The 56,049-nt window shown below is 69.5% G+C and carries 51 protein-coding genes (2 of these 51 cut by a window edge); 24 read left to right on the forward strand and 27 right to left on the reverse strand.

The annotated features are described in order from the left end of the window. Together J3S89_RS19330 and J3S89_RS19335 are read left to right on the forward strand one after the other, a co-directional pair. Positions 1-671, forward strand: the 3' portion of a protein-coding gene (locus tag J3S89_RS19330; RefSeq protein WP_217929754.1) for a class I SAM-dependent methyltransferase. It extends 1 nt beyond the left edge of the window; only the last 671 of its 672 coding nucleotides appear in the window; only part of the start codon is in view: it crosses the left edge, with 2 bases visible at positions 1-2; its stop codon occupies positions 669-671. Between the two features lie 138 nt (positions 672-809). Continuing rightward, complete coding sequence (locus J3S89_RS19335; protein ID WP_217929757.1) at positions 810-1,151, forward strand: hypothetical protein; 342 nt, start codon at positions 810-812, stop codon at positions 1,149-1,151. A 10-nt stretch (positions 1,152-1,161) separates the two neighbouring features. Here J3S89_RS19335 and J3S89_RS19340 read toward each other — a convergent pair whose 3' ends face one another. Further along, positions 1,162-1,569 (reverse strand): hypothetical protein, encoded by a 408-nt coding sequence (locus J3S89_RS19340; protein ID WP_338019804.1) that lies wholly within the window; start codon positions 1,567-1,569, stop codon positions 1,162-1,164. A 128-nt stretch (positions 1,570-1,697) separates the two neighbouring features. Continuing rightward, positions 1,698-1,880, reverse strand: a complete 183-nt coding sequence (gene rpmF, locus J3S89_RS19345; protein ID WP_217929761.1) for a 50S ribosomal protein L32 — start codon at positions 1,878-1,880, stop codon at positions 1,698-1,700. A gap of 271 nt (positions 1,881-2,151) precedes the next feature. Between rpmF and J3S89_RS19350 the strand changes: the two genes are divergently transcribed. Next, a complete protein-coding gene (locus tag J3S89_RS19350; protein ID WP_217929777.1) occupies positions 2,152-3,090 on the forward strand; it encodes a polyprenyl synthetase family protein in 939 nt (312 codons plus the stop codon). Here the strand turns inward: J3S89_RS19350 and J3S89_RS19355 are convergent. Continuing rightward, positions 3,068-3,991: a LysR family transcriptional regulator gene (locus tag J3S89_RS19355; RefSeq protein ID WP_217929779.1), complete on the reverse strand. Its 924-nt coding sequence runs from the start codon at positions 3,989-3,991 to the stop codon at positions 3,068-3,070. The two genes, J3S89_RS19350 and J3S89_RS19355, sit on opposite strands and share 23 nt — an antisense overlap. A 137-nt stretch (positions 3,992-4,128) precedes the next feature. Here J3S89_RS19355 and J3S89_RS19360 point away from each other — a divergent pair, with 137 nt between their 5' ends. Beyond that, on the forward strand, positions 4,129-5,136 hold the full coding sequence (locus J3S89_RS19360; protein ID WP_217929781.1) for an aldo/keto reductase: 1,008 nt from the start codon (positions 4,129-4,131) through the stop codon (positions 5,134-5,136). Positions 5,137-5,143: 7 nt separating this feature from the next. On the opposite strand, the gene ispG is transcribed toward J3S89_RS19360, so the two are convergent. Further along, entirely contained in the window at positions 5,144-6,388 is a 1,245-nt protein-coding gene (gene ispG, locus J3S89_RS19365; RefSeq protein WP_217929783.1) for a flavodoxin-dependent (E)-4-hydroxy-3-methylbut-2-enyl-diphosphate synthase, read from the reverse strand. Between the two features lie 414 nt (positions 6,389-6,802). On the opposite strand from ispG, the gene J3S89_RS19370 reads away from it, so the two are divergent. Continuing rightward, entirely contained in the window at positions 6,803-7,828 is a 1,026-nt protein-coding gene (locus J3S89_RS19370; protein ID WP_420801333.1) for a calcium:cation antiporter, read from the forward strand. A 120-nt stretch (positions 7,829-7,948) separates the two neighbouring features. Continuing rightward, a complete protein-coding gene (locus J3S89_RS19375) occupies positions 7,949-9,175 on the forward strand; it encodes an argininosuccinate synthase (RefSeq protein WP_217929797.1) in 1,227 nt (408 codons plus the stop codon). A 73-nt stretch (positions 9,176-9,248) separates the two neighbouring features. On the opposite strand, the gene J3S89_RS19380 is transcribed toward J3S89_RS19375, so the two are convergent. Next, positions 9,249-10,445 (reverse strand): multidrug effflux MFS transporter, encoded by a 1,197-nt coding sequence (locus tag J3S89_RS19380; protein WP_230489141.1) that lies wholly within the window; start codon positions 10,443-10,445, stop codon positions 9,249-9,251. After that, positions 10,442-10,894, reverse strand: a complete 453-nt coding sequence (locus tag J3S89_RS19385; RefSeq protein WP_217929799.1) for a MarR family winged helix-turn-helix transcriptional regulator — start codon at positions 10,892-10,894, stop codon at positions 10,442-10,444. The genes J3S89_RS19380 and J3S89_RS19385 overlap by 4 nt, the downstream gene beginning before the upstream one ends. 240 nt (positions 10,895-11,134) lie before the next feature. Here J3S89_RS19385 and typA point away from each other — a divergent pair, with 240 nt between their 5' ends. From typA to J3S89_RS19405, 4 genes are all read left to right on the forward strand, one after another. Further along, positions 11,135-12,952, forward strand: coding sequence for a translational GTPase TypA (typA, locus tag J3S89_RS19390; RefSeq protein ID WP_217929807.1), 1,818 nt, complete (start codon positions 11,135-11,137; stop codon positions 12,950-12,952). Positions 12,953-13,187: 235 nt separating this feature from the next. Continuing rightward, positions 13,188-13,487, forward strand: coding sequence for a FeoA family protein (locus J3S89_RS19395; RefSeq protein ID WP_217929809.1), 300 nt, complete (start codon positions 13,188-13,190; stop codon positions 13,485-13,487). Positions 13,488-13,491: 4 nt separating this feature from the next. Further along, complete coding sequence (gene feoB / locus J3S89_RS19400; protein WP_217929811.1) at positions 13,492-15,357, forward strand: ferrous iron transport protein B; 1,866 nt, start codon at positions 13,492-13,494, stop codon at positions 15,355-15,357. Beyond that, positions 15,354-15,521, forward strand: coding sequence for a hypothetical protein (locus tag J3S89_RS19405; protein WP_217929813.1), 168 nt, complete (start codon positions 15,354-15,356; stop codon positions 15,519-15,521). The genes feoB and J3S89_RS19405 overlap by 4 nt, the downstream gene beginning before the upstream one ends. Positions 15,522-15,549: 28 nt before the next feature. Here the strand turns inward: J3S89_RS19405 and thpR are convergent, their stop codons facing one another. From thpR to tesB, 8 genes are all read right to left on the reverse strand, one after another. Then, a complete protein-coding gene (gene thpR / locus J3S89_RS19410; RefSeq protein WP_217929823.1) occupies positions 15,550-16,170 on the reverse strand; it encodes an RNA 2',3'-cyclic phosphodiesterase in 621 nt (206 codons plus the stop codon). Between the two features lie 204 nt (positions 16,171-16,374). Beyond that, the gene (locus J3S89_RS19415) at positions 16,375-17,178 is read right to left on the reverse strand and encodes an exodeoxyribonuclease III (protein ID WP_217929829.1); all 804 of its coding nucleotides are present in this window, start codon (positions 17,176-17,178) and stop codon (positions 16,375-16,377) included. Positions 17,179-17,219: 41 nt separating this feature from the next. Further along, positions 17,220-17,900 (reverse strand): outer-membrane lipoprotein carrier protein LolA, encoded by a 681-nt coding sequence (locus tag J3S89_RS19420; RefSeq protein WP_230489142.1) that lies wholly within the window; start codon positions 17,898-17,900, stop codon positions 17,220-17,222. A gap of 112 nt (positions 17,901-18,012) precedes the next feature. Next, entirely contained in the window at positions 18,013-20,685 is a 2,673-nt protein-coding gene (locus J3S89_RS19425; RefSeq protein ID WP_217929838.1) for a DNA translocase FtsK, read from the reverse strand. Positions 20,686-20,708: 23 nt separating this feature from the next. Further along, positions 20,709-21,935: an aminotransferase class I/II-fold pyridoxal phosphate-dependent enzyme gene (locus J3S89_RS19430; protein ID WP_217929840.1), complete on the reverse strand. Its 1,227-nt coding sequence runs from the start codon at positions 21,933-21,935 to the stop codon at positions 20,709-20,711. A gap of 181 nt (positions 21,936-22,116) precedes the next feature. After that, positions 22,117-23,529, reverse strand: coding sequence for an ammonium transporter (locus J3S89_RS19435; RefSeq protein WP_217929842.1), 1,413 nt, complete (start codon positions 23,527-23,529; stop codon positions 22,117-22,119). Positions 23,530-23,549: 20 nt separating this feature from the next. Beyond that, a complete protein-coding gene (locus J3S89_RS19440; protein ID WP_217929851.1) occupies positions 23,550-23,888 on the reverse strand; it encodes a P-II family nitrogen regulator in 339 nt (112 codons plus the stop codon). Positions 23,889-24,292: 404 nt separating this feature from the next. Then, positions 24,293-25,177, reverse strand: a complete 885-nt coding sequence (tesB, locus tag J3S89_RS19445; RefSeq protein ID WP_217929853.1) for an acyl-CoA thioesterase II — start codon at positions 25,175-25,177, stop codon at positions 24,293-24,295. Between the two features lie 204 nt (positions 25,178-25,381). Here tesB and J3S89_RS19450 point away from each other — a divergent pair, with 204 nt between their 5' ends. The 3 genes from J3S89_RS19450 to J3S89_RS19460 all read left to right on the forward strand — a co-directional run bounded on the left by J3S89_RS19450 (position 25,382) and on the right by J3S89_RS19460 (position 27,649). Next, positions 25,382-26,614 carry a ubiquinone biosynthesis hydroxylase gene (locus J3S89_RS19450; RefSeq protein WP_217929855.1) on the forward strand — a complete coding sequence of 411 codons (1,233 nt, stop codon included), beginning with the start codon at positions 25,382-25,384 and terminating at the stop codon, positions 26,612-26,614. Positions 26,615-26,744: 130 nt separating this feature from the next. Continuing rightward, complete coding sequence (locus tag J3S89_RS19455; RefSeq protein WP_217929856.1) at positions 26,745-27,038, forward strand: hypothetical protein; 294 nt, start codon at positions 26,745-26,747, stop codon at positions 27,036-27,038. A gap of 356 nt (positions 27,039-27,394) precedes the next feature. Continuing rightward, positions 27,395-27,649: a hypothetical protein gene (locus tag J3S89_RS19460; RefSeq protein ID WP_217929858.1), complete on the forward strand. Its 255-nt coding sequence runs from the start codon at positions 27,395-27,397 to the stop codon at positions 27,647-27,649. A 183-nt stretch (positions 27,650-27,832) separates the two neighbouring features. Here J3S89_RS19460 and J3S89_RS19465 read toward each other — a convergent pair whose 3' ends face one another. The 6 genes from J3S89_RS19465 to ccmA form a co-directional block, all read right to left on the reverse strand. After that, positions 27,833-28,282 carry a GNAT family N-acetyltransferase gene (locus J3S89_RS19465; RefSeq protein WP_217929868.1) on the reverse strand — a complete coding sequence of 150 codons (450 nt, stop codon included), beginning with the start codon at positions 28,280-28,282 and terminating at the stop codon, positions 27,833-27,835. Positions 28,283-28,399: 117 nt separating this feature from the next. Continuing rightward, on the reverse strand, positions 28,400-29,026 hold the full coding sequence (locus tag J3S89_RS19470) for a DsbE family thiol:disulfide interchange protein (RefSeq protein WP_338019805.1): 627 nt from the start codon (positions 29,024-29,026) through the stop codon (positions 28,400-28,402). Beyond that, on the reverse strand, positions 29,023-29,253 hold the full coding sequence (gene ccmD / locus J3S89_RS19475) for a heme exporter protein CcmD (RefSeq protein WP_217929870.1): 231 nt from the start codon (positions 29,251-29,253) through the stop codon (positions 29,023-29,025). Before ccmD ends, J3S89_RS19470 begins: the two co-directional genes overlap by 4 nt. Before the next feature lie 79 nt (positions 29,254-29,332). Next, complete coding sequence (locus tag J3S89_RS19480) at positions 29,333-30,064, reverse strand: heme ABC transporter permease (RefSeq protein ID WP_217929872.1); 732 nt, start codon at positions 30,062-30,064, stop codon at positions 29,333-29,335. 209 nt (positions 30,065-30,273) lie between these two features. Then, complete coding sequence (gene ccmB, locus J3S89_RS19485) at positions 30,274-30,942, reverse strand: heme exporter protein CcmB (RefSeq protein ID WP_217929874.1); 669 nt, start codon at positions 30,940-30,942, stop codon at positions 30,274-30,276. Continuing rightward, on the reverse strand, positions 30,939-31,574 hold the full coding sequence (gene ccmA, locus J3S89_RS19490) for a heme ABC exporter ATP-binding protein CcmA (protein WP_217929883.1): 636 nt from the start codon (positions 31,572-31,574) through the stop codon (positions 30,939-30,941). The genes ccmB and ccmA overlap by 4 nt, the downstream gene beginning before the upstream one ends. A gap of 208 nt (positions 31,575-31,782) precedes the next feature. Here ccmA and J3S89_RS19495 point away from each other — a divergent pair, with 208 nt between their 5' ends. Continuing rightward, on the forward strand, positions 31,783-32,550 hold the full coding sequence (locus J3S89_RS19495; RefSeq protein ID WP_217929885.1) for a DUF1223 domain-containing protein: 768 nt from the start codon (positions 31,783-31,785) through the stop codon (positions 32,548-32,550). Positions 32,551-32,564: 14 nt separating this feature from the next. On the opposite strand, the gene J3S89_RS19500 is transcribed toward J3S89_RS19495, so the two are convergent. Then, a complete protein-coding gene (locus J3S89_RS19500; protein WP_217929887.1) occupies positions 32,565-32,936 on the reverse strand; it encodes a DUF2794 domain-containing protein in 372 nt (123 codons plus the stop codon). A 157-nt stretch (positions 32,937-33,093) separates the two neighbouring features. Between J3S89_RS19500 and J3S89_RS19505 the strand changes: the two genes are divergently transcribed. Continuing rightward, positions 33,094-35,349, forward strand: coding sequence for a glycoside hydrolase family 3 N-terminal domain-containing protein (locus tag J3S89_RS19505; RefSeq protein ID WP_217929903.1), 2,256 nt, complete (start codon positions 33,094-33,096; stop codon positions 35,347-35,349). Here the strand turns inward: J3S89_RS19505 and J3S89_RS19510 are convergent, their stop codons facing one another. After that, complete coding sequence (locus tag J3S89_RS19510) at positions 35,350-36,636, reverse strand: acetylornithine deacetylase/succinyl-diaminopimelate desuccinylase family protein (RefSeq protein WP_230489143.1); 1,287 nt, start codon at positions 36,634-36,636, stop codon at positions 35,350-35,352. A 241-nt stretch (positions 36,637-36,877) separates the two neighbouring features. Here J3S89_RS19510 and J3S89_RS19515 point away from each other — a divergent pair, with 241 nt between their 5' ends. The 5 genes from J3S89_RS19515 to J3S89_RS19535 all read left to right on the forward strand — a co-directional run bounded on the left by J3S89_RS19515 (position 36,878) and on the right by J3S89_RS19535 (position 42,465). Then, on the forward strand, positions 36,878-39,031 hold the full coding sequence (locus J3S89_RS19515) for a putative bifunctional diguanylate cyclase/phosphodiesterase (RefSeq protein ID WP_217929910.1): 2,154 nt from the start codon (positions 36,878-36,880) through the stop codon (positions 39,029-39,031). Positions 39,032-39,077: 46 nt separating this feature from the next. Beyond that, positions 39,078-39,587 (forward strand): tellurite resistance TerB family protein, encoded by a 510-nt coding sequence (locus J3S89_RS19520; protein ID WP_230489150.1) that lies wholly within the window; start codon positions 39,078-39,080, stop codon positions 39,585-39,587. Next, positions 39,584-40,300, forward strand: a complete 717-nt coding sequence (locus J3S89_RS19525) for a glutamine amidotransferase (protein WP_217929919.1) — start codon at positions 39,584-39,586, stop codon at positions 40,298-40,300. The genes J3S89_RS19520 and J3S89_RS19525 overlap by 4 nt, the downstream gene beginning before the upstream one ends. A 594-nt stretch (positions 40,301-40,894) precedes the next feature. Then, positions 40,895-41,620 (forward strand): LuxR family transcriptional regulator, encoded by a 726-nt coding sequence (locus J3S89_RS19530; protein WP_217929921.1) that lies wholly within the window; start codon positions 40,895-40,897, stop codon positions 41,618-41,620. Between the two features lie 200 nt (positions 41,621-41,820). Continuing rightward, positions 41,821-42,465 (forward strand): acyl-homoserine-lactone synthase, encoded by a 645-nt coding sequence (locus J3S89_RS19535; protein ID WP_217929923.1) that lies wholly within the window; start codon positions 41,821-41,823, stop codon positions 42,463-42,465. 149 nt (positions 42,466-42,614) lie between these two features. Here J3S89_RS19535 and J3S89_RS19540 read toward each other — a convergent pair whose 3' ends face one another. Genes J3S89_RS19540 through J3S89_RS19550 form a run of 3 tightly spaced genes read right to left on the reverse strand, consistent with a single transcriptional unit; the run spans position 42,615 to position 47,325 of the window. Further along, complete coding sequence (locus J3S89_RS19540) at positions 42,615-45,701, reverse strand: efflux RND transporter permease subunit (protein WP_217929931.1); 3,087 nt, start codon at positions 45,699-45,701, stop codon at positions 42,615-42,617. Next, entirely contained in the window at positions 45,698-46,780 is a 1,083-nt protein-coding gene (locus tag J3S89_RS19545) for an efflux RND transporter periplasmic adaptor subunit (protein ID WP_217929941.1), read from the reverse strand. Before J3S89_RS19545 ends, J3S89_RS19540 begins: the two co-directional genes overlap by 4 nt. Continuing rightward, positions 46,777-47,325 carry an O-acetyl-ADP-ribose deacetylase gene (locus J3S89_RS19550; RefSeq protein ID WP_217929943.1) on the reverse strand — a complete coding sequence of 183 codons (549 nt, stop codon included), beginning with the start codon at positions 47,323-47,325 and terminating at the stop codon, positions 46,777-46,779. Before J3S89_RS19550 ends, J3S89_RS19545 begins: the two co-directional genes overlap by 4 nt. A gap of 513 nt (positions 47,326-47,838) precedes the next feature. On the opposite strand from J3S89_RS19550, the gene J3S89_RS19555 reads away from it, so the two are divergent. After that, positions 47,839-48,042 carry a hypothetical protein gene (locus tag J3S89_RS19555; protein ID WP_217929946.1) on the forward strand — a complete coding sequence of 68 codons (204 nt, stop codon included), beginning with the start codon at positions 47,839-47,841 and terminating at the stop codon, positions 48,040-48,042. 102 nt (positions 48,043-48,144) lie between these two features. Here the strand turns inward: J3S89_RS19555 and J3S89_RS19560 are convergent, their stop codons facing one another. Beyond that, positions 48,145-48,657, reverse strand: a complete 513-nt coding sequence (locus J3S89_RS19560) for a L,D-transpeptidase (protein WP_217929948.1) — start codon at positions 48,655-48,657, stop codon at positions 48,145-48,147. Positions 48,658-48,897: 240 nt separating this feature from the next. Further along, complete coding sequence (gene acs / locus J3S89_RS19565; RefSeq protein ID WP_217929950.1) at positions 48,898-50,838, reverse strand: acetate--CoA ligase; 1,941 nt, start codon at positions 50,836-50,838, stop codon at positions 48,898-48,900. Positions 50,839-51,365: 527 nt separating this feature from the next. Here acs and J3S89_RS19570 point away from each other — a divergent pair. The 3 genes in view from J3S89_RS19570 to J3S89_RS19580 are tightly spaced (each overlapping or abutting the next) and all read left to right on the forward strand, a layout consistent with a single transcriptional unit that may run on beyond the window. Next, positions 51,366-52,859 carry an efflux transporter outer membrane subunit gene (locus J3S89_RS19570; RefSeq protein WP_217929952.1) on the forward strand — a complete coding sequence of 498 codons (1,494 nt, stop codon included), beginning with the start codon at positions 51,366-51,368 and terminating at the stop codon, positions 52,857-52,859. Next, on the forward strand, positions 52,856-54,109 hold the full coding sequence (locus J3S89_RS19575) for an efflux RND transporter periplasmic adaptor subunit (RefSeq protein WP_217929955.1): 1,254 nt from the start codon (positions 52,856-52,858) through the stop codon (positions 54,107-54,109). Before J3S89_RS19570 ends, J3S89_RS19575 begins: the two co-directional genes overlap by 4 nt. Next, positions 54,106-56,049, forward strand: partial view of an efflux RND transporter permease subunit gene (locus J3S89_RS19580; RefSeq protein WP_217929957.1) — the 5' portion only. 1,185 nt of this gene lie beyond the right edge of the window; 1,944 of the gene's 3,129 nt are visible here — the first part of the coding sequence; it begins with the start codon at positions 54,106-54,108; the stop codon falls past the right edge of the window. The genes J3S89_RS19575 and J3S89_RS19580 overlap by 4 nt, the downstream gene beginning before the upstream one ends.

A 56,049-nucleotide genomic window follows, 5' to 3' on the forward strand; every position in this document is an offset into this window, starting at 1 on the left:
TGGCCGGATCCGAGATCGACAAGCTCGAGTTCATCCGCGCCAACACGCGGCTGCAGGCGCCGCCGCACGTCCCGGAGATCTCGCTCCATCTGGCCGACGAGGCGATGGATCTGTGGAAATTGACCGAGGACGAGCTGGAGACGCTCGGGCTGCCGCTGCCGTTCTGGGCCTTCGCCTGGGCCGGTGGGCAGGCGCTCGCGCGCTACGTGCTGGATCATCCCGAGACGGTGGCGGGACGCGAGGTCCTGGTCTTCGCCGCCGGGGCCGGGCTCGAGGCGATCGCGGCGGTGCATGCCGGGGCGAAGCGGGTGCTGGCGACCGAGATCGACCCGTTCGCGCTGGTGGCGCTCGAGCTCAACGCCGGCATGAACGGCGTCTCGATCGAGATCTCGGGACGGGACGTGCTCGACGGCGGCCTGGCGGCGCTGCCGTTCCGTCCCGAAACGGTGCTGCTCGGCGACGTGTTCTTCGAACAGCCGCTGGCCGACCGGGTCGCCGCCTTCGCCGCATCCTGCGCCGACGAGGGGATCCTGACGCTGGTCGGGGATCCCGGCCGCAGCTATCTGCCGAAGGACCGCATGGACTCGCTGGCGGAATACCGGGTTCCGACGACCCGGGCGCTGGAGGACGCGGAGGTCAAGAAGACCCGCGTCTGGCGCTTCCTCGGCTGAATTCACCATGATCGACGATCGGCGGGGCCGGACGGGCATCGCGCCCGCCGTCTGGCCCGCGCCTTGCGAAATCCTAAGGGATCCTCACCCCGCCGTTCCGTTTCGGGACATCGGCCGAGGACGTCCTCGGAGTTCGCCATGCGTATCGGTCCGACCCTCGGTGTTTCGATCCTCGCCTCACGGCCCGATGGGGCGCGTCGGGTCGAGCCGTCGGCACGGGCGAGCGAGACCGGCGAGGAGCGCGGGCGGGCCCTGGTGCCGGTCGCGCCGGCGGCCGAGAGCCGCAGCGAGACCGGACGGATCGTGCGGCATCGGGTCGAGGCGCCGTTTCTCGCCCAGTTGATCGCCTCCCACCGCGATCTGCCGGAGCAGCGGAGGCTGCGGCGCGCCGAGCCGGCCGTCGCCACGGCGATCTATGCGAAGGCGCAGGCCGGCGAGGGGCTGCTGGTTCCCGGCTATCTGGTCGACGAGGCGCGCTGAGCCGCCTCGCTCACGCCCCGCGATCGAAGCCGAAGTCGCGGCGGGCGCCGCGAATGGTGATGGTGAAGCCGCCGACCACATCGATCAGGGCGATCGCCGTCAGGATGAAGAAGACCGAGGTGGCGGCGGCGGCCACGGTCAGAAACTCCACCAGATGGATGACGAAGACGCCGAGCGACAGGGCGTGGTCGACGATGGTCGGCGACGAGGTCCGGGTCGCCTTGACGATCTCGACGAAGAGGCAGACCAGCGCGCCGAGGATCAGCATGTCGCCGAGCAGCAGCGTGAAGCGCGCGTCGGAGACCATGGTGACGGTGAAGACCGGCTCGACCCAGGGGTCGCCGGGGGCGGCGCCGATCAGTCCCGCGATCACCAGATTGTAGACGAGCAGCGGCGCGAGCGTCAGCGGTACGTTCATGACCATCGTGAATCACCCCGGCAGGGTCGAATCGACCGTTTCACCCCCATGGTTAACGCCGGCTCGCGTCGAAAAAAAGAAAGGCCGGCTCGAGGCCGGCCCTTCGAATTCGAAAATGCGCGAAGCGATCACTCGCCCTTGGCGTCCAGGATCTGGCGACCGCGATACATGCCGGTCTTCAGATCGATGTGGTGCGGGCGGCGCAGTTCGCCGGAATCCTTGTCCTCGACATAGGTCGGGGCCTTGAGGGCATCCGCCGAGCGGCGGAAGCCGCGCTTCATCGGCGAGGTCTTTCTCTTCGGAACGGCCATCGTCCATACTCCAGATCGGGCGTCGGCCTCACGGGCGACGCGAAATTCGAACAGGGCACCGGAGAATGCCCCAGGGTCCGGACGGCCGGCCGAAGGGACGTGATTTCGGTGGATCGGCCGGGCTTATACCGAACTCGCGGGCGTTTGACCAGAGCGATCGGCATTTTTTCGCGGCGTCTCGCGCGGCGCGACGCCGCGATCGCGTTTTTCCTTGGAGAGGGCACGATTTCGCGCTAGCTGACGGCCGGTTCCGCCGTTCCGAGGTCCCGCCATGCCGATCGCGTCGACGCCCTTTCTCGACAGTCTCGCCCGCGACGGCGCGCGCGTCGAGGCCATGTTGGCGCGACTGCTCGGCACGGAGGCGCTCGCCGAAGAGACGGTGCGCCCGGCGCGGCTGCTCGAGGCGATGCGCCATGCGGTGCTCGGCGGCGGCAAGCGTCTCCGGCCGTTCCTTCTGATCGAGGCGGCGCGGCTCTTCGGAGCCGAGGACGAGGGCGTGCTGCGCGCGGCGGCGGCGCTCGAGATGGTCCATTGCTACAGTCTCGTCCACGACGATCTGCCGCAGATGGACGACGACGATCTGCGCCGGGGCCGGCCGACGGTCCATCGCGCCTTCGACGAGGCGACCGCGATCCTCGCCGGCGACGCGCTCCTGACGCTCGCCTTCGACACTCTCGCCGATCCCGCGACCCACCACGACGCGGGCGTGCGGGCCGATCTGGTGGTGCGGCTGGCGCGGGCCTCGGGGCTCGGCGGCATGGTCGGCGGGCAGATGCTCGATCTGACGGCGGAGGGGCGGTGGAGCGCCGACGGCGCGGCGGCGACGCTCGGTGACGGCGAGATCCGCCGGCTCCAGGCGATGAAGACCGGCGCGCTGCTGCGCTTTCCACTGGAGGCGGGGGCGATCATGGCGGGCGCGGCGGCGGCGGACGTCGCCCGGCTCGGCCGGTTCGGGGCGATGATCGGGCTCGCCTTCCAGATCGCCGACGATCTCCTCGACGTCGAGGCCTCGCCCGAGGCGATGGGCAAGGCGACCGGCAAGGACGCGGCGCGCGGCAAGGGCACGTTGGTGGCGCTGCACGGCGTCGCGGCGATGAAGGCGGAACTCGAGCGGTTGGTCGGCGCGGCGCAGGCCGAACTCGCGATCGACGGCGCGCGGGCGGAGATCCTGCGCGAGGCGGCGCGGTTCATCGCGGAACGGCGGAGTTGAGACCCTCGGCGTGTCGATCGCCGCGCAGGTGATCGATCAGGGCGCGCAGCGCCGGCCGCATCTGCCGCCGCGACGGGTGATGGAGATGGAAGCCGGGGAAGACCGGCATCCATTCGGTCAGCACCGCCTCGAGCCGGCCGGCGGCGAGGTCGTCGCGGACCTGATCCTCGATCAGACAGCTCACTCCGAGCCCGGCGCGGGCCATCTCCGCCAGGACGGCGCCGTCGTCGGCGACGATGCGCGGGCGCGGCAGCACGGTCTGGGCGCGGCCGTCGCGTTCGAATTCCCAACGATAGAGGGTGCCGTCGGCGAAGCGGCGCAGGAGGCCGGCCATGGGTTCCAGATCGCGCGGGGTCGCGGGGCGGCCGTGGGCGTCGAAGAAGCCGGGCGAGGCGACGACCACGAGGCGGAGCGGCGGGCCGATCGGCACGGCGATCATGTCGCGCTCGACGAACTCGCCGATGCGGATCCCGGCGTCGAAGCCCTCGGCGACGATGTCGACGCGGCGTTCGTCGATCGAGAGGTCGAGTTCGATCTCGGGATGGGCGCGGGCGAAATCGGCGAGGCGGGCGGAGAGGCCGAGCATCAGCGCCGATCGCGGCGCGCCGAGGCGCAGGCGTCCGGCCGGCCGCTCCGGGCGATCGACCACTTCGGCGAGCGCGCCGCGAATCTCGTCGAAGGCCGGCGACAGCCGTCCGTAGAGGCGCCGGCCGGCGTCGGTCAGGGCGACCGAACGGGTGGTGCGGTTGAAGAGGCGCACGCCGAGTCGGACCTCGAGGCCGGCGACGGCATGGGAGATCGCCGAGGGCGAGACCCCGAGCGCGCGGGCCGCGGCGCGAAACGAGAGCGTGCGGGCGACGGCGGTGAAGTGATCGAGATCGGTGAGTTCGATCCGACTCATTGATGAATGATCCGAAACACGACATTGCGAAATCATGAGCTTATCAGAACGATCGCGCGCGGCTAGCCTCTCCCCACGATCTCTTCGGGGCCGATGACCTCCGCGCGGCCCGGGATCCCTTCAGGAAGGAGCGCGGCATGCGCACACGTCGTCTCGGTCAAGGTCTCGAGGTTTCCGCCATCGGTCTGGGATGCATGGGCATGAGCCATGCCTATGGCGGCCAGGAGGAGGGAAAGTCGATCGCCACGCTCCGGCGGGCGGTGGAGATCGGCGTCACCTTCCTCGACACGGCCGAGGTCTACGGGCCCTACGACAACGAGATCCTGCTCGGCAAGGCGCTCGGGGGCCTGCGCGACCGGGTGACGATCGCCACCAAGTTCGGCTTCCGCATCGCGCCGGAGGCGGCGGCGGGGGTCGACCGGATGATCGGGCTCGACGGCCGGCCGGAGAACGCCAAGCGGGTGGCGGAGGCGAGCCTGAAGCGGCTCGGTACCGACGTCATCGATCTCTTCTATCTGCACCGGGTCGATCCGGACGTGCCGATCGAGGAGAGCGTCGGGGCGATGGGCGATCTCGTCCGCGCGGGCAAGGTGCGCTTCCTCGGCCTCTCGGAAGTCGACGCCGATCAGCTGCGCCGGGCGCATCGCGAGCATCCGATCGCCGCTCTCCAGAGCGAATGGTCTCTGTGGACGCGCGGCATCGAGGCGGAGATCCTGCCGGCCGCGCGGGAGCTCGGTGTCGGCGTGGTGCCGTTCGCGCCGCTCGGGCGGGGGTTCCTCGCCGGTTCGGTCACGACCACAGCGGATTTCGGTGAGGGCGACTTCCGCCGCAAGCTGCCGCGTTTCCAGGACGAGGCACTGGCGGCCAACGCCCGGTTCGTCGCGGTTCTCGACGAGATCGCCCGGGCGCACGGCATCACCAAGGCGCAGCTGGCGCTCGCCTGGGTACTGGCCAAGGGCGAGGACGTGGTGCCGATCCCCGGCACGCGGCGGATCGAGCGGCTGGAGGAGAACGCGGCCGCCGTCGAGGTGAGGCTCTCGGCCGACGACGTCGCGACGATCGAGGCGGCGATCCCGCCCGAGGCGATCACCGGCGAGCGCTACTCGACGCAGACCGCCGCCTGGGTGCCGAAGAAGCCGGCGTGAGACTGCTTCACTCGGCGGCGCGGCCCTTGCCGAAGCGGGTCTCGATGTAGTCGGCCACCATCGCCTCGAAGTCCTCGGCGATGGTGGCGCCCTTCAGCGTCGCCACCTTCTTGCCGTCGACGAAGACCGGGGCCGACGGGGCCTCGCCGGTGCCGGGCAGCGAGATGCCGATGTCGGCGTGCTTCGATTCGCCGGGGCCGTTGACGATGCAGCCCATCACCGCCACCTCGAGCCCCTCGACGCCGGGATATCTGGCGCGCCATTCCGGCATCGAGACGCGGATGTGTTCCTGGATCTTGTGGGCGAGTTCCTGGAACACCGTCGAGGTCGTGCGTCCGCAGCCCGGGCAGGCGGCGACCACGGGGGCGAAGGTGCGGAAGCCCATGGTCTGCAGGAGTTCCTGGGCGGCGGTGACCTCCTTGGTGCGGTCGCCGCCGGGCTCGGGGGTCAGCGAATAACGGATGGTGTCGCCGATGCCCTGCTGCAGCAGGATGCCGAGCGCGGCGGAGGAGGCGACGAGCCCCTTGGAGCCCATGCCGGCCTCGGTGAGGCCGAGGTGGAGCGCATGGTTCGAGCGGGCGGCGATCTCGCAGGAGACCTTCACCAGATCCTGGATCTGGGAGACCTTGGCGGAGACGACGATGCGGTCGCGACCGAGACCGATCTCCTCGGCGAGTTCGGCGGAGAGCAGCGCCGACTGGACCATCGCCTCGTGCATCACCGCTCGGGCGGTGAGCGGCGCGCCCTTCGCGGCGTTCTCGTCCATCAGGCGGGTGAGGAGCTCCTGGTCGAGCGAGCCCCAGTTGACGCCGATCCGCACCGCCTTGCCGTGGCGGATCGCCTGTTCGACGATCGCGGTGAACTGACGATCGCGCTTGTCCTTGAAGCCGACGTTGCCGGGATTGATCCGGTATTTGGCGAGCGCCTCGGCGCAGGCGGGGTGATCGGCGAGGAGCTTGTGGCCGATGTAGTGGAAATCGCCGATCAGGGGGACCGTCACGCCCCAGGCGTCGAGCCGGTCACGGATCTTGGGCACGGCGGCGGCGCTCTCGTCGCGATCGACGGTGATGCGCACCAGTTCCGAGCCGGCGCGGGCGAGCGCGCGGACCTGTTCGGCGGTTCCCAGCACGTCGGCGGTGTCGGTGTTGGTCATCGACTGGACGACGATCGGTGCACCGCCGCCGATCACGACGCCGCCGACGTCGACGGCGACGGAGGTGCGGCGGGAGAGCGGCGTGGCGGTCGGGTACATGGACAGGCTCCGGCGGAGGTTCGATGAGGCGAGATGTCGCCCTCGCGGCCGCGCCGTCAAGGGCGTCGACGTCTCGGTCGGACGGGAAATCCCACCAGGACCGTCTCCACGCGACCTGCGAAGGGAAGAGCGGCCGGGCGATCGGGCCGGGCGAAGCCGTCGCGAGGCGCGGGGAGGCCGCCGACGCGGATCGATCCCATGGCGTCGGACGGTACGAACGCGGGTTGCGGTGCCGGTCTCGATGCGACAGGCTGCGAGGTGGAGCGACGCGGTCGCTTCGCGGCTTCGCGCTTCTCTTCAACGGAAATCCGAGCCATGTCCTCACCCGACACTCCACCCGGCGCGCGCGCCGCTTGGTCACGGTTTCTCCATGGGCGTTCCGCGCCGCCGGTGCTGCTCGCCTATGCGGTGGCGATGCTCGCCTTCGGGGCACGTCTCTCCACGCTGCCGGTGCTGGGGTCGGTGCTGCCCATCGTCGAATTGACCATGCTGATTCTGGCGGTCGCGGTGGCGGTCCATCACGCCGAGACCATCGCCCATCGGCTCGGCGAGCCCTACGGCACGCTGGTGCTGACGATGGCGGTGACGGTGATCGAATGTTCGCTGATCCTGGCGGTGATGCTGTCGGGCGACGGCAACGCGACCCTGGCGCGCGATACCGTGTTCTCGGTGATCATGCTGGTGTGCAACGGACTCGTCGGCCTGTGCTTCCTGATCGGTGGCTTGCGCTGGGGCGAGCAGACGTTTCGCACCACCAGTGCGCGGGCCTATCTGATGGTGCTGGTGCCGTTCGGCGTGCTGACCATGGTGCTGCCCGGATTCACCACCTCGGCGGCGGGCCCGTTCTATTCGACGGCGCAGATCGCGTTCGTGTCGATGGTCACGCTCGCGCTCTACGGGATCTTTCTCTACGTCCAGACCGTGCGTCACCGCGGGTTCTTCGACGTCGAGGGTGGCGAGGGCGGCGCGGAGACGGAACCGAGCATGGCCTCCGCGACGATGCCCTATGCGCTCCTCGGGATCGCCTTGATCGCGATCGTCCTGCTCGCCAAGAGTTTCGCGGCGTCGATCGCCTTCGCCGTGGCGGCGATCGGGGCGCCGCCGGCGATCGTCGGCGTCCTGGTGGCGCTGTTGGTGTTGCTGCCGGAGAGCGTCGCGGCGATCCAGGCGGCCCGCGCCGATCAGCTCCAGCGCAGCATCAATCTGGCGCTCGGGTCGTCGCTCGCCACCATCGGGTTGACGTTTCCGGCGGTCGGAGCGTTGTCTCTGGTGCTCGGCAAGCCGTTGGTGCTGGCGCTCGGGCCGACCGAGATGGTGCTGCTGGTCCTCACCCTCGTCGTCTCGATGGTGACCTTTTCGGGCGGGCGCACCAACATCCTGTCCGGCTCGGTCCATCTGGTGCTGCTCGCCACCTTCGTCTTCCTGATCTTCGTGCCGTGAGAGCGGTCGCGTTCGGGCATGGCGGGTCGGCCCTCGTCCGGTCTTGCGCCGAAGCGCGTTCCGGCTAGAGTGCCGGCCGAATTTCGCCCTTTCGCTCAAGCAATCCAGAGGACCGTCCGAATGGCCGTGGAGAACGTCAAGAAGGTGGTGTTGGCCTATTCCGGTGGCCTCGACACCTCGATCATCCTGAAGTGGCTGCAGGTGACCTACGGCTGCGAAGTCGTCACCTTCACCGCCGACCTCGGTCAGGGCGAGGAGCTGGAGCCGGCGCGCAAGAAGGCCGAGATGCTCGGCATCAAGGAGATCTTCATCGACGATCTGCGCGAGGAGTTCGTTCGGGACTACGTCTTCCCGATGTTCCGCGCCAATGCCGAATACGAGGGCCTCTACCTGCTCGGCACCTCGATCGCGCGGCCGCTGATCGCCAAGCGCCAGATCGAGATCGCGCGCGCCGTCGGCGCCGACGCGGTCTGCCACGGCGCCACCGGCAAGGGCAACGATCAGGTCCGCTTCGAGCTCGGCTATTATGCGCTGGAGCCCGACATCAAGGTGATCGCGCCGTGGCGCGAGTGGGACTTCAAGTCGCGCGAGGCCCTGATCGACTTCGCCGAGAAGCATCAGATCCCGATCGCCAAGGACAAGCGTGGCGAGGCGCCGTTCTCGGTCGACGCCAACCTCCTGCACTCCTCCTCGGAGGGCAAGTTGCTCGAGGATCCGTGGATCGAGCCGCCGGAATACGTCCACATGCGGACGATCTCGCCCAAGGACGCGCCGGACGTGGCGACCGAGATCACCGTCACCTTCGAGAAGGGCGACGCGGTCGCCATCGACGGCGTGGCGATGAGCCCGGCGACGCTGCTCACCAAGCTCAACGAACTCGGCCGCGACAACGGCATCGGCCGGCTCGATCTGGTCGAGAACCGCTTCGTCGGCATGAAGTCGCGCGGCGTCTACGAGACCCCCGGCGGCACCATCCTGCTGCAGGCGCATCGCGGCATCGAATCGATCACGCTCGATCGCGGCGCGGCCCATCTCAAGGACGAGCTGATGCCGCGCTACGCGGAGCTGGTCTACAACGGCATGTGGTTCTCGCCCGAGCGCGAGATGCTGCAGGCGCTGATCGACAAGAGCCAGGAAGCCGTCACCGGCGACGTCCGGCTCGAGCTCTACAAGGGCAACGTCCGCGTCACCGGCCGCCGTTCGCCCTATTCGCTCTACGACCAGGAGCTGGTCACCTTCGAGGAAGGCAAGGTCGCCTACGACCATCGCGACGCCGCCGGCTTCATCAAGCTCAACGCGCTGCGCCTGCGCACGCTCGGCCGTCGCAAGAACCGCATGGGCGTGTGAGCGCATCCTCCGCGACGATGTTCGAGAGGGCGGCGATCCCGACGGGGTCCCGCCCTCTTCGTTTCTCCGTCTCTCAGCGGCGCGGGACGAAGAGGAAGGTGGCCAGCGCGAGAGCCTGCATGGCCGGGAACACCACCTGGAGCGCGATCACCGGGTCGACGAAGAGGGCGCCGAGGAGACCGCCGAGAAAGCCCGATCCCATCTGCACGAAGCCGAGCAGCGAGGAGGCCGATCCCGCCACCTTGGGGAAGGGCGCGAGGACGGCGGTGGTCAGCGCCGGGATGACCAGGGCGATCGAAAAGGCATAGACGGCGATCGGCGCCATCACCGTCGCCCAACTCGGATCGACCACGTGTTCGAGCAGGAGCGTTCCGCAGGCGCCGACGGCGGCGACGGCGAGGCCGGGCAGGACCAGCCGCTCGGCGCCGATCCGGTTCATCAGCTTGCGGGCGGTGAGGCCGCCGAGGAAATAGGAGCCGGTCTGGGCGAGCATGCCGAGGCCGAACAGGGTCGGATCCATGCCGACGCGCCCGATCAGCACGAAGGGCAGCAGCGTGCCGAGCGCGTAGATCGAGCCGACCGAGACGCCGAGGGTCAGCGCCGGCCGCAGGAAGCGCGGATCGACGGCGAGGCCGGCATAGGTCGACATCACGCGGGTCGGACGGGCGAGGTCGCGGTCGGGCGCCCGATTGGTCTCCGGCAGGAAGATCTGCACCACGGCGACGGCGGCGACCGCGATCACCACCATCACCACGAAGATCGCCCGCCAGCCGGCGATCGACAGCACGACGCCGCCGAGCGTCGGGGCGATCGCCGGGCCGATCGACAGGACGATGCCGATGGCGTTCAGAACCCGCGCCGATTCCTGGCCGCTGAAGAGATCGCGGACGACGGCGCGCGACACCGAGATGCCGACGGCGGCGCCGATGCCCTGGAGGAGGCGGGCGGCGACGAGGATCTCGACGGTCGGGGCGAACAGGGCGGCGAGGCCGCCGAGGCCGTAGAGCGCGAGAAAGAGGAAGGTGATCGGCCGCCGCCCGAAGGCGTCGGAGAGGGGGCCGCAGACCAGCTGGGCGACGGCGAAACCGGCGAAATAGGCGGTCAACGTCGTCTTCACCATGGCCATCGTGGTGTCGAAGACGCCGACGAGGGTCGGCATGGCCGGCGTGTAGAGCGCCATGGAGATCGAGCCGAGCGCGGTCAGGAGCGCGCCGATGACGGCGGCGCGCGCGGTCGACATGCGCGGCGTGGGGGCGTCGGGCGTGGTCATCGACCGGCCTCCGGCAAGGCCACGAGATTGGCGCGGACCCGGATCAGGAGCCGGCGCAACGTCTCGATCTCCTCCGGCGTCGAGCCGAGCATGGGGGCGGCGCGCACCGTCTCGGAGACCTCGCGCATGCGGGCGAGCGTCGCCTCTCCGATCGGGGTCGGGAAGATCTGCTTGGCGCGGCGGTCGTCGGGATCGGCGCGGCGTTCGACCAGATCCTTGGCGACCAGGCGATCGAGATGGCCGACGAGCGTCATCGGCTCGATGTGGAGCCGCTCGGCCAATGCCGCCTGACGCAGGCCGGGATGACCGATCAGGGTGGAGAGGACCCGCATCTCGGCGGCGGTGAAGTCGAGGTCGGCGGCGCGCAGCGCGGCCTCGAGCCGCCGCCAGAACAGGCGGGCGACGTCGGAGAAGAGGAGGCCGATCGGCTCCTCCTGGGTCGGGGTCATGGGAGGGTCTCAATTCATTCGGGAAGCATAAAATAAGGGATCCATATCACTTGTCGAGTCGGTCGTTCTTTCGTCACGACGATGTGAGAGGTGAGGAGCCTTTCTCGCCGATCGTCCCTCGCGCTTGCGAAAAACGGCCGGAAAGGTTAGAGACGGCGCAATCCGTGAAGGTTCACAAGAGATACACGCGGGCGGGCGCGCGCAGAGCGCGCACGAACCCCGTAACCGGCAGGCGTTCCCATGAAGATCCGCAATATCGCCATCATCGCGCACGTCGACCACGGCAAGACCACGCTGGTCGACGAGCTCCTCAAGCAGTCCGGCACCTATCGCGAGAACCAGCGCGTGGCCGAGCGCGTGATGGACTCCAACGATCTCGAAAAGGAGCGCGGCATCACCATCCTGGCCAAGGCGACCTCGATCGTCTGGAAGGACACCCACATCAACATCGTCGACACGCCCGGCCACGCCGACTTCGGCGGCGAGGTGGAGCGCATCCTCAACATGGTGGACGGCGCGATCGTTCTCGTCGACGCCGCCGAGGGTCCGATGCCGCAGACCAAGTTCGTGGTCGGCAAGGCGCTGAAGGTCGGTCTCCGGCCGATCGTCGCGATCAATAAGGTCGACCGTCAGGACGCCCGCGCCCAGGACGTGGTCAACGAGGTGTTCGACCTCTTCGCCGCCCTCGACGCGACCGAGGACCAGCTCGACTTCCCGATCCTCTACGGTTCGGGCCGCAACGGCTGGATGGCCCATTCGCCGGAAGGTCCGCAGACCGACGGCATGAAGCCGCTGCTCGACCTCGTGCTCCAGCACGTGCCGGAGCCGACCGTCGAGGAAGGCCCGTTCCGCATGATCGGCACCATTCTCGAGGCCAATCCCTTCCTCGGGCGCATCGTCACCGGCCGCATCACCTCGGGCACGGTCAAGCCGAACCAGACCATCAAGGTCCTGCATCACGACGGCACCGTCCTCGAGACCGGCCGCGTCTCCAAGATCCTGGCCTTCCGTGGCCTCGAGCGTCAGCCGATCGATCTCGGCGAGGCGGGCGACATCGTCGCCATCGCCGGCCTGACCAAGGGCACCGTCGCCGACACGTTCTGCGATCTCTCGGTGACCGAGCCGATGGTCGCTCAGCCGATCGACCCGCCGACCGTGACCATGTCGTTCCTGGTCAACGACAGCCCGCTCGCCGGCACCGAGGGCGACAAGGTGACGAGCCGCGTCATCCGCGACCGTCTGCTCAAGGAGGCCGAGGGCAACGTCGCGCTGAAGATCGAGGAGTCGGCCGACAAGGATTCGTTCTACGTCTCCGGTCGCGGCGAGCTTCAGCTGGCGGTGCTGATCGAGACCATGCGTCGCGAGGGCTTCGAACTGGCCGTGTCGCGTCCGCGCGTGGTCATGCAGAAGGACGAGACGACCGGCGAGACGCTGGAGCCGATCGAGGAGGTCGTGATCGACGTCGACGAGGAGCATTCCGGCGTCGTCGTGCAGAAGATGGCCGAGCGCAAGGCCGACATGATCGAGATGCGGCCGTCCGGCGGCAATCGTCTGCGGCTCGTCTTCTATGCGCCGACCCGCGGCCTGATCGGCTATCAGTCGGAACTGCTGACCGACACCCGTGGCACCGCGATCATGAACCGGCTGTTCCACGCCTATGCGCCGCACAAGGGCGAGATCGCCGGCCGTCGCAACGGCGTGCTGATCTCCAACGATCAGGGCGAGTCGGTCGCCTACGCCATGTGGAAGCTGGAAGATCGCGGGCCGATGATGATCGACCCGGGCACCAAGGTCTATCGCGGCATGATCATCGGCGAGCACACCCGCGAGAACGATCTCGAGATCAACGTCCTCAAGGGCAAGCAGCTCACCAACATCCGCGCCGCCGGCAAGGACGAGGCGGTGAAGCTCACCCCGCCGATCCGTATGACGCTCGATCGCGCGCTCGCCTGGATCCAGGACGACGAGCTGATGGAAGTGACCCCGAAGTCGATCCGTCTGCGCAAGATCTATCTCGACCCGATCGAGCGCAAGCGTTTCGGCAAGTCCGGCGCCTGAGCCGGTCCGCTCCCGGCGCGTGCCGGCCGAGGTTCGACATCGATCGGGGCCGTCTCTCGCGAGGCGGCCCCGATTTCGTTCGCGGGCGCCACCGTCCCGCCGCTGTTCGGCGCGCAAATTGCTTGGGGTTCTCGAGGCTTGTCGGAACTCCGACAGGAGACCTGACGGAATCTACTTATTGCGAGTGCTTGTCACATTCGTTATCTCTGAAACAGTCGCCAACGGGATGCCGCCCATGATCCCCACCATCGAGCCCGCCACTCTGGATTCCTCCGTCGAGGTCCATCGTCTCGGCCGTCGCCCCAAGGGCTGGTCGGGTTGGGTCTCCGGGCTCGCGCCGTCGGGCGATCACTCGATCGCCTGGAGCGAATTGGAGCGGCGGCTCCTCGAGATGGGCATCGTCGAGGGCGCCCGGGTCGAGTTGATGCACGAGGGGCCGATCGGGCGCGATCCGATCGCCGTTCGGGTCGACGACACCACGGTCGCGCTCCGGCGGCGCGACGCCGACGTGATCCTCGTCACCGCGGCCGAGTGATCCCATGACCACCACGCATGTTCCGGAAATCGCGTTGGTGGGCTGCCCCAACGCGGGCAAGACGGCTTTGTTCAATGCCCTGACCGGCTCGCGCCAGAAGGTCGCCAACTACGCCGGCGTCACGGTCGAGCGCAAGGAAGGCGCCTTCGTCACGCCCGGGGGCAAGTCGGTGAAGGTGCTCGATCTGCCGGGAACCTATTCCTTGCGCGGTCGCAGCCCCGACGAGATCGTCACCCGCGACGTCGTGCTCGGACTGCAGAAGGGCGAGGCGATCCCCGACGCGGTGGTCTGTGTCGCGGATGCGACCAACCTGCGTCTGGTGCTGCGGCTCGTCATCGAGCTGATGTCGGTCGGCCGGCCGATGGTGCTGGCGCTCAACATGATGGATCAGGTCGAGAAGCAGGGCGGGCGCATCGACGCGGCGCGGCTCTCGGCCGAACTCGGCATTCCCGTCGTCCCGATCGTGGCGATCCGCAAGGGCGGCATCACCGAACTGCTGGAGGCGATCGACCGGATGCCGCTCGAGGCGGCGGATCCGCGTCCGCACGGCTGGCGCGAGCCGAACGCCGAGGAGATCCGGGCGACGCACGCGACCGCGACGCGGATCCTCAAGGACTGCGCCTTCCATCCCGGCGACGAGAAGCTGACGCGCCGGCTCGACGCGGTGCTGCTGCATCCGGTCTGGGGCGTACTGGTGTTGCTGGCGGTGCTGTTCCTGATGTTCCAGGCGGTGTTCACCTGGGCGGCGCCGGCGATGGACGCGATCGAGGCGATGATCAACGGCCTCGGCCGGATGGTCGGCGAGGTTCTGCCGGACGGCATGCTGCGCAGTCTGATCGTCGACGGCGTGATCGCCGGCGTCGGGGCGGTGCTGGTGTTCCTGCCGCAGATCGTCATCCTGTTCTTCTTCATCATCCTGCTCGAGGATTTCGGCTACATGGCGCGGGCGGCGTTCCTGATGGATCGCCTGATGGCCGGCACGGGTCTCCACGGCCGCGCCTTCATCCCGCTGCTCTCCTCCTTCGCCTGCGCCATTCCCGGCATCATGGCGGCGCGGGTGATCGAGAATCGGCGCGACCGGATCGCCACCATCATGGTGGCGCCGCTGATGACCTGTTCGGCGCGGCTTCCGGTCTATACGCTGATCATCGCCGCCTTCATTCCCGAGGAGGCGCGGGTCTTCGGGTTCGGCCTGCAGGGGCTGACGATGTTCGCGCTGTTCGCGACCGGCATCGTCTCGGCGCTCCTGGTCGCCTTCGTCATGAAGAAGCTGATCTGGAAGGAAGAGCCCGAGCCCTTCATCATGGAGCTGCCGGACTACAAATGGCCGGTGCCGCGCAACGTGGCGATCGGTCTGTGGATCCGCGCCGGCGCGTTCCTGCGTCGGGCCGGTACGATCATCCTGGCGATCATGATCCTGATCTGGTTCCTGTCGAGCTTCCCGGCGCCGCCCGACGGGGCGACGGGGCCGGCGATCGACTGGTCCTGGGCGGGGCGGCTCGGCCATTTCCTCGAGCCGTTGTTCGCGCCGATCGGCTTCAATTGGCAGATCGTGCTGGCGCTGATCCCGGGCATGGCGGCGCGCGAGGTCGCGGTCGGCGTGCTCGGCACGGTCTACGCCCTGTCGGCGACCGGCGACGAGGTCGGCGAGGCCTTGAAGCCGATCCTCACCGCGCAATGGCCCCTGTCGACGGCGCTGTCGTTCCTGGTCTGGTACGTGTTCGCGCCGCAATGCGCGTCCACTCTGGCGGTGGTCCGGCGCGAGACCAATTCATGGATTTGGCCCGCGGTCCAATTCGCCTATATGGGGACGCTCGCCTATGCGGCGTCCTTCGCGACCTATCACCTGGTGGAGGCCCTCACGCGATGAACGAAACCGTCATCGTCCTTGGCGTCGTGCTCGGCGCCGCGATCTTCGTCGTCTGGCGGTTCCTGCCGGCGAGCCTCAAGGCGCGGGTGGCGCCGACGAGCGGCTCGTCGTGCTCGTCGGGCGCCTGCGGTTCCAAGAACTGCGGCGACGGCGGCTGTCACTGACGGCCGCGACGAAAGCCTCCCTGCCCGATCACGCCGGTGTGCCGGCGAAGCGGGGATGGAGACGCGCGGCGATCGGCGCGACCCGGCGCAGGCCGGTGGGCGCGACCGAGCGTCCCTCGATCAGCGGCCACTCGCCCTCGATCACATAGGGACCGCCGCCGCGCGAGGCCTTCGACGAATAGAGCACGAAGCGCTCCGGGGTCCAGGTGGTGCCGGAGAAGCCGCCGCGCAGCGCCAGCCACGCCGCCACCGCGTCGTGAGAGACGCCCTTGCAGCGGGCGATCGTCACATGCGGGGTGAACCGGCGCGGCTCGGCGGGAAGGCCGAGGCGCTGGCAGATGCGTTCGTGCTCGGCCTGAAGCTCGATCAGCGCCGGCGAGGGCGCGACCTTGGCGACCAGCGAATGGGGCTGTTTGCCGCCGAAGGCCATGATGCCTTCGATCCGGACCGGAAAACGCGGGCGGCGGATGCGGGAGAGTTCCTCGGCGACGTCGTCGGCGGTGCGTTCGTCGACGTCGCCGATGAAGCGCAGGGTGACGTGGTAGTTCTCCACGTCGATCCATTTGGCACCGGAAAGGCCGCCCCTCAGGAAGGACAGCGAGAGCCCGAGATCTTCGGGAACCTCGAGACCGGTGAAGAGGCGCGGCATCGTCGGTTCCTCCGGTCGTGTCCCGGGGGGAGCGGCGGCGCCGATCCTCGCCGGGCTGGCGGCGCGGTCGAATCGCTCGCCGCGATGCCTCGATGGAAATCCTAACGTCTTCGCGCTGCACATCAAGTGAGCGAAAAGATCAGCCGCCTCAGGAACGGGCAACCGTTGCCCGAATGCCGCAGACCGAGGGGCGCGCGACCGGCGTCACGCCTCGAAACGGGCGATCACCGGAACGTGATCCGACGGGCGGTCCCAGCCGCGCGCCTCGCGCAGCACCTCGATGCCGCCGAGGCGGTCCTCGAAATGGGGCGAGGCCCAGACGTGATCGAGGCGACGTCCCTTGTCGGCCTTGGACCAGTCGGCGGCGCGATAGCTCCACCACGTATAGAGCTTCTCCGGCACCGGGATCGCCCGGCGCATGACGTCGATCCAGGCGCCGCCGGCGCGGATCGCCTCGAAGGTCTCGGTCTCCACCGGCGTGTGCGAGACGACCTTGAGCAGCGCCTTGTGCGACCAGACGTCCTCGACGAGCGGGGCGATGTTGAGATCGCCGACGACGATCGAGGGCGTCGCCGCCGGGGTCGTGCCGAGCCAGGCCTTCAACTCGTCGAGGAAGGCGAGCTTGTGGGCGAACTTGTCGTTCACCACCGGATCGGGCTCGTCGCCGCCGGCGGGGATGTAGAAGTCGTGCAGGGTCACCGGGCCGGAGGCGCAGTCGAGCGTCACGGCGAGGTGGCGGGCGTCGCCCTTCTCGCAGAACTCGCGCTTGTCCACGGACAGGAACGGGATCTTCGAGAGGATCGCGACGCCGTGGTAGCCCTTCTGGCCGTTGATCGCGACGTGGTCCCAACCGAGCTTCCTGAAGGCGGCGGTGGGGAAGCTCCCGTCCGGGCACTTGGTCTCCTGGAGACAGAGCACGTCGGGCGCCCACCGCTCGAGCAGGTGCTCGACGAGGGGCTGGCGCAGGCGCACCGAATTGATGTTCCAGGTGGCGATCGACAGGGCCATGAAGGTCTCTCGGACACGCGCGGACGCGTGCGAGGCGACCGTCAACGGATGATGGTGCGATCGATCTTGAAGAGCTTCTCGTCGACCGGCTGATTCGGCGTGACGTTGTAGATCGCCACGGCCGTATCGTAGCCCTGGGCGTCGGTCACCGTCCACTGACGCAGGTCGTTCGACTTGCGATCGAACACCATGGTGAGGCGGCCGTCGCCGAAGACGGTCGACTGCTCCAGCACCACCGAGATCAGATCGGGCTCGAGGCTGACCGAGGTGACGTTGGCCTCCGAGGTCAGGTCGATGTGATCGGCGAGCAGGAAGCGCAGCGGCGTCTTCGACAACGGATAGAGATCCTGCGTCTGCTGCTTGATGTTGCGGACGATCACGTCGATGCCGTCGGAGATGATGTCGAGGTTCGACGGCTTGGCGTAGATGAAGCGGATCTTGCCGGGCCGCATCATGTAGAACTCGCCCTCGGCCTTGTCGCCGTCGGGGCCGAACTGCACGAATTCGCCGGACATGGTGCGGATCGCGTTGAAATAGCGATTGATCGAGGCGAGCGCGTCGCGCTGCTGCGGGGTCAGGCCGCCGGGCTTGACGCCGGCGCCGGGGGTCGCCGGGCGGGTCGGGCCCTTGGCCTGGGCGAGGGCCAGCGTCGGCAGGGCGGCGGCGCAGAGGCCGGCGAGCGACAGGCCGAGGGCGGCGCGGCGGGTCGGAAGACGGGTCATCGGCATCGGGCGGGTCCTCGGGGGGCGGTGGCGTCGCGATGGCGCGGGGGCCGCGACGCGGGTTCGGTTCGGGCGTGATCCTGGCGAAGGACCATGGCGGAACTCGGGACGCTCAATCGGGTTCTCCGACCAGGATCTCACGTTTGCCGGCATGGTTGGCGGGACCGACCAGACCTTCCTTCTCCATCCGCTCGATCAACGAGGCGGCGCGGTTGTAGCCGATCTGCAGGCGGCGCTGGATGTAGGAGGTGGAGGCCTTCTTGTCGCGCAGCACCAGGGCGACGGCGCGATCGTAGAGATCGGCCGATTCCTCGACCCCGCCGGCCTCGGCGTCCGGGTTCGCCTCGTCGTCGTCGGCGGTGATCGCCTCGAGATATTGCGGGGCGCCCTGGCGCTTCAGGTGGGCGACGATCTTCTCGACCTCGTCGTCGGAGACGAAGGGGCCGTGGACGCGCTGGATGCGGCCACCGCCGGCCATGAACAGCATGTCGCCCTGGCCGAGCAACTGTTCGGCGCCCTGCTCGCCGAGGATGGTGCGGCTGTCGATCTTCGAGGTCACCTGGAAGGAGATGCGGGTCGGGAAGTTGGCCTTGATGGTGCCGGTGATGACGTCGACGGAGGGGCGCTGGGTCGCCATGACGATGTGGATGCCGGCGGCACGGGCCATCTGGGCGAGGCGCTGGATGGCGCCCTCGATCTCCTTGCCGGCGACCATCATCAGGTCGGCCATCTCGTCGACCACGACGACGATGAAGGGCAGCGGCTCGAGCGCCAGCTCCTCCTGCTCGAAGATCGGCTCGCCGGTGTGGCGGTGGAAGCCGGTCTGGACCTCGCGGGTCAGGACCTCGCCGCGGGCGTTCGCCTCGGCGACGCGGGCGTTGAAGCCGTCGATGTTGCGCACGCCGAGCTTCGACATCTTCCTGTAGCGGTCCTCCATCTCGCGGACCGTCCACTTGAGTGCCACCACGGCCTTCTTGGGGTCGGTGACGACGGGGGTCAGCAGGTGGGGGATGTTGTCGTAGACCGACAGTTCCAACATCTTCGGGTCGATCATGATCAGGCGGCACTGCTGCGGCGTCAGCCGGTAGAGCAGCGAGACGATCATGGTGTTGATCGCCACCGACTTGCCCGATCCGGTGGTGCCGGCGACGAGCAGATGCGGCATGCGGGCGAGGTCGGCGATGACGCTCTCGCCGCCGATGGTCTTGCCGAGGCAGAAGGCGAGCTTGGCCTTGGTCTGGTCGAACTCGCGGCTGGCGAGGAGCTCGCGCAGGAACACGGTCTCGCGGCGCTGGTTCGGCAGTTCGATGCCGATCACGTTGCGACCGGGCACCACGGCGACACGGGCCGAGACGGCGCTCATCGAACGGGCGATGTCGTCGGCGAGGCCGATGACGCGGGACGACTTCACGCCCGGCGCCGGTTCGAGCTCGTAGAGGGTGACGACCGGACCCGGGCGAACGTGATTGACTTCGCCCTTGATGCCGAAGTCGTCGAGCACGCCCTCGAGCATGCCGGCGTTGGATTCAAGCACGTCTTCCGACAGTTCCTTGTCGGGGCCGAGGCGCTTCGGCTCGGAGAGAAGCGACAGCGGCGGGAACTGATAGCCGTGCGCGGTCTCGACCACGTCGCCGCGCATGCCGACGTCGCGGGCGCCGGGCCGCGACGGGCTCGGCGGCTTGGCGGCCGGGGTGACGGCGACGCGGCGGTCGTCGACGCGGGCGGCGGGGCCGCGCGAGGGCGGATCGACGCGGACCGGCTCGGCGACGCGCTCGCTCGGCGGCGGGGGCGGCGGCGGCGGGCTCCACTGCTCCTCTTCCTCCTCGGGGGCGAAGGGGGGCTCGTAGCGATCCTGCCATTCGGGCTCGGCGACGGGCTCGGGCGCGGCGGCGACCCGGGCGGGGGCCGGCGGGCGCGAGAAGCCGGGCTCGACCCGGCTCGGGGCGACGCGGGCGCGCAGGCCGACCGAGGGGCGGGGCGGCTGGTCCCACTCGTCCTCTTCCTCCCAGCGACGGGCGGGCCGGCGGAACCGATCGAGGAGGCGGGCGAAGGAGAAGCCGTAGCGGCGATTGTCGAGCGTGTGCGAGCGGATCCCGACGAGGCGCAGGAGATTGGCGCGGGCGACCAGGACGCCGTGGTGGAGCATGGCGAAGGGCATCCAGCGATCGCGCGGCTCGTCGTCCCATTCCTCGCCGTCGTCCTCGTCCTCGGCGGCGGCGTCGTGGCCGACCCAGGCGAGGGCGCGCAGGTGGGCCCAGAGCGCGAGAGCGGCGAAGCCGAGCGCGGCGAGCCCGTGGGCGAAGTCGCCGCCGCCGAGCAGGCCGACCGGCAGACGCACCAGCATGTCGCCGGCGACACCGCCGAGGCCGACCGGGAGCGGCCAGCCGCCGCCGGTCGGGAGCGCGCCGAGCATGCCGGAGCCGGCGAGGAGGGCGACCGCCCACCAGGTGGCGAAGCGGCGATCGAAACCGCCGTCGTTGCCGGCGACGAGGCGCCAGCCGACCACCAGGAGCGGCGGGAGGGCGAGGGCGGCGGAGAGGCCGACCAACTGCATCGCCAGATCGGCGACGACGGCGCCGGTGTGGCCGAGCGCGTTGTGGACCGGGGCGCCGGTGGCGTTGGAGAGGCTCGGATCGGTCGCCGACCAGGTGGCGAGGCTCGCCGCGAGCGCGGCGACCACGGCGAAGGTGGCGAGACCGGCCAACCCGCGCAGATTGCGGGCGAGCACCTGTCGCATCTCGGTGTCGTGGCCGTAGGGGGCGGGGGCCGGGCGTGCCGAACGCATGGGACGACTTCCTTCGATCGTGGTCAGCCGAGAGTTTCGACGATGCGGACGAGAGCGTCCTCGGTGAGGGCGAGCGATTCGACCATGGCGATGCGCAGCCAGCGCTCGCCGGGATTGGCGCCGTCGAGGCCGAGGCCGGAGAGGTAGCCGCCGGGGATGGTGCGCACCCCGGCCTCGCGCCACAGCCGCAAGGCGACCGCCTCGCCACCGCCGTGTTCGGCGACGTCGAGCCACAGGAAGAAGCCGCCGGGCGGCGTGGCATAGCCCCAGCGAGTGCCGAGGATGCGCTCGGCGGCGGCGAATTTGGCGTCGTAGAGGCGGCGGTTCTCGGCGACGTGGGTCTCGTCGGAGAGGGCGGCGACGGCGACGGCCTGGACCGGGGTCGGCACCTGCGGCGCCGCCATGTTGCGGAACGCCACCCAGCGCGACAGGAAGTCGCCGTCGCCGACGGCGAAGCCGCAGCGCAGGCCCGGCAGGTTCGAGCGCTTGGAGAGCGAATTGAAGGCGATCACGCGGGCGAAGCCCTCCGGCGTGGTCGCGGCGGCGGCGAGGACGCCCTCGGGCGGGTGGCCGTCGCGATAGATCTCCGAATAGCACTCGTCGGCGAAGAGCATGAAGCCGTGGCGCCGGGCGAGGGCGATCGCGCGGAGCCAGTCGGCGCGGGAGGCGACCGCCCCCTGCGGATTGGCGGGCGAGGCGTAATAGAGCGCGACGGTGCGGGCGAGGAGATCCTCGGGCAGGCGATCGAGATCGGGCAGGAAGCCGGTGTCGGGGCCGGCGTCGATCATCACGACCTCGCAGCCGGCGGCGGCGGCACCGGCGGCATAGGCCTGATAGAAGGGGTTGGGCAACAGGATCGCCGGGCGGTCGGAGGTGCCGGTCCAACGCCGGCGGGCCTCGAGCGCGGCGTAGAACAGGCCCTCGCGCGAGCCGTTGAGCGGCAGCACGCCGCGGTCGACGTCGATCGTGCCGGCGGTGAGGCCGAAGCGATGCTCCGACCAGTCGGCGACGGCGCGGCGGAAGGCGTCGGTGCCCTTGATGGTCGGATAGCGGCCGAAACCGGCGATCTCGCGGGCCATCACCGGCGCGACGAAGGCGGGGAGGGCATGGCGCGGCTCGCCGACCGTCAGATTGATCGGGGCCCGGCCCGGCGCGTGCGGCGCGAGCAGATCGGTCAGCCGCTGGAACGGCGACGTGAAGGCGACGTCGGCGGGGGCGGCGGAATGTGGGGCGGGCGTGGTCGCGGTCATGACGGTCCGATGTCTCGCAGATTCGGCCAAAGCCTAGCGGTCGACGGTTAAGCGGCTGTTAACCAAGCCGATCCGCAGCGTGGAAAGCGTCGACCGAACGAAACGAAAACCCCCGGATGGCGAGCCACCCGGGGGTCTTCTGGTCGGATCGGTCGGCGATCGGCGAGGCCGATCGACGGGATCAGTTGTAGGCGCGCTCGCCGTGGGTGGCGATGTCGAGGCCTTCGCGCTCCGCCTGCTCGGTGACGCGCAGACCGAAGATCATCTTGATCACATAGAGCGAGACGAAGGAGACGACGCCGGTGGTGACGATACACACCAGGACGGCCTTGGCCTGAATGACCAGCTGACCGGCGATGGTGTATTCGCCGACGCCGAAGCCGCCGAGCGAGGGGGCCGCGACGATCGCGGTGCCGAGCGCACCGACGACACCGCCGACGCCGTGGACGCCGAAGACGTCGAGGCTGTCGTCATAGCCGAGCATCGGCTTGATCGAGACGACCGCCCAGAGGCAGACCACACCGGCGACGGCGCCGAGGACGATGGCACCACCCGCGCCGGCGAGACCGGCGGCCGGGGTGATCGCGACGAGGCCGGCGACGGCACCCGAGGCGGCGCCGAGCATGGAGGCATGACCACGGGTCAGCCACTCGACGAACATCCAGGCGAGGGCGGCGGCGGCGGTGGCGACGATGGTGTTGAGGATCGCCTGAGCGGTCAGGCCGTTGGCCTCGAGGTTGGAACCGGCGTTGAAGCCGAACCAGCCGACCCACAGGAGGCAGGCGCCGATCATGGTCAGCACGAGGCTGTGCGGAGCCATGTTGTCCTTGTTGAAGCCGATGCGCTTGCCGAGGACGATACAGGCGACGAGACCCGCGACACCGGCGTTGATGTGAACGACCGTGCCGCCGGCGAAGTCGAGCGCGCCCCAGCCGAACAGCAGGCCCGAGGGAGCGTCGGCCGCGGACGGGCCGCCCCACCACCACACCATGTGGGCCATGGGCAGGTAGGAGAAGGTGAACCAGACCACCAGGAAGACCATCACGGCGGCGAACTTGATGCGCTCGGCGATGGCGCCGATGATCAGGGCCGGGGTGATCGCGGCGAAGGTGAGCTGGAAGATGACGAAGGTCAGCTCGGGGATGTAGACGCCCTTGGTGAAGGTCTCGGCGACGCTGTCGGTCGTGACCCCGGCGAGGAACATCTTGTCGAGCGTGCCGATGAAGGGCGTCAGCGCGGTCGCGTCGGCGGCGGTGCCGGCGCCGGTGAAGGCGAGCGAGTAGCCGTAGACGACCCAGAGGATCGAGATCAGCGAGAAGCCGGCGAAGACCTGAACCAGGACCGACAGCACGTTCTTGGAGCGGACCAGGCCGCCGTAGAACAACGCCAGACCCGGAATGGTCATCATGATGACGAGGATGGTGGAGACCAGCATCCAGGTCGTGTCACCCTTGTCCACCTTGGGGGCGGCGGCGGCCGTGGCGGCGGCATCCTGGGCGAAGGCCGGCAGAGCGGTGAAGAGGCTCAGACCGAGCGCGAGGGCGGAAGCCTTGGCGGCGTCGACACCTCTGTCGAGAGTGGGGACGAACTTCATACGGATTGCTCCTCTCGGGCTCAGAGCGCTTCGGTGTCGGTTTCACCGGTGCGGATACGGACGGCCTGATCGATGCCGTAGACGAAGATCTTGCCGTCGCCGATCTGGCCGGTCTTGGCGGCCGAGGAGATCGCCGCGACCACCTTCTCGACCTGATCGGTGTTGACCGCGATCTCGATCTTGATCTTGGGCAGGAAGCTCACCGCGTATTCGGTGCCGCGGTAGATCTCGGTGTGACCCTTCTGTCGGCCGTAGCCCTTGACCTCGGTCACGGTCAGTCCCTGCACGCCGATCGCGGTGAGGGCGTCGCGCACCTCGTCCAGCTTGAACGGCTTGATGATGGCCATCACGAATTTCATGTGGTGGTTCCCGTTTCCCTACGCCCGATCGGTGCGACCGGAGCTGACTGAAGACAGGTGCGGGCGGGTGAGGCCCGACCGACGCCACGGCCTTGTAATCAAGACCCGTGCCAAGTGTCCGAAATCGGCATCAATGTTTGAGAAACCAAGCGAATCCGCGACGCTTCCGGCGAACCGTTTCGGCGTGGCTCCTCGCAGATGCGAGACGACTGATGAAAAAATGTGCTGCCTTTGCCGAAAAATGGCCGAAACGCGGCGAATCATCGCGGGAAACTGCTCGAGAATGAGGCGTGTGCGCGAAGGCGCGACTCTCGCCTCCCCGGATTTCGGCCCGGCGCGGGCGCGATCGACTCGCGATCGGGCAGGACGACTCGTTATCGTGCAGGCGCCGATCGGGGGGGGCCTCAGCCGGGGGTTCCGCGCGTCCGCGCCGAGGCCTCGCGCATCAGGCCCTCCTGGGCGGTGGAGACGACGAGACGGCCGTCGCGCGTCCACAGCGATCCGCGGCAGAAGCCGCGCCCGGAGCCGGAGAAGGGGCTGTCCTGGTCGTAGAGCAGCCAGTCGTCGGCGCGGAACGGGGCATGGAACCACATGGCGTGGTCGAGGCTGGCGAGCTGGAGATCGCGATCGAACACCGAGCGGCCGTGGGCGAAGAGCGCGGTGTCGAGCAGCGTCATGTCCGAGGCATAGGCGAGGACGGCGGCGTGGAGGGCCGGATCGTCGGGCAGCGGGCCGGTGGTGCGGACCCAGACCTGCTGATGCGGATCGAGCGGCTGGTCGGAGACGTAATGGGCGAAATCGGTCGGGCGTAGTTCGATCGGCCGATCGCGCTCCCAATAGGCGCGGACGTTGTCGGGGGCGCCCTCGAGGAAGCGTTCCTTCAGTTCCTTCTCGCCCGGCAGGGTCTCGGGGAGCGGCGCGCTCGGCATGGTCACCTGATGGGTGAGGCCGACGTCCTCGCGGCGGTGGAAGGAGGCGGCCATCGAGAATATGGCGGCGCCGTGCTGGATCGCCACCACCCGGCGGGTGGTGAAGGAGCCGCCGTCGCGGATCCGCTCGACCTGATAGACGATCGGCACCGAGGGATCGCCGGGCCGCATGAAATAGCCGTGGAGGGAGTGGACCGGACGGTCCTTCACGGTGCGGGTCGCCGCCACCAGTGCCTGACCGACCACCTGACCGCCGAAGACGCGCTGCCAGCCGACCTGGGGGCTGCGGCCGCGAAAGAGATCCTGTTCCAGGGTCTCGAGGTCGAGGATGTCGAGGAGGCCGGCCACGGCGTCGTTCATCGGAGCGTCCCATCCGCAAGGGTGAAGCTGTTGCCGAGAGCGTTCGCATCCCTCGGCGCCGCGCGTCAAGGCGACTGTCGGAGCAGTGATCTTCGCGGAACGCGGCGCGGGTGGCGTTCGTGGCGCGCGCGCACTATGACTGATCCGGGAGCGACGCCGAGGCCCGAGGACGATCGGGCCGGCCCAGCCATCGAGGAGACCGTCATGCCGTTCGACTTCGACGTGATCATCGCCGGGGGTGGACACGTGGGCGCGTCGCTGGCGCTGGCGTTGAAGCGCGGCGATCCGCATCTGCGGGTGGCGATGATCGATCCGGCGCCGGTTCACGCGGGGGTGGATCTGCGCGCCTCGGCGATCGCGGCGGCGGCGCGGCGCTTCTACGAGAGCCTCGAGGTGTGGGCGCCGATGGCGGTGGAGGCGCAGCCGATCGTCGACATGGTGGTGACCGATTCGCGGCTCGACGACGCCGTGCGCCCGGTGTTCCTCACCTTCGACGCCGCGCTCGACACGGGCGAGCCCTTCGCCCACATGGTGCCGAACGGGGTGATGGTCCGCGCGCTCGTCGACGCGTGCCGCGCGGCCGGGGTCGATCTCCTGATGCCGGAGCGGGTGGTGGACTTCACCACCGGCGAGACGTCGGTGACGGTCGGGCTCGGCTCGGGGCGCTCGGTGACGGCGGGGCTCCTGGTCGCGGCCGACGGGGTGCGGTCGCGGCTGCGCGATCTCGCCGGGATCGGCGTGGTGAAATGGGACTACGGGCAGTCGGGGATCGTCACGACGGTGGCGCACGAGCGGCCACACGAGGGACGCGCCGTCGAGCATTTCCTGCCCTCGGGTCCCTTCGCCATCCTGCCGCTGATCGACGACGCCGACGGCCGCCATCGCTCGTCGCTGGTGTGGACGGAGAAGAGCGCGACGGCGGATCGGCTGGTGGCCGGCGACGACTTCACCTTCGCGCTCGAACTCGAGCGGCGGTTCGGTCGGCAGTTGGGGCGGATCGAGGTCCTGGCGCCGCCGAAGGCGTTTCCGCTCGGCCTGACGCTCGCGCGCGACTGGGTCCGGCCGCGGTTCGCGCTGGTGGGCGACGCCGCCCACGGCATTCATCCGATCGCCGGCCAGGGGCTCAACATCGGCCTGCGCGACGTGGCGACGCTCGCCGAGACGATCGTCGACGCGCGGCGGCTCGGGCTCGATCCGGGCGGGCTCGACGTGCTCTCGGGCTACGAGCGGCGCCGCCGCTTCGACGCCTTCGAGATGGGCGTGGTCACCGACGTGCTCAATCGGCTCTTCTCCAACGACCTGCCGCCGATCCGAGCGCTGCGCGACGTCGGTCTCGGGCTGGTCGATCGGCTCGGCGCGCTGAAGCGCCGTTTCATCCGCGAGGCGGCGGGGATCGACGGGGCGATCCCGCGCGCGATGCGGGGCGAGCGGCCCTGATCGGCTCGATGAACGTCGGCTGAAGATACGGATCAGAAGCGGTTCAGGGCGGGGGTGCGAGAGTGGCGTCATTCCGGAAGCGGGCATCGCCGCTTCGGTGGCTCCTCACTCGGACCCTTCGGAGGCCGTCATGATCTCTTCCTCGCGCAAGTCGCTTCTGGCTCTGGCCACTCTCGCCACGATCGTCACCGCCGGCTTCGCCGCGCCGGCCGCCGCCCAGGGCTGGGGCGGCTGGGATCGCGGCGGCTGGGATCGCGGCGGCTGGGAAGACCGCCGGGGCTGGGATCGCGGTCGCGGCGACTGGGGGTGGGGCCGTCGGCCCCATTGGCACCGCGAACGGTGCTGGGTCGAGGTTCGTCCGATGCGGGTGATGACCCCGTGGGGACCCCGCATCCGTCAGGTCGAGCAGCGCGTCTGCCGTTGAGGCACCTCGTGCGGACATGAACTGGACATGAACGATGACCTCAGGTCGAGTTCAGTCGATCGACCTCACCATCGATGGCGTCCGTCATGCGGGCGTCGCGATCTTCCGAAGTTCGGACGGTCATTCAGTCGAAAGTCGAGCGGTGTCTTTCCGGATCGACGGCGAGATACGAGCCTGACACACTTCCGTTGCCGTTCGTGGTGCCTTCGCGGCCCGGGATCGGTTCACGAACGCCGCGACGTCACCGACCAGACGTGCGCGGGGTTCTCGGGCGAAGGGTCGCAGAGCGCGGCCCGACGCCGACGAGGCTCGCGACGGTCGCCGCCGTCGCCGGCCTCGAGCCTCGGGAGGGGCCCATGTCGTTCTTCAACAAAAAGACTCTCTACGGACTGGTCGCGGCCGCCTTTCTGCTCGGCGCCGTCGGGCCGGCCGCCGCTCAGGGCTGGCATCGTCCGCCGCCGCCGCGTCCCGGTTGGGGCGCTCCGCCGCCGCCGATGCATCGCTGGCGCCCGCCGCCGCGCCGCCATTGCTGGACCCAGGAACGCCGGGTTCGCGTCATGACGCCGTGGGGACCGCGCTGGCAGACCCGCCACGTCCGCGTCTGCCGTTGAGGCGAAGGTCGAGCGGCCGGAGCGATCCGGCCGCCTCCGTCCGACGATCGTCGCGAGGGCCGGACCGGAAGGACGGTTCCTCGGATCATCGACATGTTTCCGCGCGGCGCCCTCACGGGCGCCGTCGGCGTCTCACGGCCAGGTGTCTCATGGCCAGGTGTCTCATGGCGCCGTCGCGCGGGATCACTGCCGGGTGATCGGGACCACGTGAATGCGCGCCGGGGCGGTCGGGGCGACGCGCTCGGGCAGCGTGGAGCGGGCGCCCTCCTCGTCGACGATCCAGCGCAAGCGGCTCCAGGCGCGCCGGCGTCCCTCGGCCGACACGGCGGCGAGAAGCTCGCGCCCGGCGCCGAGACCGCGTCGTTGCGGCCGGACGAAGAGCGTCTCCAGCAACCCCGTCTCCCGGCCGGTCAGGCAGTCGGTGAGCTCGTGGACGACGGCGACGCCGATCAACTCGCCGTCGAGGCGCGCACCGAAGAGTTCGATGCGCGGTTCGCAGAGCAATTGTTGCGCCCAGTAGCGATCCGGGCGCGGGGGCGATCCGCCGCGCCGTTCCTGAACGTGCTCGGCCAACAGCGTGGCGAGCGCGAGAGCGTGATCCGGTCCCAATCGTACGACGTCGACACTCGTCATCGAACGCAACTCCCCGAGAGGCTCGACGGCAAAGTTTCACCCAGGTGGCGGGTTTGTGCAAGTGCGTCGATCGTCGGCGGCGCCGGTGTGCGCCGCAGGACGGGGAGTGCGTGTCGATCAGGGCTTCGCGGCGGCGAGCGCCTCGTCGATCTTGGGGCCGAGCACGGTGCGGACTGCGCCGTCGGAGAGCGGGCCGATGAACTTGTAGGAGATCACGCCGTCGGCGCGCACGACATAGGTCTCCGGCACGCCGTAGACGCCCCAGTCGATGCCGACGCGGCCGTTCTCGTCGAGGCCGGTGGCGACATAGGGGTTGCCCATGTCGGTGAGCCAGCGCGCGGCGTTGGCGGGCTCGTCCTTGTAGGCGATGCCGACGAGGCGGACGCGAGGGTCGTTCTTCAGGCGCTTCAGGGTCTCGTGCTCGACGCGGCACTCGACGCACCAGGAGGCCCAGAAGTTGACGACGGTGACCTTGCCGGGGCCGGGGGCCTTCAGATCGGCGGCGGCGAGGCCGGGCATCGGCGAGCCGTCGGCGAGGGGCACCGGCACCGGCGCCAGCGCGAAGGCGGGGGCGGGCTTGCCGAGCAGCACCGAGGGCAGCAGCGAGGGATCTCCGCCGGTCTCGAGCTTGTAGAGGAAGAAGCCGGCCAGGGTCGCGAAGAGCACCAGCGGCAGCATCACCACCAGCCGGGAGCGCGGCGCCGGACGCTCGGCGTCCTCGGGGAGCGTGTCGAGTTCGGTCAACGGGCATCCCCCGTGGTCGGTTGCGCGGAGCGGCTCATGCCCATGCCCTGAGACTGACTCTGGGACTGGCCCTGGGAGCGGCGATGGACGCCGCGCGCCTCGAGTTCGGCGAGCCGGCGGCGCTGGGCGCGGCCGTCGAGCACCACCCAGGCGAAGAGCCCGACGACCACGAGGATCGAGAGGCCGTAGGAGGCGAGGATGAAGCCGGCGTGGTTTCCTAAATCCATGGCGCTCACTCCGCTCGGCCGCGTTGTTCGATCGCGTTCACTTCGCGATGGCGTTCGATGGTCGCTGCGTTCACGGCGTTCACTCCGCTCCAGCCGCTTCGATCATCCGCATGGTACGGATGCGGCGGCGGATGATCTCGTTGCGCATGGCCATCAGGTGGATCCACACGAACAGCAGCGAGAAGGCGACCGCCATGATCAGGAGCGGCACCAGCATCGAGGCGTCGATGGTCGAGCCGCCCATGCGGAACACCGACGCGGGCTGATGCAGCGTGTTCCACCAGTCGACCGAGAACTTGATGATCGGGATGTTGACGACGCCGACCAGCGTCAGCACCGCGCTCGCCTTGGCGGCGCGCAGCGGGTCCTCGATCGTCTCCTGGAGCGCGATCAGGCCGAGATACATGATGAAGAGGACGAGAACCGAGGTCAGCCGCGCGTCCCAGACCCACCAGGTGCCCCACATCGGCTTGCCCCAGAGCGAGCCGGTGGCGAGCGCGAGAAAGGTGAAGGCGGCGCCGATCGGCGCGGCGCATTTGGCCGAGACGTCGGCGAGCGGGTGGCGCCACACGAGGGTGCCGAGCGCCGAGGCGGCCATGGTCATGTAGCAGAACATCGACAGCCACGCGAAGGGCACGTGGATGTACATGATCTTGACCGTCTCGCCCTGCTGATAATCGGCGGGCGCGCGGAAGAAGACCAGCCACAGGCCGACCGCGAAGGTGACGATCGTCGCCCCGGCGAGCCAGGGCAGGATCTTGGCGACCAGACCCAGGAAGCGGGTCGGGTTGGCGTAGTCGATCAGACGCATCGTCTCGTCCCGATGATGGCCCCCCGCTCGCAGACGCGACGGAGGCCCGCGGCCGGAACACCCCTCGTGTCGCGGTCGGCGGTCGTCTCGGTCCCGTTTCTAGAGCGCGACCGGCCCGGCATCAATGCGGCCTTGCGCCGTATTCCGCCTTGCGCGGGATCAAGTCGGCGTGACGAGGCTCGCGGACGACGATTTCGGGCCGCTCGGGATCATTCCCCGGCGTGACGCAGGGCGGCGGCGGCGGCGACCGGGCCGAGCACCATGGCGAAGAGGCCGAGGGCGGCGAGGATCGCGAAGGGGGTGGTGAAGGGCATGCCGCCGTAGAGCACCGCCGTCGCCGAGGAGACGCCGAAGATCATCACCGGCACGGTCAGCGGCAGGACCAGGATCGCCAGCAGCAGGCCGCCGCGCTTCAAGGTGACGGTCAGCGCCGCGCCGATCGCCCCGGTGAAAGTGAGCGCCGGCGTGCCGACCAGCAGCGTCAGGGTGGTCGCGCCGATGGCGATCGGTTCCATGTTCATGAAGATCGCGAGCAGCGGCGAGGCGATCACCAGCGGCAGGCCGGTCGCCGCCCAATGGGCGAGGCATTTGACCAGAACGACCAACTCGAGCGGGCTCTCGCCCATCAGGATCAGATCGAGGCCGCCGTCGTCGCGATCGACCTGGAACAGGCGGTCGAGCGACAGCAACGTGGCGAGAAGCGCACCGATCCACAGGATCGCCGGGCCGATGCGCGACAGGAGGTTCAGGTCGGGGCCGACGCCGAAGGGCACCACGGTGACGACGATCAGGAAGAACAGCGCCCCCATCAGGGCGCCGCCGCCGACGCGGACGGCGAGCTTCCATTCGCGGGCGAAGAGGGCGAGGAGCGCGTTCATGCCGCTTCTCCGACGATCGCCGGTCCGAGCCGGAGCCCGTCGATGCGGGCGAAGGGGAGATCGAGATGGGTCGCGGCGACGACCAGACCACCGGCGTCGAGATGCTCGCCGACGATCTCGAGCAGGCGCGCCTCGGAGGCGGCGTCGAGCGCGGAGGTCGGCTCGTCGAGCAGCCAGATCGGGCGGCGCGTGACGAGGAGGCGGGCGAAGGCGAGGCGGCGGCGCTGGCCGGCGGAGAGATAGGCGGCGGGCAGATCAATCAGGCGGGCGAGACCGACCCGGTCGAGCGCGTCGAGGACGGTGCCGTCGGCGACGCCGAAGAAATCGCGCCAGAAGGCGAGGTTCTCAGCCACCGAGAGCTGGTTCTTGAGCGCGTCCTGATGGCCGAAATAGTGGCAGTGCTGGGCGATGGTCAGATCGGGGTCGCCGCCCTCGATCACGAGGTCACCGGCGACCGGGCGCAACAGACCGGCGATCAGGCGCAGGAGCGTCGACTTGCCGGCCCCGTTGGCGCCGGTGACGACCAGGGCGCGGCCGGCGACGGCGCGAAACGACAAATCGGCGAGGACCCGGCGGCCGCCGCGATCCAGGGTCAGGGTCCGGCCCTCGAGGCTGGAGACGGGGGAGGCCATGGGCGCTTTCGCTCCTGGGATGCCGGCGGCGGTGGGGTGGCGTCCCGCCACCGAGCCGCCCTTGTCTAGGCGATCGCCGGACCCTGGGCAACCGTCGGCGATCGTGCCGTCGCGGCGGATTTCACCCGGAAGTGACTGGTCCCGTGATGGGCCGGCAACTATTGTGCGCATCGCCGTGAGGACCGATCGGCAGAGAGCGAGACGATTGGTGAAGCAGCATCGACATGTGATCGGGACGGCGTTGGTGGCCGCCCTCTCCTCGACGCCGACGATCGGCGCCGAGGCGCCCTCCTCGGCGCGGCCGGTGGCGGTGGTCGAACTGTTCACCAGCCAGGGCTGCGCCAACTGCCCGCCGGCCGACGCCTTCCTGAGCGATCTCAGCCGCGAGGCCGACGTCGTGGCCCTGTCCTACGCGGTCGACTACTGGGACTACATGGGCTGGAAGGACACCGCCGCCAAGCCCGAGTTCACCCGGCGCCAGAAGGCCTATGCCGAGCGGCGCGGCGATCACGACGTGTTCACGCCACAGGTGGTGATCAACGGCCGCGCCCGACTGGTCGGATCCGACCGCGCCGGCATTCGCCGCGAGATCGCCGCCGGGGCGACCGTCCGCCACGATCTCACCGTGCCGATCGAGCTCGAGGCCAATCGCGAGGCGCTCCAGGTGCGCCTGCCCGACGCGCCGGCCGGCGGCGAGCCGGTCCATGCGACGGTGTGGCTGGCACGGTTCGACGAGGTCCGTTCGGTCTCGGTCGGGCGCGGCGAGAACCACGGCCGCACCCTCAGCTACGCCCATCTGGTGCGCTCGCTGCAGCCGATCGGCATGTGGAAGGGCAAGGCGCTGACCATCGAACTGCCCCGTCAGGAGATGGCGACCGATCCCAACATCGGTTGCGCCGTGCTGATCCAGGACGTCGAGCAGGATCGTCCCGGCCGGATCCTCGGGGCGCGGATCTGCACCGCGCCGACGAGCTGAGCGACGGCTCGGACTCAGAGATCGACCAGACGGGGTTTCTTCTCCAGCACGGCGAGGACGCGCGCGAGGTCGGAGCCGCGCTTGAGGATGCGTCCGCCGATGTCGAGCACCGCGTAGGTGCCCTGGCGGGTCGCCAGTTTCGGGTTCTTCTCGATGCGGTGGAGGGGGGCCTCGGAGGTGCGGCGGAAGATCGAGAAGACGGCGCGGTCCTGGAGATGGTCGATGGCGTAGTCGCGCCACTCACCCGCCGCCACCATGCGCCCGTAGACGTTCAGAATGGCGGAGAGTTCGCGGCGATCGAAGGTCACCGGGCGGTGGTCCTCGCGCGGCCGAAAGGCCACGATCGCCGGTTCGGCATCGCCGGTTCGCATGCGTCCGTCGTCCATGCCCGATCCTTCGTCGACGCAGGAAAGTCCATGATCGACGAGGCGGCGGCGGCTGACAAGTCCGAAGCGCGACGGCGCCCGTGGCGGGGACGGAATTGACGCCGGCGACGGGGATCGCCACTGTCGCGGCCTGCCTCGCCCGAGCCCCGGATCCCGCATGTCCCTCGCTTCGACCTTCCGCCTCGCCCGTCGCCTCGCGGTGATCGGCCTCGGCCTCACCGTGCTCGTCGCCGCCGTCCCGCCGTGCCGCGCCGAAACGTCCGTCGCGGTGAACGCCTCCGGGCTCTCCGACGCCGAGATCGAGAGCCGGATCACCGATCTCCTGGGGCGGATGACGCTCGAGGAGAAGATCGGGCAGATGTTCTCCAACGGATGGGGGCCGGAGTTCGACGAGGGCGAGGTGAGCAAGGGCCGGGTCGGCATGGTCTCGACCGTCGAGGAGCCGGAGGTGATGGCGCGGCTGCAGCGACTGGCGCGCGGCTCGCGGCTCGGCATCCCGCTGATCTTCGCGCGCGACGCGCTGCACGGCTATCGCACCCTCGCTCCCGTGCCGCTCGGTCTGGCGGCGACCTTCGACGCCGACACCATCCGCGCGGTCGGGCGGATCACCGGCCGTGAGGCGTCGAGCCAGGGGTTGCATCTGACCTTCTCGCCGATGATCGACGTCACCCGCGATCCGCGTTGGGGGCGGGTCGTCGAGGGGCCGGGCGAGGATCCGTTCCTGGCGTCGGTGTTCTCGCGCGCCATGGTCGAGGGGCTCGCCTCGGGCGGGCTGCGGGCGACGCTCAAGCATTTCGTCGGTTACGGCGCGGTGCGGGCCGGCCGCGACTACGCCGAAGCCGAGATCTCGACGCCGACGCTCGCGGATCTGCATCTGCCGCCGTTCCGCGCCGGGATCGAGGCGGGCGCGCAGATCGTGATGGCGGCCTTCTCGGTGCTGAACGGGGTGCCGGTCACCGCCGATCACCGGCTCCTCACCGATCTCCTGCGCAAGGAATGGGGGTTCGACGGCATCGTCGTCTCCGATTGGGACGCCGTGCGCGAGTTGATGCCGCACGGGGTGGCGGGGTCGCGAGCCGAGGCGGTCGAGAAGGCGGTGATGGCCGGCATCGACGTGGAGATGGCGGGCGGGCTCTATCGCGAGCAACTGCCCGGTCTGGTCGCCTCCGGGCGGGTGCCGATGGCGCGGATCGACGAGGCGGTGCGGCGCGTGCTCCGGGTCAAGTTCCGGTTCGGCCTCTTCGATCGCGCGCGGACGCCGGAGGTCGATCCGGTGGTGGCGGCGCGAGCCATGGCGACGCCGGAGATCCGGGCGGTGGCGCTCGAGGCGGCGCGACGCTCGATCATTCTGCTGAAGAACGAGGGCGGTCCCGACGCCGGCCTCCTGCCCCTGACCCGACCGCCGAAGCGGATCGCGGTGATCGGGGCGGCGGCGAAGGACGCGGGCGATCTGATGGGCTCGTGGGGCGCCAAGGGCGATCGCGCCGACGTCACGCTCTTCGCCGACGCCCTGCGCGATCGGTTGGCCCCGAAGGGGGTGCGGGTGCGCTACGCGGAGGGCTGCGACGACGCCTGTCTGAAGACCGGGGGGTTCGAGGCGGCGGTGGGGCTGGCGAAGCGGTCGGATCTCGTCGTCGCGGTGCTCGGCGAGCCCTGGTACATGACGGCGGAATCGACCTCGCGCACCCGTCTCGGCCTGCCCAACCGTCAGCAGGCGCTGCTCGACCGTCTTGCGGCGACGGGAAAGCCGGTGGTGCTGATCGTGCTCGCGGGGCGGCCGATGGTGATGGTCGACGCCTGGCCGAAGGCGCGGGCGATCCTCTATGCCTTCTCGCCCGGGACGATGGGCGGCGAGGCGCTGGTCGACGTGCTGACCGGGGCGGTCGATCCGTCCGGACGGCTGCCGATGAGCCTGCCGCGCGCGGTCGGCCAGATCCCGATCACCTACGACCTCTTGCCGACCGGACGGCCACCGAGCCCCGGCGACACGCTCGCGGCGCGCTATCTCGACGAGGAGACGACGCCGTTCCTGCCGTTCGGTCACGGTCTCTCCTACACGCGCTTCGCCTATTCCGACCTTTCGGTCGAGACGCCGACGGTGCCGCTCGACGGGGTGGCGCGCGTGAGCGTCACGGTGACCGACACCGGCGCGCGGGCGGGGCGGGAGATCGTCCAGCTCTACGTCCACGACGTCGTGGCGAGCCGGTCGCGGCCGCTCCGGCAGTTGAAGGGGATCGCGGTCGTCGATCTCGAGCCGGGCGAGGCGAAGCGGGTGACGATCGCGGTGCCGGTGGCGGAGCTGGGCTTTTCCGACGACGACGGCCGCCGGGTGATCGAGCCGGGCCGGTTCGACGTCTTCGTCGGCGGGTCCTCGGCGGCGACGCTCACGACCGCCTTCGAGGTGGTGAAGTGATCAGTCGGTCTCGACGCCGAGCAGGGTGAGGGTGGCGGCGGCCATGATCTCGGCGGAGGCGACGAGATCGTCGATGCCGACCCATTCGTCGGGTTGATGGGCGAGTTCGAGCCGGCCGGGGCCGTAGGCGACGCAGTCGAGCCGGGTGGCGAGACGCGCGAGGTGCTTCTGGTCGTAGGTGCCGGGCGAGGCGACGTGGGTCGAGGGGCGATCGAGCACCCGGTGGATCCAATGATCGAGCGCGCCGACGACCGGGGCGTCGGGCTCGGTCATGGTGGGCGGGAAGCTCATCAGGTCGTCGAGGCGCCAGTCGAGGCCGGGGCGGGCGGCCTTCACGCGGTCGAGCAGATCGACGATCTCGCCGCGCACGTCCGCCTCGTCCTCCTCGACCAGCCAACGGCGATCGATCACCAGCCGGCAACTGTCGGCGACGAGCGGGGCGGGAAGGCCGTCGCCGTCGCTCTCGTCGAGACCGCCGTGGACCGAATTGAGATTGAGGGTGGCGGCGCGGGCGCCCTCGGGCACGCAGGGCATGCGGGTGCGGCGCTCGGCGAGTTTCGGCAGAAGTTCGGTCTCGATCAGGCCGAGAAGATCGGCCATGCCGCGGATCGCGGAGACGCCGAGGAAGGGCATCGAGCCGTGGGCGATGCGGCCGGTCATCTCGATCCGGCTCCACCAGACGCCGCGATGACCGAGGCAGACCCGGTCGACGCCGAGCGGCTCGGGCACGATGACGTGGTCGACCCGGCCGGGGGCGAAATACCCCTGTTCGACCAGATGGGCGAGGCCGCCGAAGCCGCCGGTCTCCTCGTCGGCGGTGGCCGAGATCTCGAGCGCGCCGGGCAGCGGAAGGCCGAGATCGGTCAGCGCCTCGACGGCGACGATCGCCGCGGCGAGGCCGCCCTTCATGTCGGCGGTGCCGCGTCCCCAGACGCGGCCGTCGCGGACGAGCCCCTCGAAGGGATCGACGGTCCAGCCCTCGCCGGGCTCGACCACATCGATATGGCCGTTGAAATGGACGGTCGGGCCGGGGCGGGCGCCCTCGCGGCGGGCGATCAGATTGAGCCGGGGGGTGGCGTCGCAGTCGCCGGGGGCGCCCTCGGCGCGCAGGATCCGGGTGGAAAAGCCGGAGCGGGCGAGGCGCTCGGCGAGGAGGCGCACGCAGGCGTCGTAGTCGCGTCCCGGCGGATTGACGGTCGGAATGCGGACGAGGTCGCGGGTGAGCGCGACGAGATCGTCGCGGCGCGCGTCGATCGAGGCGAAGAGAGCGGAGATCGAGACCGGCACGGCACCTCGCGGAAATCGAGGAAGATCACCGTCGACGATACCGGGTCCATCGCGTCCGGCAAGGGTCGGCCGAGCAGACGGCTCGAGAAAACTGACACTTGTGACATTTCGAGAAACATCTTTTTCTTCGTCTCATTCGATCGGGTGACCGATTCGACTTGCGAGTCCGGTGTGAGGTCCGAGGGTCGGCGATCGGTGCACGCGCCGTCTTCCGAAACGTCGATGGAAGGTCGGGATGGCGGTGGACGAGCGCGGAGGATCCGGCGACCACGACGATGCCACGAGGCTCGCCGCCCTGCTCGAGGCGATCGAGGCGATTCCCGACGGCTTCGTCCTCTATGACGCCCGCGACCGGCTGGTGCTGAACAACGGCGCCTTTCGGGCCCTCAATGCCGACGTCGCCGACGTGATCCGGCCGGGAATCCGGTTCGCGGATCTGTTGGAGGCCAAGGCGTCGGCGTCGCGGCGGGCGCTCGACGGCGGCTCGCGTCGTCGCTGCGGGATCGACTGCGCCCCGGCCTGCGACGATTGGCGGGGGTGCCGGCAGCGGACCCATGGCGACAGCCACGGGGTGATGTTCGAGACGACGCCGGACGGCCGATGGGTGCGGGTCGACGAGCATCGCACCCCGAGCGGCATGACGGTGGGCATCCGCACCGATCTCAGCGATCTGCGCGACGTGCAACAGCAGTTGGCCCGGTCGGAGGCGAAGTTCCGCACGCTCTTCGCGATGGCGCCGATCGGCATCGTCCGCACGACCACCGACGGCCGGATCGTCGACGCCAACCCGGCCTTCGCGGTGATCACCGGCTCCAGCCCGGACGATCGCCGGCTGCTGCCGGATCTGTTCGATCCGCGCGATCGCGACGCGGTGGCGGCGGATCTGGCGAAGGCGGCCGAGGCCGGCGACCACGGTCCGGTCGAGCGCCGGCTGGTCGCTCCCGACGGCGGCGAGGTGGTGCTGTCGCTGGAGGGGACGCGGGCGGTCGAAGAGGATGGCACGGTCTTCCTGTGGTCGATCCTGCGCGACGTCACCGAACGCAGCAAGAGCGAGGCGCGGATCTGGCACGCCGCCCATCACGATCCGCTGACCGGGCTGCCCAACCGCAAGTATCTCGGGGAGCTCCTGGCCGATCGGCTCGACGGGGCCGACGAGGTGGCGCTGCTCCTGATCGACCTCGACAATTTCAAACAGGTCAACGACACGCTCGGCCACGAGACCGGCGACGCGGTGCTGCGGGCGACGGCGGAGCGTCTGCGCGCGGGGCTGCGCGCCGGCGACGTGGTGGCGCGGCTCGGTGGCGACGAATTCGCGGCGGTTCTGGCCGGCCCGATCGGCCTCGCCGAGGCGCGGGCGTTGGGCGAACGGCTGATCGAGGCGATCGGGCGCGACGTCGTCCATCGCGACCATGCGATCCGTGTCGGCGGGAGCATCGGCATCGCGTCGGTGCCGCAGCACGGATGCGGCGCCGACGATCTGCTCGGGGCGGCCGATCTCGCCCTGTTCGCGGCGAAGCGAGCCGGCCGCAATCGCGCAGTGATCTTCGCGCCGGCGATGCAGGTGGCCAATCGCCGGCGTTTCGAGATCCTCTCCGGCGCCCGCGAGGCGCTGGCGGAGGGGCGGATCGTGCCGTTCTATCAACCGATCGTCGCCTTCGACGACGGCGCGGTCATCGGTTTCGAGGCGCTGTGCCGGGTGGAGAGCGACGACGGCGTGCGGTCGTTTTCGCCGGAGGTCTTCGGCCACACCGATCTCGGGCGGACGCTCGACGAGCGGATGATCGACCTCGTGACCGCCGACATGGCGGCGTGGCGGGCGGCCGGGCACGTCTTCGGGCGCGTCGCCGTCAACGTCTGCGACGCCGACTTCTCGCGTCAGGGCTTCGACGTCCGGCTGTTCGAACGGCTCGAGGCGCGCGGCCTCGAGGCGTCGATGCTGGAACTCGAGGTGACCGAGACGGCGCTCCTCGAGGTCGCCGACGGATCGCTGGCGGCGGGGCTCGACCGGCTGCGGGCCGGCGGCATCGCGCTGGCGCTCGACGATTTCGGCACCGGCCACGCCTCGCTGGTGCATCTGAAGACGCTGCCGGTCGACCGGGTCAAGATCGATCGCTCCTTCGTCTCCGACGTGGTGTTCGACACGGCGAGCCGGGCGATCGTCGGCGCGCTGACCCGGCTCGGACGCGGGCTCGGCAAGGAGGTCGTCGCCGAAGGGGTGGAGACCGAGGGGCAGCACCGCGCCCTGGTCGATCTCGGCTGTCGATGCGGGCAGGGCCATCTCTACGGCCGGCCGATGCCGGCGGCGGCGGCGACGCGGCTGCTCGAGACGGCGGAGCGCGCGGGCGCGGCGGCGCGGGTCGCGGTGGTTGGCAAGCGCGCATCACATCTGCGATAGTCGTCGCGGAGCCTCTCGTGGAGAGGTGGACGACCCCGTGGATGCGATGCTGAATGCTCTCAGACGCCTGTTCGCCGACCTGATCGCGCGCGAGACCCTGCCGGTCTTCGCCGAGGACGACCCGCGCGTCGCGGTGGCGGCGCTGATGTGCCACGTGATCGCCGCCGACGGCGTGGTGCGGCCGACCGAGCGCGAGCGCATGGTCGCGGAACTGGCGCAACGCTATCGGCTGAGCGACGACGACGCCCGCGATCTCGCCGAGGCGGCGCGGCGGGTCGAGTTGGAGAGCGCCACGGTGCAGCGCTTCACCGCCGGGCTCGAGCGCGGGCTGCCGCTCGCGGAACGGCGCGAGATCGTCACCGCGCTCTGGAAGATCGTCTTCGCCGACGGCGTCGTGCACGAGTTCGAGGATGCGGTCGTCGGACGCATCGCCGATCTGCTCGGGCTCGAGCCGCACGATCGCACCGCGCTGCGCAAGACCGTCGAGGCGGAGAGTGAGGAGGCGGCGATCCGGGCTGCCGAGGCGGCCGTCGAACCGGCGAGAGCGACGCCTTGAAGACAGCCGCGCCCGAACCCCTGCCGATCCTGATCGTGCTGCACCAGGAGACGTCGTCGCCCGGGCGGGTCGGCGACATGCTGAAGCGGCGCGGTCATCGGCTCGACATTCGCCGGCCGCGTTTCGGCGATCCGCTGCCGGCGACCATGGCCGAACATGCCGGCGCCGTCGTCTTCGGTGGCCCGATGAGCGCCAACGACGACGACGACTGGGTGCGCCGGGAAATCGATTGGATCGGCGTGCCGCTCGCCGAGGAGAAGCCGTTTCTCGGCATCTGTCTCGGTGCGCAGATGATGGTGCGTCACCTCGGCGGCACGGTGAAGATGCACCCGCACGGCGACCTCGAAGTGGGGTGGTTTCCGCTCCGGGCGACGGCGGAGGGGCGCACGCTGATGCCGTCGTGGCCGGGCTGCGTCTATCAATGGCACCGCGAGGGGTTCGATCTGCCCGCCGGCACGCGGCTCCTGGCGGAGGGCGACCGCTTTCCCCATCAGGCGATCGCGGTCGGCAGGCGCGCCTTCGGCATCCAGTTCCACCCCGAGCTGACCCTGGCGATGCTCCATCGCTGGACGGTCCGGGCGCTCCACCGGATGGAGGGGCCGGGCGTGCAGACGCGGCGCCAGCATTTCGACGGGCGCGAACTGCACGACCGCCAGATGCGGCTGTGGGCGGAACGTTTCCTCGACCTGTGGCTGGCGCCCGAGCCGGGCTGAGGCCGGCGATCCCCGTTTCGGACCGCCTCGCGCGGACCCACGAACGAAGACCCCGCCACCTCGGGGGAAGGTGACGGGGTCGATCGTTGGGGGGTATCGACGTCTCGAGGGGGGATCCAGGGGGGGGGGGAGGATCTCGCTCGCTCGTCGCTCGGACGGCCCGAACACGGCTCCAGACGAACCGGAGGGTATTGGGGGGCTCGGGGGGCCGGCTCGTCGCCGTCGTTCGAACCGTCCGTTGCGATGGGGAGAAGATCGCCGGTCAAGATGGCTCGCACTTGACCGAAATCCGGCGAAACTTCGGCAGCGATCACGAATTCCGGAGGAGCGTGTCGCCGGGAACACGCCGCGTCGGGTTTGCCAAGACCGGAAAGGACTTCGGCGGGACGGCGGAATCGCCTCGGGTCTCGGATCCGGGCCGAATTTCTGAAATGTCAGATGCGTCGGCGGCATCCGGGCGGCGCCTATACTATCGTCATGTTGCGAAAGGGAAACAGGATCGGGCATGTTTTCACTTCGTTCATGCCCGTGTGATCCCCTGTGTGACTTCCAGGCCCGGACGGGTCATCGATCGGAACCGAGATCGTCGCCTTCATGAACCGATTGCAGAGCGCCCTGGACTTCATCGAAAGCATCTCGAATGAAGTCGACGTCGACGCGATGCTGGACCGGCTGCGTCGCGTGGTCGGTCAATTCGGATTCGATTCCTTTCTCTTGACCGGGGTGCCGGATCCGGGGCGGCGGATCGACGGCTACATCATGTTGTCGGGTTGGAACGAGAGCTGGCTCGAGCGCTACGTGTCGCAGGACTATGTCCAGATCGATCCGATCGCGCGGCGTCTCCAGAGCGCGACCGACCCCTTCACCTGGTCGGATGCCATCCAGGGCCGGGAACTGGCGCCGGACGCGCGCCGGGTCATGGCGGAAGCCGCCGACATCGGCATGTGCGACGGGCTGTGCGTGCCGCTCTACGATCTCGACGGGCGGCGGTCGGTGTTGTCGCTGGCGTCGCAGTCGATCGACCTGTCGCCGGCGGACAAGGGCGTGCTGCATCTGGTGGCGATGTATGCCCAGAACCGGATCCACGACATGGTCGGTTCGAACGCCGGACGGCGCGCGGTGCGTCCGGCGCTGAGCCCGCGCGAGCGGGAGTGTCTGCAGTGGACCGCGGCCGGCAAGACCTCCTGGGAGATCGCCGCGATCCTGTGTCTGTCGCAGTCGACCACCGACGGCTACATCGCCTCGGCCACCCGCAAGCTCGGCGCCGCCAATCGCACTCAGGCGGTGGCGGAAGGCATTCGGCGCGGCATCATCCATTGATCATTCATTGATCCTCGGGTGCTTTCGGGCACCGTGCAGGTCGTCGCGAGAACAACCGCAAATAATTGATGGTTGTACTTTTCGTCACGGCACTCGATCATTGTAAAAGTGCATTCTCGCCTCATCATCCTCGTGGCGCTCGCCGGGAATCACCCGTGCGAGCACGCCGTCGCAGAGACGACAACCATGAGGACAACGAGATGATCCGGATCTTTCAGAACGTCACCGCCGCCGACCGCATCGACGAATTGGAGCAGGCCTGGCGCCTGCGTCACCGCGTCTTCGTCGAGGAGAAGAATTGGACCGATCTGGCACGCGCCGACGGTCGCGAAATCGATCAGTTCGATCACGACGAGGCGGTTCATCTGTGCGTGATGCGGGGGCGGCAGGTGGTCGCCTATGCGCGCATGTTGCCGACCACGCGGGCGCATCTCCTGTCCGACGTGTTGCCGGAGCTCTGCCGGTTCCGCGACGTGCCGCGCGGGGCCGACACGCGCGAATGGACGCGTCACTGCGTCCATCCCGATCACCGCGGCTCGACCTTCGCCATGGGCGAGGTGGAGCGCGAGCTGGTGTTGGGGATCGTCGAGTGGAGCGCCGCCAACGGCATCGACCATCTGACCGCCGAGGGGCATCCGGTGTGGGTCTCGCGGCTGCTGCGGCTCGGCTTCGGGGTCGAGCCGCTGTGTCTGCCGACGCCGATCGCCGGGGAGATGGCGATCGGGCTCCACATCACCGTGAGCGAGGCGACGGTGGAGAAGACGCGGCGGCTGTTGGCGCCCGAGCGCATCGATCTGCCGAAGGCGGCGATGGGGGGACGCGATCGGCCGGCGGCGCGGGCCTGAACCCGCACGGCGGCGGCGCGGTCTCGGACCCGTCCCACGACATCCGGCTCGCCGGGAATTCATGGGGGCAGGTCCGGCCGGCCGGCGCCGGTTCGGGCTCGCCTTCGCTCACGATGTCTCGAAGCGGTCGAAACATCGTGAGCGCGGCCTCACGACGGCAGCGTCGCCTCGACCGAGGGCGTCTCGATCGGCTTGCGGCGGCGGGTGAAGACCATCAGCGCCGAGGGCGTCACCACCAGCGTCAGCACGGTGGCGAAGGCGAGGCCGAAGACGATGGCGTTCGACAGGTGGATCCACCACTGGGTCGAGGGCGCGCCGATCGTCGTCTCGTGCAGCAGCAGATCGGGATTGACGCCGAAGGCGATCGGCAGGACGCCGAGGATCGCCGTCACGGCGGTCAGAACCACCGGACGGGCGCGCTCGCGGCAGGTCTCGAGGGCGGCGGCGCGCTTGTCCCAGCCCTCGTCCATCAGGCGGTCGAAGGTGTCGATCAGCACGATGTTGTTGTTCACCACCACGCCGGCCAGCGCGATGATGCCGATGCCGCTCATCACCACGGAGAAGGCGAGGCCCTCGGCCATCAGGCCGAGGAAGACGCCGATGGTGGAGAAGATCACCGCCGACAGCACCAGCCCGACCGAGGTGAAGCGGCCGAACTGGGCGAGCAACACCGCGAAGATGAGGAACATCGCCGTGCCGAAGGCCTTGCCGAGGAAGGCGGAGGCCTTGCGGCGTTCCTCGTCCTCGCCCTTCAGCTTCCAGCGAATGCCGGGGCCGAGATCGAGGCCGGCCAGTTCCTTCGTCACCGCCTGCTGCACGTCGGCGGCCTGGGCGCCCTCGCGCAGGTTGGCGGAGACGGTGAGGACGCGCTCGCCGTCGACCCGGGAGAGGCGGCCGACGCGCGGCGCGGGCTTGCGCTCCATCACGTTGCCGATCGGCACCGAGCCGGCGGGCGAGTTGATGCGCAATTCGTCGAGGGTCGCCAGCGTGCGGCGTTCGGGCGGGAAGCGCAGCACGATGTCGACCGAATCGGTGGTGTCGGAGGGGCGATATTCGGTCAGTTTCAACCCGTTGGTGACGAGCTGGACGGCGGCGCCGACGGTGCCGACCGAGACGCCGTATTTGGCCGCCTCCGAGCGCTTGACCTCGAGGCGCCAATCGATGCCGGGGATCGGCTTGGCGTCGTCGATGTCGACCGCCTCGGGGTGAGTGGCGAGGAGGGCCGTCACCTTGGCGGCGGCGGCGGGAAGCTTCTCCGGATCGCTCGCGGAGATCTGGATCTGGATCGGCTTGCCGGTGGGGGGGCCGGCCTCCGGCTTCCTCGGTTCGACCTCGAGGCCGGGCATGCCGGTGGTGCGGGCGCGGATGTCCTCGAGCACGGCCTTGGCGGGGCGGCGTTCGCGCCAGTCGACCATTTCGAACTGGATGACGCCGATGACGTCCTCGGCGACGTCGCCGGAGCCGCCCTTCTGCTCGCCGACGCGGGTGTAGATCTGCTTCAGCTCGGGCATGCCGAGCAGGCGCTTCTCGACGGCGGCGACGGCGAGGTTCTTCTCCTCGAGGGAGAGATTGCCGCGGGCATGGACGTGGACGAGGCCGTAATCGGGCTCGACCTCGGGGAAGAAGATCACGCCCGAGCCGACGCGGCCGTAGACCTGCGGCACGATCAGGAGCAGCGCCACGGCCAGCGCCAGCACGGTCTTGGGATGATCGACGGCGCGGCCGACGATCTTCATGTAGAGGCCGTCGACCTTCTTCACCTCGTGTTTTGGCGGGCGGCCGAACAACGAGCCGAGGGTGGGGGTGAAGATCAGCGAGAAGATCAGCGAGGCGGAGAGCGTCGCGATCAGCGTGATCGGCATGTATTTCATGAACTCGCCGACCGTGCCGGGCCAGAACAGGAGCGGCGAGAAGGCGGCGACGCGGGTGGCGGTGGCGGCGAAGACCGGACCGGCCATGCGCTTGGCGGCGAGCGAATAGGCGGCGGGCGGGGCCATCCCCTCCTCCATCCGCCGTTCCGCGAATTCCGCGACGATGATGGCGTCGTCGACCAGCATGCCGACGGCGAGAATGAGCGAGAACAGGACGACGATGTTGACCGTCAGTCCGGCCAGCGACAGCCACAGGATGCCGAGCAGGAACGAGGTCGGGATGGCCAGGCCGATCATCGTCGAGGCGCGGAAGCCGAGCGACCACAGGATCACCACGAAGACCAGGAGGACGGCGATCAGCACCGAGTTCTGGAGGTCGTCGAGGAGGCGGCGAATGTCGGTCGACTTGTCCTGGGAGAAGCCGATGTGGACGCCCTCGGGCAGTTTGGCGGCATATTGGCCGGCGACCCATTTCACCGCGTCGACGGTCTCGATCAGGTTGGCGCCGGTGCGCTTGACCACCTCGATGGCGATCGCCGGACGGCCGTCGATGCGGGTGATCGAGGTGGCGTCCTTGAAGGTGCGCCGCACGCTCGCGACCTCGAGGGCGCGCACGACCGCGTTGGGACCGGCGACGATCGGCAGATCGGCGATGTCGGCGAGGCCCTCGATCAGCGAGGGGATCTTGACGGCGTAGCGCCCCTGGGCGCCCTCGAGCGTGCCGGCGGCGACGAGCTGGTTGGAGCCCGAGGCGATCGCCAGCAATTGGTCGAGCGAGACGCCGTAGGACTGGAGCAGCATCGGGTCGACGTCGATCTCGACGAGATCGTCGCGGGCGCCCTGGAGATCGGCGGAGAGGACGCCGGGGATCTGCTCGATCGACTGGCGCAGGTCGCGGGCGAGCCGGGTCAGGGTGCGTTCGGGCGCGTCGCCGGAGACGGTGACGACCAACACCGGGAACAGCGACAGATTGACCTCGCGCACCGCCGGTTCGTCGGCGGCGGTGGGCAGGTCGCGCTTGGCGTCGTCGACCTTGGCGCGGACGTCGGCGAGCGCGGTGGCGCTGTCGAAGCCGGCGTTGAACTCGAGCAGCACGTAGCCGCCGCCCTCGTAGGCCTGACTCCGCATCTCCTTGACGTTGGTGACCGACTTCAGGGCGGTCTCGACCGGGCGCAGCAGCAGCCGTTCGCCGTCCTCCGGCGAGATGCCGCGCAGGGAGAGCTGGACGTAGACGATGGGGATGCGGACGTCCGGCTCGGCCTCCTTGGGGATCGAGACATAGGCGAAGGCGCCGGCCACCAGCGTGAAGATCAGGCAGACGAGCGTCAGCCGCCAATTGCGGATGGCGAGATCGACCGGGCTCATTCGACGTTCTCCGCCGCGACCTTCTCACCCGCCTGGACGAACTCCTGACCGGCGACGATGACGCGGGCGCCGTCGGCGATGCCGGCGAGCCAGAGGCCGTCGGGGGTGTCGTCGAGGATCTCGACCTTGCGGAAGGCGACGACGTCGCCCGCCTCGACGGTGCGCACGCCGATGGCGCCGTCGTCGGCGAGGGAGAGGACCGAGCGCGGCAGGCGCACCGCCGGCAGCGGATCCGACGGCAGCACGATCTCGGCGGTGAGGCCGGCCGCGATGGCGTTGCCGGGATTGGCGGCCTCGACCTCGACCCGATAGGTGCGGGTCTTTTCGGCGGCGGCGCGCGAGACGTAACTGACCTTGGCCGAGACGGTCTTGCCGGAGACGAGGCGGATTTCGGCCGGGCGGCCCAACTCGACGCGGCCGATCGCGCGCTCGCTGACCTCGCCGGCGACGACGATCGGGTCGAGGGCGAGGACGGTGGCGATCAGGCGGCCCTCGGCGACCGCCTGACCGCGCTCGACCGGGATCTGATCGACGATGCCGGCGATCGGCGTGGCGAGGCGCTTCTTGTCGACCTCGACGCGGGCCATCTCGAGGGCGGCGGCGGCGGCGTCGACGGCGGCCTTGGAGGAGACCAGATTGAGGCGTGGCCCGGCGCCGGTGGCGGAGAGGCGGCTCGCCGCCTCCCATTCGGCGCTGCGTTGGGCATAGAGCGCCTCGGCCTGCTTGAGGGCGGCGAGGCGGCCCTCGTCGGCGAGGCGGGCGATGACCGTGTCGGCGGGGACCTCCGAGCCCTTGGCGACCGGCAGGTCCTCGACGATGCCGGGGCCGCGCGCGGTCACCGACACGGTCTTGTTGGCCTCGGTGCGGCCGGAGACGACGAGAAGGCGGGCGTAGGCCTTCGCCTCGGCGCGGATCACCCCGACCCGGCGCAGCGGCGGTGCCACGGTCTCGGCGGCGCGGGCGGCGGGCACGCGGGAGCCGGGCGTGCCGAAATGGCCGAGGGCGATCCAGGCGCCCATGGCGGCGAGTACGGCGACGGCGACGACGCGATTGGCCCCGGCGGGGAGATGGACTTTCATGCGACCTCCGTCGGGGCGGCCAGCGCTTCGCGATGCCAGCGCGCGGCAGCGTCCGAGAAACAACAGAATACCACGTGGGCGGCGGCGAAATGCGACAGTTCGGCGCGAACCGCGGCGACCGCGATCGCCGCCGCCGGGCGGCCGGGATAGCCGTAGACGCCGGTCGAGATCGACGGAAAGGCGATCGAGGCGAGGCCGTGGGTCCGGGCGAGCCGCATGGCGTTGCGATAGGCGCCGGCGAGCAGGGCCGGTTCGCCGGCCGCGCCGCCGCGCCAGACCGGGCCGACGGCGTGGATGACGTGAGCGGCGGGAAGGCGGTGGCCCCCGGTGATGCGTGCCTCGCCGGTCGGGCAGCCGCCGAGCGTCCGGCACTCGGCGAGGAGGCCGGGACCGGCGGCGCGGTGGATCGCCCCGTCGACGCCGCCACCACCGAGCAGGCTCTCGTTGGCCGCGTCGACGATGGCGTCGAGCGCCAGGGTCGTGATGTCGGCGACGATCACCGCGAGGAGATGCGGGCCTTGGCGATGCTCGGTTCGATCGATCATGGTCCCTGATCTCGCGTCTCGGACGATCGTTCGACGACACTTAAGGGGAGGACGCGGCGGGGTCGAGGGCGGGCACCCGAAAAAGTGGCCATCGGCCGCAGGTTCGAGCCCCCGCGTCGCCGATCGAGTGAGATCGATCGCGGCAAGGTCATCGTCGGCGTCGGCGCCGTCTTCGCGGCTCTCGGCGGTCGGGTCGCGTCCCGGCGGGGCGCGCGGAACAGTTCTATGCAGCGTCGAAGTTTTTTCTATGCTGACGAAGACGCTGTCGTGAGATGAAAGGTCGATGCGATATCCATGTTTTTCGAGCCGGGCCGTGGATGGGGCGGTCGTGCGCCCGGCGAATACGGACCGACGTCTGACGAGGCGAAACGGCACGAAAATCCCCATGCGAATCGATATTGATCTCGATCAAAGGCAAGCCGGCCCGGCTTCCTCTAACCAAGAGACGGGAGGCACGCAGGGTGCCTTGCCCGAAGCCGTCGGCGGCTTCGTCTGGTTTCGGAGGATGCCCGCATGTTCAAGGTCGCCTTGCTCGTCTGGATCGTCTTGGGCGCGACGCTCGCCGGTATGGCACTGACGCTGACGCTGACCATCCCCGCGTTTCAGGCCAACGCGATGAAGCTTCTGCCGATCTTCAGCCTGGCCGGATTCGTGGTGGCGATCCCCGCATCCTGGTTCGTCGCCAAGAAGATCCTCGAGGTCACCAAGGGCGTGTGACCGGAGCGGGGCTCCGGTCTCGGACGATCGAACGTGAAACGGGCGAATCTCGCTGCGAGATCCGCCCGTTCGTGGCGTTCTGCCGGCGCGTGAGCGTCGCGGTCAGCGCATCACCACCACCGGGGTGCCGATGCCGACGCGGTCGTAGAGTTCGACCACGTCCTCGTTGTACATGCGGATGCAGCCGTAGGAGGCGCGGGTGCCGATCGACGAACGCCGATTGGTGCCGTGGATCGCGTATTCGGTGCCGCTCAGGAGCATGGCGCGCGGCCCGAGCGGGTTGTGCGGGCCGGGCGGCACCAGATCGGGCAGGCTCGGCTTGTCGCGCTTGACCTCGGCCGGGGGACCCCAGATCGGGTCGACTTCCATGCGGCCGACGACGGTGCGGCCCTCCCACTGCTTGCCGGGCATGCCGACGGCGATGGGATAGCGGATGGCGCGGCCGTCACCGACCACGTAGTAGAGTTTGCGTTCGCTGGTCTTCACCACGATGGTACCGGCGGACCAGGATCCGTCGAAGCTGACCAGTTCGCGCGCGGTGGCTCCGGACACCGCGAAGGTACTCGCCGCGATGGTCGCGGCGAAGAAAAGGCCGGCGGCCTTCGATGATTTCATGTCGCAGGTCTCCCCAGTTGCGTCGCCGAGACGACGATGCTGGGGAAGATCGCAGAAATGCGTTGAATTTTCGCAAGTATTCACGGTTGATGAATGGTGTGAAGTCTCATCGAAGACGCACGATCTTCGTAACGGACGATTCACCATGACGAGGTGGGCGCCCCGGGCCGCAAAAGACGAGGGGCTCCGGATCGCTCCGGAGCCCCAGGTCGTGTTCGTCTGCCGTAGGTCGTCGGCCGATCAGGTGCGGTTCTGACGGTTCTCGATCAGGTCGTCGACGACGGTCGGATCGGCGAGCGTCGAGGTGTCGCCCAGGCTCTCGAAGCTGTCCTCGGCGATCTTGCGCAGGATGCGGCGCATGATCTTGCCCGAGCGGGTCTTGGGCAGGCCGGGCGAGAACTGGATCAGGTCGGGCGAGGCGATCGGGCCGATCTCCTTGCGGACCCAGGCGACCAGCTCCTTGCGCAGGGCCTCGGTCGGCTCCTCGCCGGTCATCAGGGTGACGTAGGCATAGATGCCCTGGCCCTTCAGATCGTGCGGATAGCCGACGACCGCGGCCTCGGCGACCTTCGGGTGGGCGACCAGCGCCGACTCGACTTCCGCCGTGCCCATGCGGTGACCGGAGACGTTGATGACGTCGTCGACGCGGCCGGTGATCCAGTAGTAGCCGTCTTCGTCGCGGCGGCAGCCGTCGCCGGTGAAGTACATGCCCTTGTAGGTCGAGAAGTAGGTCTGCACGAAGCGCTCGTGGTCACCGAACACGGTGCGCATCTGGCCCGGCCAAGAGTCGGTGATGACGAGGTTGCCCTCGGTCGCGCCCTCGAGGATGTTGCCTTCGGCGTCGACGATCGCCGGCTGGACGCCGAAGAAGGGACGGGTCGCCGAACCCGGCTTGAGGGCGGTCGCGCCCGGGAGCGGCGTGATCAGGATGCCGCCGGTCTCGGTCTGCCACCACGTGTCGACGATCGGGCAGCGGGCCTCGCCGACCACGTTGTAGTACCACATCCAGGCTTCCGGATTGATCGGCTCGCCGACCGAACCGAGGATGCGGAGCGACTTGCGCGAGGTCTTCTTGACCAGTTCCTCGCCGGCGCCCATCAGCGAACGGATCGCGGTGGGGGCGGTGTAGAAGATGTTGACCTGATGCTTGTCGACCACGTCCCAGAAGCGGGAGGCGGTCGGGTAGGTCGGGATGCCCTCGAACATCAGCGACGTCGCGCCGTTGGCGAGCGGGCCGTAGACGATGTAGCTGTGGCCCGTGACCCAACCGACGTCGGCGGTGCACCAGTAGATCTCGCCGGGGTGATAGTCGAAGACGTACTGATGCGTCATCGAGGCATAGACCAGATAGCCGCCGGTGCAGTGAAGCACGCCCTTGGGCTGGCCGGTCGAGCCGGAGGTGAAGAGGATGAACAGCGGATCCTCCGCGTTCATCGGCTCGGGCGGGCAGTCGGCGGAGACCTTGGCGACTTCTTCGTCGTAATAGTGGTCGCGGCCGGCGGTCATGGCGACGGCGCCGCCGGTGCGGCGGACCACCAGCACCGACTTGACGCTGGGGAGGTTGGCGATCGCGGCGTCGACGTTGGCCTTGAGCGGGACCTTGCGGCTGCCGCGCAGACCCTCGTCGGCGGTGATGACGACCGACGAATCACAGCCCTCGATGCGGGCGGCGAGGCTGTCCGGCGAGAAGCCGCCGAAGACGATCGAATGGACCGCGCCGATGCGGGCGCAGGCGAGCATCGCGTAGGCGGCTTCCGGGATCATCGGCAGATAGAGGGTGACGCGGTCGCCCTTCTTCACGCCGTGCGCCTTCAGCACGTTGGCGAGGCGGGACACCTCGTCCTTGAGCTGGGCGTAGGTGATCTTCTTGTCGTCGTCCGGGCTGTCGCCTTCCCAGATGATCGCGACCTTGTCCGGCGTGGCGGCGGCGTGCCGGTCGACGCAGTTGTAGGAGACGTTGAGCTCGCCGTCCTCGAACCACTTGATCGACACGTTGTGCGGGTCGTAGCTGGTGTTCTTGACGATCGTGTAGGGCTTGGACCAGTCGAGGCGCTTGGCCTGTTCGCCCCAGAACCCGTTCGGATCCTTCACCGACTGCTCGTACATCGCCTTGTACTTGGCGTCGTCGGCGAACGAGGCGGCTGCAACGTCTGCGGGTACCGGAAACACGTTCTCGGACATGGACTGACCTCCCATCGATTTCGATTCTGCGGGGGAGAGACGTGCGGGACGGCGCACACGCAAGGTGCGACGAGTTGTCCTCCCCTTTTTCCGGGCGGCATTATGCGACATCCCGCCTCGCCGTCCACTCGCGCGCCGACAGACTTTGGTCGAGAACGGGGGCGAACAACCCTCGTTTCGTCAATGATCCACGTCGGAATAAAGTCTTATCGACCTCGGTCGGGGGGGCAGGAGCACCCGAGACGACAAGTGAGCCGTGCAAGGACATGGGCAGGTTTCACCCATCGTTCGGTGGTGGCGCCGAAGGGCTCGCGAATGACGTATTCGTCATGACAAATCTTGCGATGCAGCACGAATGATCGGCATTCGACCTCGCTTATTGTGCGATGCGTCATCGGGACGGGCGGCGGCGCTCCGGCCATGGGCGCGGGCGCGGTGGCCGTAGGGGCAGATGAAGGGAATTTCATTTGTTGGCCGGCGGGGCGGTCGAGTAGGGTCTCGCGATCGCGAAGGGTACGGGACGGGGCATGATCGAAGGCGGGGCGACTGGAACTGCGGAGCGACCGGCCGGCGGTGGTGCCGCCGGAGGCGCGCGCGTCGCCGCGTTCGGGATGGTTCTCGGGGCGACCCTGGCGCTTTCGGCCTGCGGCGAGGCGCCGGTGACGCCGGATCTGACGGGCGAGATGCCGAAGACCTGGACGGCGGGCACGGACGCGGGGACCGAGGTCGGGTCCGACTGGGTGCGCGGCTTCGGCTCGCGCGAGCTCGAGCGTCTGGTGGCGCTCGCCGACGTGGACAATCTCGACATCGCCCAGGCGAGCGCGCGGGTCGCTCAGGCGGAGGCCGAGCTCGCGGCGCGGCGGGCGGATCTGGCGCCTTCCGTCGACGGTTCTGGCTCGGTTTCGCGGGCGGTGACGCCGGGGACGCGGTCGTCGTTCTCGCCGCCGTTTCGCGCCACGGTCTCCGATTCCTACCAATTGGGCCTCGCCGGCTCGTGGACGCTCGACGTCGGCGGGCGGCTCCGGGCTCTGACGGCGGCGCAGGTGGCGACCACGCAGGCGTCGCGGATCGAGCGCGACGCGGTGCGGCTTTCGACCTCGACGGCGATCGTCGACGCGTGGCTCCGGGTGGGTGCGGCGCGCGAGCGCATCCGCATCGCCCGCGAGAGCGTGGCGACGGCGGAGCGGACGCTCGCGATCTACAAACGGCGCATCGAGGTGGGCACGGCGACGGCGCTCGATCTGGCGCAGCAGGAGAGTCTGGTGGCGAGCCAGCGCGCCGCCGTGCCCGATCTCGAGATCGAGGCGCGGCAGACCCGCAATGCCCTGGTGATCCTCACCGGCCGCAGTCCCGAGGCGCTCGACGTGAAGACCGGCGGCGTCTCCGGGGTTCGGGTTCCGACGATTTCGGCGGGGATCCCGTCGCGCCTTCTCACGCGGCGGCCGGACGTCGCCTCGGCCGAGGCGACGCTCGAGGCGCAGTCGGCCAATGTCGAGGCGGCACGGGCGGCCTTCCTGCCGGAGATCACCCTGACCGGCTCGACCGGGCTCGCCAGCGCCTTTCTGAAGAACCTGCTCCGACCCGACGCGATCGCCGCACAGGCGGCGGCCGGGCTGACGGCGCCGATCTTCGACGCGGGCGCGCGGCAGGCCTCGCTCGATCAGGCGCGGGCGCGGCACGAGGAACTGGTCGCGGCCTATCGCTCGACGGTGCATCAGGCGCTCGGCGACGTCGAGAACGCACTGATCGCGGTCGAGCAGAACCGGCGTCACGAAGTGCTGCAGCGGGCGGTGGTGACGGCGGCGCGGCGGGCGCAGAAGCTCACCGAGGAGCGGCTCTCGGAGGGGACGATCGACGTCACCACGGTGCTCGAGGCGGAGCGGACGCTGTTCTCGGCCGAGCAGGCCCTGGTCTCGGTGCGGCTGGCGCGGCTCCGGGCGGTGGTGTCGCTGGCCGGGGCGCTCGGTGGCGGGTGGATCAAGGAACGGCCGCAGGTCGCGGCGAAGGACGCGACGCCATGAGCGCATCCCGCATCGTTCTCCTCCTCGGGATCGCGGCGGTGATCGCGGCCGGCGTCGCCTGGAAGACCGGCCATCTGCCGATCGGATCGAAGCCGGCGGGCACGACCGCCGAATCGCTGCCGCCGGGACCGCCTGGGGCCGGGATGGGCGGGCGGCGCTCGATGCGTTCGCAGGGGCCGACGCCGGTTCTGGTCGCGGCGGTCGCGCGCGAGGACGTCGATCTGACCATCGACGGCATCGGCACCGTCCAGGCCGACGCGACCGTGACGGTCCGGGCCCAGGTCGACGGGCGGCTCCTCGAGCTGCGCTTCGCCGACGGCCAGGAGGTCCAGGCCGGCGAGGTGCTGGCGGTGATCGACCCGGCCTCCTACAAGGCCGTCTATGATCAGGCGGTCGGCAAGCGCGATCAGAACGCGGCCGATCTCGCCAATGCCCGCGCCGATCTCGAGCGCTACGAGCGGCTCGCCAAGAGCGAGGCGGGCTCGCGCCAGCAGGCCGATTCGCAACGCGCGACGGTCGCCAAGCTCGAGGCGCAGACGCGGATCGATCAGGCGGTGATCGACGCCGCGAAGATCGATCTCGACAATACGACCATCCGCGCGCCGATCTCGGGACGCACGGGCCTGCGCACCGTCGACGTCGGCAATCTGGTGCGGGCCTCCGACAGCGCCGGCCTCGTCACCATCGCCCGGATCCGGCCGATCGCGGTGACCTTCACGGTGGCGCAGCAACAGTTGCCGTCTCTGCTCGCGGCGCAGGCGCGCGGGCCGATCGCGGTCGAGGTGCTGGGGGCCGATCGCAAGAGCGTGGTGGAGCGGGGCCGGGTGACGGTGATCGACAATCAGGTCGATTCCACCACCGGCACGGTCAAGCTCAAGGCGAGCCTGCCCAATGCGGAGACGCGGCTGTGGCCGGGTCAGTTCGTCGATCTCAGGATCTCGGTCGACCGGCTGACGGCGGTGCCGGTGATCCCCAGCGCGGCGGTGCAGCGTTCGGCGGAGGGCGCCTGGGTCTATGTGGTCGGTGACGACGCCACCGCGCGCCGCCGGCCGATCGAGATGACGCGCCAGGACGAGACGCGGGCGGTGATCGCCTCGGGTCTCGCCGACGGTGAGAAGGTGGTGACCACCGGCTTCGCCCGGCTCACCGACGGGGCGGCGGTGCAGGTCGACACGGCCGCCGCGCCCGGCGAGACGCCGCCGGCCGAAGCCAAACCGCGCCGGACCAAACGTCCCGGATCCACCCCATGAGCGTCTCGGCGCCCTTCATCGCCCGGCCGATCGCCACCTCGCTCTTGGCGGCGGCGCTCCTGGTCGTGGGCGTGCTGGGCTTCATGAAGCTGCCGGTCTCGTCGCTGCCACAGGTCGATTTCCCGACCATCGAGATCACCACGCGGATGCCGGGCGCCGATCCGACCACCACCTCGACGGTGGTGACGGCGCCGCTCGAGCGGCAGTTCGGCAAGATCCCGTCGCTGACGACGATGACCTCGGAAAGCTCCTACGGCCTGTCGCGGGTGACGTTGCAGTTCGAGCTCGACCGCGACATCGACGCGGCGGCGCAGGACGTGCAGTCGGCGATCAACGCCGCCGCCGGGACGCTGCCGAGCGATCTGCCCTATCCGCCGGTCTATTCCAAGGTCAATCCGGCCGACACGCCGATCCTGACCCTGGCGCTGACCTCGCCGACGGCGCCGCTGCGCCAGCTCTCCGACCTCGCCGACACGCTGATCGCGCAGCGGCTCTCGGAGATCTCCGGCGTCGGCCGGGTGTCGATCGCCGGCGGCGTGCGCCCGGCGCTCCGGGTCAAGGCCGATCTCGATCGTCTCGCCGCCTATGGGCTCTCGCTCGCCGATCTTCGGACGGCGATCGCGGCGACCAATCTGGCGGGATCGAAGGGCGCGCTCGACGGGGCGCGGCAGGCGTGGGCGATCGGCGCCAACGATCAGATCCCCGATGCCGCCGGCTTCGGCCGGGTGGTGGTCGCCAAGCGCAACGGCACGCCGGTGCTGCTCGCCGACGTCGCCACCGTCGTGGAGGGGCTCGAGGACGCCCAGGTCGGCGGTTGGTACGCCGGCAAGCGGGCGGTGGTGCTCGACATTCAGAAGCAGCCGGGAGCCAACATCGTCGAGACCGTCGATCGGCTGATGGCGCAGGTGCCGCGCCTCGCCCGGTCGATGCCGGCCGGGGTGACGCTCGAGGTGGTGCACGATCGCACCACGACGATCCGCGCCTCGATCGCCGACGTCGAATTCACGCTGGTTCTGTCCTGCGCCCTCGTCGTGATGGTAGTGCTCCTCTTCCTGCGCTCGCTCCGGGCCACGATCATCGCGGCGGTGACGCTGCCGCTCTCGATCGTCGCGACCTTCGCGGTGATGTGGGCGATGGGCTTCAGCCTCGACAATCTGTCGCTGATGGCGCTCACGATCGGCACCGGCTTCGTCGTCGACGACGCGATCGTGATGATCGAGAACATCGTGCGGCGGCGCGACGAGGGGATGGGCGGGCTCGAGGCGGCCAAGGCCGGCGCCGGCGAGATCGGCTTCACGGTGGTGTCGCTGACGCTGTCGCTGATCGCCGTGTTCATCCCGCTCCTGTTCATGACCGGGCTGGTCGGCCGCATGTTCCGCGAATTCGCGCTGACGCTGTCGATCGCGGTGGTGGTGTCGGCGGTGGTGTCGCTGACGCTGACGCCGATGATGTGTTCGCGGCTCCTGAAGGGGTCGCACGAGGAGCATCGCGGCGGCATGCTCGGGCGGCTCTTGGCGGCGGCGGAATGGCCGATCGCGGCGATGGCGCGCGGTTACGAACGCTCGCTCGGCTGGGCGCTGACGCATTCGCGTCTGGTGCTCGCGGTCACGCTCGCCTCGCTCGGGGCGACCGCGTGGCTCTATGTCGCGAGCCCGAAGGGGTTTCTGCCCAATCAGGACACGGGCCTGATCTCGGTGGTTCTGGAAGGGGCGTCGCAGGCTTCCTTCGCCGAGATGACGCGGCTCCAGGACGCGGTGACGCGCGCCTTCGAGAGCGATCCGGACGTCGCCGGGGTGGTCTCGGTGATCGGCATCGGAGGGCTCAACGCCACCGGCAATACGGCGCGGCTGACGGTCGATCTGGCGCCGCGCGAGACCCGAGTGTCGACCGCGGCCGAGGTCGCGGCGCGGCTGCGGCGGCTCGGGGAGGCGGTGCCGGGC

The sequence above is a fragment of the Pinisolibacter aquiterrae genome (genome assembly GCF_019160155.1).
Taxonomy (GTDB): domain Bacteria; phylum Pseudomonadota; class Alphaproteobacteria; order Rhizobiales; family Ancalomicrobiaceae; genus Pinisolibacter; species Pinisolibacter aquiterrae.

Bases quoted from the DNA above. Each gene is read 5' to 3' on its own strand.
- J3S89_RS19335 (WP_217929757.1), top strand. From the start codon at position 810: ATGCGTATCGGTCCGACCCTCGGTGTTTCGATCCTCGCCTCACGGCCC.
- J3S89_RS19340 (WP_338019804.1), bottom strand. From the start codon at position 1,569: ATGAACGTACCGCTGACGCTCGCGCCGCTGCTCGTCTACAATCTGGTG.
- rpmF (WP_217929761.1), bottom strand. From the start codon at position 1,880: ATGGCCGTTCCGAAGAGAAAGACCTCGCCGATGAAGCGCGGCTTCCGC.
- J3S89_RS19350 (WP_217929777.1), top strand. From the start codon at position 2,152: ATGCCGATCGCGTCGACGCCCTTTCTCGACAGTCTCGCCCGCGACGGC.
- J3S89_RS19355 (WP_217929779.1), bottom strand. From the start codon at position 3,991: ATGAGTCGGATCGAACTCACCGATCTCGATCACTTCACCGCCGTCGCC.
- J3S89_RS19360 (WP_217929781.1), top strand. From the start codon at position 4,129: ATGCGCACACGTCGTCTCGGTCAAGGTCTCGAGGTTTCCGCCATCGGT.
- ispG (WP_217929783.1), bottom strand. From the start codon at position 6,388: ATGTACCCGACCGCCACGCCGCTCTCCCGCCGCACCTCCGTCGCCGTC.
- J3S89_RS19370 (WP_420801333.1), top strand. From the start codon at position 6,803: ATGCTCGCCTTCGGGGCACGTCTCTCCACGCTGCCGGTGCTGGGGTCG.
- J3S89_RS19375 (WP_217929797.1), top strand. From the start codon at position 7,949: ATGGCCGTGGAGAACGTCAAGAAGGTGGTGTTGGCCTATTCCGGTGGC.
- J3S89_RS19380 (WP_230489141.1), bottom strand. From the start codon at position 10,445: ATGACCACGCCCGACGCCCCCACGCCGCGCATGTCGACCGCGCGCGCC.
- J3S89_RS19385 (WP_217929799.1), bottom strand. From the start codon at position 10,894: ATGACCCCGACCCAGGAGGAGCCGATCGGCCTCCTCTTCTCCGACGTC.
- typA (WP_217929807.1), top strand. From the start codon at position 11,135: ATGAAGATCCGCAATATCGCCATCATCGCGCACGTCGACCACGGCAAG.
- J3S89_RS19395 (WP_217929809.1), top strand. From the start codon at position 13,188: ATGATCCCCACCATCGAGCCCGCCACTCTGGATTCCTCCGTCGAGGTC.
- feoB (WP_217929811.1), top strand. From the start codon at position 13,492: ATGACCACCACGCATGTTCCGGAAATCGCGTTGGTGGGCTGCCCCAAC.
- J3S89_RS19405 (WP_217929813.1), top strand. From the start codon at position 15,354: ATGAACGAAACCGTCATCGTCCTTGGCGTCGTGCTCGGCGCCGCGATC.
- thpR (WP_217929823.1), bottom strand. From the start codon at position 16,170: ATGCCGCGCCTCTTCACCGGTCTCGAGGTTCCCGAAGATCTCGGGCTC.
- J3S89_RS19415 (WP_217929829.1), bottom strand. From the start codon at position 17,178: ATGGCCCTGTCGATCGCCACCTGGAACATCAATTCGGTGCGCCTGCGC.
- J3S89_RS19420 (WP_230489142.1), bottom strand. From the start codon at position 17,900: ATGACCCGTCTTCCGACCCGCCGCGCCGCCCTCGGCCTGTCGCTCGCC.
- J3S89_RS19425 (WP_217929838.1), bottom strand. From the start codon at position 20,685: ATGCGTTCGGCACGCCCGGCCCCCGCCCCCTACGGCCACGACACCGAG.
- J3S89_RS19430 (WP_217929840.1), bottom strand. From the start codon at position 21,935: ATGACCGCGACCACGCCCGCCCCACATTCCGCCGCCCCCGCCGACGTC.
- J3S89_RS19435 (WP_217929842.1), bottom strand. From the start codon at position 23,529: ATGAAGTTCGTCCCCACTCTCGACAGAGGTGTCGACGCCGCCAAGGCT.
- J3S89_RS19440 (WP_217929851.1), bottom strand. From the start codon at position 23,888: ATGAAATTCGTGATGGCCATCATCAAGCCGTTCAAGCTGGACGAGGTG.
- tesB (WP_217929853.1), bottom strand. From the start codon at position 25,177: ATGAACGACGCCGTGGCCGGCCTCCTCGACATCCTCGACCTCGAGACC.
- J3S89_RS19450 (WP_217929855.1), top strand. From the start codon at position 25,382: ATGCCGTTCGACTTCGACGTGATCATCGCCGGGGGTGGACACGTGGGC.
- J3S89_RS19455 (WP_217929856.1), top strand. From the start codon at position 26,745: ATGATCTCTTCCTCGCGCAAGTCGCTTCTGGCTCTGGCCACTCTCGCC.
- J3S89_RS19460 (WP_217929858.1), top strand. From the start codon at position 27,395: ATGTCGTTCTTCAACAAAAAGACTCTCTACGGACTGGTCGCGGCCGCC.
- J3S89_RS19465 (WP_217929868.1), bottom strand. From the start codon at position 28,282: ATGACGAGTGTCGACGTCGTACGATTGGGACCGGATCACGCTCTCGCG.
- ccmD (WP_217929870.1), bottom strand. From the start codon at position 29,253: ATGGATTTAGGAAACCACGCCGGCTTCATCCTCGCCTCCTACGGCCTC.
- J3S89_RS19480 (WP_217929872.1), bottom strand. From the start codon at position 30,064: ATGCGTCTGATCGACTACGCCAACCCGACCCGCTTCCTGGGTCTGGTC.
- ccmB (WP_217929874.1), bottom strand. From the start codon at position 30,942: ATGAACGCGCTCCTCGCCCTCTTCGCCCGCGAATGGAAGCTCGCCGTC.
- ccmA (WP_217929883.1), bottom strand. From the start codon at position 31,574: ATGGCCTCCCCCGTCTCCAGCCTCGAGGGCCGGACCCTGACCCTGGAT.
- J3S89_RS19500 (WP_217929887.1), bottom strand. From the start codon at position 32,936: ATGGACGACGGACGCATGCGAACCGGCGATGCCGAACCGGCGATCGTG.
- J3S89_RS19505 (WP_217929903.1), top strand. From the start codon at position 33,094: ATGTCCCTCGCTTCGACCTTCCGCCTCGCCCGTCGCCTCGCGGTGATC.
- J3S89_RS19520 (WP_230489150.1), top strand. From the start codon at position 39,078: ATGCTGAATGCTCTCAGACGCCTGTTCGCCGACCTGATCGCGCGCGAG.
- J3S89_RS19530 (WP_217929921.1), top strand. From the start codon at position 40,895: ATGAACCGATTGCAGAGCGCCCTGGACTTCATCGAAAGCATCTCGAAT.
- J3S89_RS19535 (WP_217929923.1), top strand. From the start codon at position 41,821: ATGATCCGGATCTTTCAGAACGTCACCGCCGCCGACCGCATCGACGAA.
- J3S89_RS19540 (WP_217929931.1), bottom strand. From the start codon at position 45,701: ATGAGCCCGGTCGATCTCGCCATCCGCAATTGGCGGCTGACGCTCGTC.
- J3S89_RS19545 (WP_217929941.1), bottom strand. From the start codon at position 46,780: ATGAAAGTCCATCTCCCCGCCGGGGCCAATCGCGTCGTCGCCGTCGCC.
- J3S89_RS19550 (WP_217929943.1), bottom strand. From the start codon at position 47,325: ATGATCGATCGAACCGAGCATCGCCAAGGCCCGCATCTCCTCGCGGTG.
- J3S89_RS19555 (WP_217929946.1), top strand. From the start codon at position 47,839: ATGTTCAAGGTCGCCTTGCTCGTCTGGATCGTCTTGGGCGCGACGCTC.
- J3S89_RS19560 (WP_217929948.1), bottom strand. From the start codon at position 48,657: ATGAAATCATCGAAGGCCGCCGGCCTTTTCTTCGCCGCGACCATCGCG.
- acs (WP_217929950.1), bottom strand. From the start codon at position 50,838: ATGTCCGAGAACGTGTTTCCGGTACCCGCAGACGTTGCAGCCGCCTCG.
- J3S89_RS19570 (WP_217929952.1), top strand. From the start codon at position 51,366: ATGATCGAAGGCGGGGCGACTGGAACTGCGGAGCGACCGGCCGGCGGT.
- J3S89_RS19575 (WP_217929955.1), top strand. From the start codon at position 52,856: ATGAGCGCATCCCGCATCGTTCTCCTCCTCGGGATCGCGGCGGTGATC.